We start from the raw sequence: 57,500 nt of genomic DNA on the forward strand, positions 1-57,500 counted from the left end.
CCCTCCAACACCCCCAGCCCCGTGCCCCCTACGGCGCTGCCCCTGCCCCCCTCCGGCGATTGGGCCCTCCTGCCCAAAAACGTAGGGGACATGCAGCAGCTCTATCAATTGCAGCTCTCCCCGCTGGGAGCCGTCGCGGATATCGCTTATGCGCCGGATGGAACCGTATTGGCCGCCGCCGGGCGCAGCGGTGTGATGCTGTACCAGGCCGACACCCTCACCCCCCTGCGGGCACTGCTGCCCGAAGCCCCCTATAACGCCCTGGCCTTCAGCCCCGACGGCCGCCGCCTGGCGGCCGCCCAGGGAGACCGCACCGTGCGGGTTTGGGAATGGGCCACGGGGGATACCGCCCTGCTGCTGCCCGAGGCGGGGTACAGCGTGTACTTCTCACCCGACGGCAAAATGCTGGCGGCCGCGGCCGATGAGATGGCCTCCTCCGATTGGAATGCACCCACCAAAACCACCCTGAATCTGTTTGACGCTCAAACCGGCAAACTGCTCAAAACGCTCACGGCCACCGCTCCCTTTGACAGTTGGAGCAACACCATGCCGGAGACCATCGGGGTGTTTTTCAGCGCCAACGGTCAGCGCGTTCAAGCCGCCAGCAACCTGGGGGATGTGCACATCTGGGATGTCGTCAGCGGTCAGCGGCTCAATTCCTCCATCAGCAGCACCACCCGCGACCGTCTGAGCAGCGGGCGGTGTTCCGCCGAAAACACCTACGGCAGCACCTTCCTGCTGGCCTGCTTCATCTCCTACCTGGATCCGCCCTGCACCGAAAGCAGCCCCAACTGCAATCCGGTGGGCAAGCTGCGCTACGAAATCGGCACCTGGGACACCAGTCAGATTAAACGCCTGTCCAACCAGATCATTTACGATGCACCCGACACCTTCGATAATCTGGTCTACAACGCCGCCCGCAGAGAAATGGGCTGGCTGCAAAGCGGGCAGATCCATTTTTGGAACCTGGGCAGCCCGACCCCCAAAACCCCCATTCACAGCCTGTCGCCCTGCCCAGAATGCACGTACCTGCACATGGCCCTCAACCCCGCCAGCGGCGGGAACACCCTGGCCGTGGCCTACGGCGGCACGCTGGAGGTGTGGGATGTGCCCAGCGGCCAAAGGCTGAGCGCGCTGGAAAATGACACCCGCCAGATCTTCACGGCGGCCCTGGGTCAGCGCGAAGGTCAGCCTGTTTTGGCAGCCGGTCTGACCGACGGCAGCCTGGCGCTGTATCCCCTGGGGGCGGTCCCCGTCCCTGCCGCCGAACTCAAACCGGCTGTGTCTCGCGCCGCCCATCCCAAAGTGGTGCGCCGCCTGGCCTTCGCCGAGGACGGAAAAAGCCTGTTCAGCGCCGACGAAGACGGCGGCGTTCAGCGCTCTTCCCTGAGCGACCTGAGCCTGCTGCGCACCTACCCTTCGCAGAATGACGCCTTCGCCCTGGCCCAAACCGGCGGCAGCCCGCAGGTGGTGGTGGTCACTTCCGGCGCTTACAGTCAGGGTGCGGAGTTTCGCCTGCTCAGCCAGGAAAACGGCCAGACCCTGCGCAGCATCGCCAGCCCCTACGGCCGGTTGGAGACCAGCCGAGATGGGCGCTGGCTGGCTGTGGGGCTGGATCAGCCCACCCTGTGGGACCTGAGCACAGGCAGCCTGCTGCGCCAGTTCAGCCCGCCCCAGCCGGGGACGCTGAATTATTTCGCGGTCAACGCGGATGCCAGCCTGCTGGCGGCCAGTCAGGATCAGGCCTTCATTGTGTGGAACGTCAACACCCAGCAGAGCTTCACCATCCCCACCGACGGCCCCACCGCCACGCGCCTGGTCTTCAGCCCCAACGGCTGTCTGCTGGCGGCCGGGGATGCGGGCGGCGTTATCCGCATGATTGATTTGAAAACGCAAAGCGTGGTATCTCAATGGCAGGCGCACCTCAGCCAACTGCGTGATTTGCAGTTCAGCGCAGATGGGCGGCTGCTGCTCAGCCTGGGCGGCGACGGCATTGCCCGCGTATGGGGGCAGCCCGGCGCCCATTTGCTGCCCGCCGGTTCGGCCCCGACCAGCCCCGCCTGTCAGCTCTCTGGCCCGCCGCTCACCTCCACCCCCGTCACGCCCACCCTCTCGCCCACGCCCATCCCCGCCACGCTGACCCCCACCCAGGTCACCTTTTACCGCACGCTTGCGCTCACCGACCCGCGCACCACCGGCGCGGATGTGCTGCAATTGCAGCAGCGGCTGCAGGCCCTGGGGTACAGCGAGGTGGGCATTCCGGACGGCATCTTTGGCGAAAAAACAGGCCAGGCCGTGCGCAATTTTCAGCAGCGCAACAACCTGGTCGTGGACGGCGTGGTGGGGCCGCTGACCTGGAAAGCCCTGTTCAGCAGCTCGGCGGTGTCGAAATAAGGCTGTGCACCTCCAAAGGCGCGCCTTTTTGCGGGTCGAGAACCAGCGCCAGGGCCTCCTGGGGGCAGTGGCTGACGCACACGCCGCAGCCCATACAGGCGGCGGCGTCCACCTGGGCGGGGCCCGCCGCGGCGGAGACAGCCCCAAAGGGACACACCGCCTCACATTCTCCGCAGCCGGCGCACAGATCGTCATCCACTTGAGCGCGGTATCCCGAAGGAATCAGCATGGGCGTACCGCCGCGCTGGGCCTGCATGGCCCCGCAGCAGCAGGAACAGCAGTTGCAGATGGCGTAAAAGCGCCCCAGGAGGGCTTCTTTGAAAAAGGCGTGGTGCACATGCCCGCGCCGCTCTTCGGCTTCCAAAACCGCCAGAGCCTCGGCGCTGCTCACCCGCCGCGAACGCTGGGGATGGTGTTCGATCACCATGCTGACGAAAGGCTCCCCCACCACCAGGCACACGTCCAAAGGCAGGCAGGGGTTTTCGCGCGCCGCGCGGCAGGGGCAGTCCAACAGGGCCAGATGGTCTGGCATCTCCAGGATCAGATCGCGGGCATGCTGAAAGGGGATCACCTGTTCCGGCAGGGCGGCCGCAATCGGCTCGCGCACCGTCACCCATTCGCGGGCAGCCTGCAGCGGGATGACCTTGCCGTGGTAGCCCTCAGCCCAGGCCAGGCCGCCTTTCGAAATCCCCTCGGGGGCGGCTTTGGGCGGGAACCAGCGCCGCCACAGCGCCCGCAGGCGCAGCCACAATTTGGCGGGCTGGCGCGTCCCCAGCCCGTTGCCGATATAGGCGTAGGGGAAGCGCATATAAAACCACCCGTGCAGCCATTCGGTCACGGGGTAATTCTTTTTGGCTTTGGCTCTGCGAAAAAACTCCAGGGTCGAAGGCCGCATCCAAGGGGACATGGCGTTTCCTCCGTTCGGCGGGGTCTGCTTTCATTGTAACGAGAAAGCTCCCCCCCGACAAGCACAGTCAAAAAAAGGAGAATCCATCCGATGGCCGCTCAATCCATACAAACCCTGGTGATTGCAGAGCATGTGCGGCTGTACTGCCCCCCGGAAGAAGCCCCCTATGTGGAATTGGCTGCCGAGGCGATCCGCCAATCCCTGCCGCTGGTCGAATCCCTGTGGGGTCTCCAGCCCCCGCGTCAGGTTCGCGTGTACCTGCATGCCAATTGGCTGCGCGCCCTGCTGCACGGCGCACCGCTGGATGGAAAGCTGGCGGTGCTGCTGACGCTGCCCTTTCGGTACGTCTTCCTCAACCGCCTGTGGAAGCTGGCCGGGGGTTGGACGCAGCGCTTTCCAATGGTCAGTCTGGTCACGGTCAAATCACCGCCCCACCTGCGCCAATCCGATACGAACCTGGGGCAAAAGCTGTTTGTCAAAATCGAGGACGAGGCCGATAAATTCCGCGTGGTACTTTCCCACGAGCTGACCCACGCTTACAGTCTGCACCTGCGGCTGCCGGTATGGCTGAGCGAGGGCATGGCCATGCTCACCTCCGACCGCCTGCTGGGCATGCAGACGGTGCTGCCCGAAACCCTGGAATTTACCCAGCGCGCCGCCCAGCGCCAACACCAGCGTTTTGAGGCGCGCATTTCCCTCCGCAAGCCGGAGCAGATCCTGGAAATGTACGCCCGCGGCTACTGGATCACCCGCTACCTGCTGGAACAGCAGCCGGATGCGCTGCGCTCGGTTTTGGCCAAACCCCTGAACCCCGCGGATTTGGAGAACCAGTTGGCCAGGGCTTTGGGATGGCCGCGCGGCCAGTTCTGGTGGCACATTAACGCCGCCGTGCTCCGCGCCTACCCGCCCGGCAACCCCGGCGCTTAAAACCAAAGCGCGGCTGCCGCCAAAAACCAGCCTGCCGCGCTTTTTGGGTCTGCGTCCCGCAGACGCCGCGCTCAGTCTTCGTGGGGAGCCAAATGCTCCGCCCCCGGCAGTTTGCCGACCAATTGCCCAGGGTGGTGAATCAATACCGGCAAATGCTCCGGGCAAATCCAAAACTGCTCATCCCGATAAGTCAGCCCCAGCAAGGGGATTTCCTGGCTGCTGCGTTCGCACACCAAACACTTCTTTTGATTTTGATCCATGACGGCCTCCGTATTGTCAGTATAGGGGCTTTGCACTGCGGCCTGTTTGTGCCAGCGCAAAGAAACCCGACTAATTTTATCTTAAACTGACAATATATGGCCGCCTGCCGCTCATCAAAAGGAGATCTTCCATGAAATCGCTTTGGAAACCCGTTTTGTTCGCCTCCGCTCTGTTCCTGGTGGTCTTTTTGGCCGCCTGCGCCGCTCAGACCCCCGCCCCCGAACCCACCGGCGCGGCCCAGGCCCAGGCCGAGGGCGTGGCCCTGGTCAAGGGCAAACAGGTGCAGGAATATTACCTGGATTCCTGCTCCGGCTGCCACGCCCCCGACCGCCGCGGCGCCACCGGCCCGGCGCTGCTGCCCGGCCGCCTGACCGAAAAGGATGCTTATTATTTTGATGTGATCAAAGAAGGCAAGCCCGGCACGATCATGCCCCCCTGGAAGACGCAGCTCTCCGATGCCGAAATCACCTCGCTGGTGGCCTTCATTCGCTCCGAAGCCGCCGCCTCGGCCTCCGAATGGACCGAGAAAGACATCTGGGGCAGCCTGACGGTCATCACCGCCGAGGACAAACTGCCCAGCGAGCCGGTCAAGCCCATGAACCTGGATAACCTCATGCTGGTCACCGAGCGCGAAAATCAGGGCATCGCCGTGATCAACGGGGATACCCACGAACTGCTGGGAACCATCCCGGCCTCCTACCGCGCCCACGGGTACAGCTTCCACCCCACCCAGGAGCGCTGGGCCTACAACATGGGCCGCGACGGCTGGGTGTTTAAGATTGATCTGTACAGCCTGAAGCCCGTGCGCAAGATTCGCATCGGCCTGGATGCGCGCGCCCTGGCCATTTCAGATGACGGCAAATATCTCATCGCCGGTAATTACATGCCCGCCAGCCTGGTGATCCTCAACGCCGACACCCTGGAGCTGGTGATGTATTACTCCACCCACACCACCGACAATGAAGGCAAAGAAATTGACTCGCGCGTGGCCACCATCATGGACACCGCCCCCGACCTGGTCGGGCCGTATTTCCTGGTGGCGCTCAAAGAGGCCGGGCAGGTGTGGCGCATTGACTGGTCGAAGCCGGATTTCCCCCTGGTCAAGCTGGAAAAAGTGGGGCACATCCTGCACGACGGCTTCCTCTCGCTGGATAACCGCACCTTTTATCTGGCCGCGCAAACCGACAACTGGATGGCCGCCATTGATGTGGACAGCATGAAGCTGATCAAGAACATCGAAACCGGCGTCATCCCCCACCCGGGTTCCGGTGCGGCCTGGGAAGCCGACGGCCATTCCTACGCCGCCACCACCCACGCCGGGGAAGGTAAAGTCACCATCTGGGATACAGACACCAACGAGATCGCAGCCGCGGTGGAGACCTCCGGTGCGGGCCTGTTCCTGCGCGTGCAGGAAAATTCGCCCTACGTCTGGGCCGACTCGGTGTTCTCCAAAGAGCCGAATAAAATCACCGTGATCGAAAAGACCGCCCCCTTCCAGGTGGTCAAGGTCATCAGCGAAGGCAAGCGCACCCTGCACCCGGAGTTCACCGCGGACGGCAAATTTGTCTACATCGCCGACTGGGACGGGGATATCGTGCGCGTGTACAACGCCGAGACCTTCGAAAAGGTGGCCGAGATCACCGGCATTCACACCCCCACCGGCATTTTCAACAGCCACCGCCGCGCCGAAACCATCGGCCACTAACCCAAACCATCTCAGCTTCGGCTGAGTTACCCAGGAGTCAACAAGTATGCAGGCAACTGAAATCTTAATGTCCGAACACCGCGTCATCGAACGCGTCATCGCCGCCCTGGAAAGCGCCGCCAACCAGCTGGACGAAGGCCAGCCCCTTCGCCCCGGCTTCTTCCTGGACGCCGCCGACTTCATTCAAGGTTTTGCCGACGGCTGCCACCACCGCAAAGAAGAAGGCGTGCTCTTTAAGATGCTGGGCGACCACGGGCTGCCCGCCCAGGGTGGGCCGGTGGGGGTGATGCTGGCCGAACACGCCCAGGCGCGCCAGATCACCGCGGTCCTGCGCAGCGCCGCCCAAAGCCTGGAAGCCGGGGACGCCAGCGCGCGGCCGGATGTGACCCGCAGCGCCCGCGCCTATGCCGCCCTGCTGCGCCAGCACATCCTCAAAGAGGATACCATCCTCTTCCCGGCGGCCGACCGCGTCATCCCTGCCGAGCTGCACGCCGCCGTGCTGGACGGCTTTGAGCACGTTGAACATGAGGAAACCGGCGAGGGCGTGCACGAGAAATATCTGGCGCTGGCCCAATCGCTGGAAGTGGAAGCCGGTTTAGGGTAAGATGGCCGCATGATGATGTACGATTCTTTCAGCAGCGATTACGACCGCTTTGTCTCTTGGCCGGGGCGGCTGGCTTTTGAGCTGCCCTTCTTGGAACAGTTTCTCTCCGGCCTGCCCCAGCCGGTGCGGGTGATGGACGCCGCCGCCGGAACGGGCATGCACACTCTGGCCCTGGCCCAGCGCGGCTACGCGGCTGCCGGCGCCGACCTGAGCACGGGTATGGTGGCCCGCGCCCGCCAAAACGCGGCCCAGGCCGGGCGGACGGTGCGCTTTGAGGCCGCCGGTTTTGGCGAGCTGGCCGCAGCTTTTGGCCCCCACAGCTTCGACGCCCTGCTCTGCCTGGGGAACTCCCTGCCGCACCTGCTCACCCCGCAAGCCCTGGCCGCGGCTCTGGCCGATTTCGCCGCCGTGCTGCACCCCGGCGGGCGGCTGCTGATCCAAAACCGCAATTTTGACGCCGTGCTGGCCCGCCGCGAACGCTTTATGGAGCCGCAGGCGCACCGCGAAGGCGAGGCGGAGTGGATCTTCCAGCGCTTTTATGATTACGACCCCGATGGGCTGATCACCTTCAACATCCTCACCCTGCACCGCCCAACCCCCGATTCCTCCTGGCAGCAGGCCGTCACCACCACCCGCCTGGCCCCGCAGCTGGAATCCGAGCTCAGCGCCGCCCTGCGCAGCGCCGGGTTTGAACACCTCTGCAGCTTCGGCAGCATGGACGGCTCTGCCTTTGACCCCGCCGCCAGCGGCAACCTGATCCTCAGCGCCGTGCGCGCCTGAGCCTCCAACACACACAAAACCGTCCCCCGTTAACCGGGGGGCGGCGTGATTCTCAGCCCAAACCCTAATCCGCCTGCTTTTCCACCACCACCCATACCGTGCCGCGGCCTTTTTGAATGCGCACCTGCGCCTGCGGCAGCGCAAACAGCGCCGCCATCTTGCGAGCGTTGAGAATGCGGCTGCGCATGCCCGCCAGCTTTTCCGCCACCGCGATCAGCTTGACCCCAAAGGTGTCAATATCTGGCTCTTCCACCACCAGCCGCCCCCCGGGGCGCAGCACGCGGAAGAGCTCCTTCGCCGTCTGCGCCTGGTCGATCACATGGTGCAGTGCGTCCACCATGAGGATGCGGTCAAAATGATCCTGCGTAAAGGGCAGTCCTTCGGCCAAAGCCTGCGCGGCCTGAAGCCCCGGCTTCGTCTGGGCCTGCTTCAGCATGGCCGGTGAGGCGTCCGTCACCACCACCGCCGCCGCGCCCGCGCCCGTCAGCGATTGGGCGATGCGCCCCGTGCCCCCCGCGGCGTCCAGCACGCGCAGACCTCGCAGATCCCCCAGCAAATCTTGCAGCCCAGCCTGGATGCCGCCGCGAATGAAGCGCTCGTACACCGGCGCAAAGTGGTCAAAATGGTCAAATCCGCCCATAGCGCATCTCCTTTGAAAAGATTGTAACATCCCCGCCGCGATCCAACCCTAACAACATGCCGATCAGTTCTTCACAATTTCTAAATCTGGTTGCTGTATCCTCTATCTAGTCTTCAATCGAAGATCAAAACACAGCAAACCATTTAGAACTTAGGAGATCGAAATGAAAACCTGGATGAAAATTTCTCTCGGCGTGTTCGCCGGAATCACGATGATCGCCCTGACAGCCGCCTTGCTGCTGCCCACCCAGAACGTCGCAGCTGCCGCCATCGAACGGCGCGGCGGCCCCAATAACGGCCAACCCGGAAACGGCAGCGGCATTGGAAATGGCAACGGGAATGGAAACGGCACCGGCACCCCGCTGCAAAACCCTGCCGCCACTCCGCTCACCGCCGCCGAAGCGCAAGGCTTGCAGGATGCCATTTTGGAAGAATACGGCGCGCTGAATCTGTACCAGGGGGTGATGGACACCCTGGGGGCCGAGCTGCCCTTTACGCAAATCGCCCGCTCCGAGCAGCAGCACGTCAACGCCCTGCTGCGCCAGGCGCAGATCTACGGCGTGGAAGCCCCCGCCAACCCCGGGCTGGCCCAACCGGTGAGTTTTGACAGCCTGGCCGAAGCCTGTCAGGCGGGTGTGCAGGCCGAGATTGCCGACGCGGCCCTCTACGACACTTTGAAAGCCGTCACCACCCACACCAGCCTGCTGCAAGTGTACGATAACCTGCAAAGCGCCTCGTTGAACCAGCACCTGCCCGCCTTTGAGGCCTGCCAATAAGCTGAAAAATCCTCACAATGAATAAGAAGCAGCCGCCCCTTCGGGGCGGCTGTTGTATGTACTCCCAGCCCATATCCAATGAAAATGATCGGCTAAAACGCATCCTCTGGCTTCCACTCTTTCCAGACCTTACCCACCAGGTGGGGGCCCGGGCTGAGAGTGGGTTTGCCCGGCTGCCAGCCCGAAGGCGTCACTTCGCCGGTCTTGACCACGTGTTGGAAGGCTTTCACCTGGCGAATCAGTTCGCTGACGTTGCGCCCAACCTCGGGGGTCAATACCTCCATCGCGCGGATGTTGAAATCAGGGTCAATGATGAACCGCCCGCGGATATCCACCCCGGCGTCTTCGTCATACACCCCATACACGCTTCCAACTCGTCCGCCGGCGTCCGAAAGCAGCGGGAAAGGCACGCCGCCCGGCACCATCTTAGAGAGTTCTTCTTCCTGCCAAATTTTGTGGGAGAAACGGCTGTCGGTGCTGAGCGCGAAGATCTCCACACCCATTTCTTTCAATTCCGGATATTTGACGGCAACTGCCGACAATTCGGTCGGTCAAACAAAGGTGAAATCACCCGGATAGAAGCAAATGACGATCCATTTGCCCTTATAGTCTGAGAGTCTCACGTTCTTAAAGCCGCCGTCCACAAACGCGGCCAGTTCAAAATCGGGAGCGGGTTTGCCCACGCGTGCAAGCATTTTCGAGACCTCCTTTCCTAAAGTTACGGTTAAAGGTTCCTGATTGGGAGCCTCCAAAGCGATGGGGCCTTTGGAGGGCTTGACACAGCCGTCTTTGGCTTCTGCCATACTGCCTCCTTTTGGGTCAAGCTGGATATGGGGGGTGTCCTTTATTGATTATAGCAAGGTTTCCAAATCAAAACAAATGGAACAGAGCTAAATTTCCCCCAAATTATCAGGTAATTTTCCAACATACAGGCTGGCCTGCGCCCGCCAAAACGGGTACAATCCACAAATCCCCCTTTTTGGAGCCGTCCCCATGCCCCTCCCCTGGACCCAACCGCAGTGGCTGGAAGAAGCACAAGATTGGATTCGCCAACAGGCTGACCGCCTGGGGCTGTCTTTGCTGACGCCCATCCGCCAGGAGCATGTGCGCCCCTGGTCCACGGTGCTGACTGCCGAAAGCCAGCGAGGCAGGCTGTTTTTCAAGGCCAGCGCGCCTTATCTGGCCCACGAGGCGGCCCTCACCCAGGCGCTTGCCGCATGGCGGCCCGACTGCATGCTGCCGGTGTTGGCCGCCGATGTGGAGCGCGGCTGGCTGCTGCTGCCGGATGCGGGCACACCCCTGCGCGCCCACCTGCACACCCCGGCTGACCTGCGCCGCTGGGAAGACCTTCTGCCGCTCTTTGCTGAAGTGCAAATGGAACTGGCTGCCCGCGCCGCCGACCTGCTGCGCCTGGGCATTTTTGACCGCCGCCCCGTCCGCCTGGCCGCGGATACCGCCGCCCTGCTGGAAGACGGCGGCGCGCTGATCACCGGCGGCGAAGACAGCCTGACCCATGAGCAGGTCGCGCGCCTGCGCCAGCGTCTGCCCGCCCTGGGCGCCCTGTGCGCCGAGCTGGCCGCCAGCGGGCTGCCCGACACGCTGCACCACGATGATTTTCACGATGCCAACATCTTCGTGCACAGCCAGGGCTGCTGGTTCACCGACTGGGGTGAAAGCGCCCTGGCTCACCCCTTCTTTTCGCTGCTGGTGACTCTGCGCAGTGTGGAAAACCGCCTGGGGCTGCTGCCCAGCGCGCCGGAATGTGTGCGCATGCGCGACGCCTATTTGGAAGCCTGGAGCGGTTTTGCCCCCCGCCCGGCCTTGCTGGAAATTTTTGCCCTCTCACAGCGCGCCGCCATGCCCGCCCGCGCCCTCACCTGGCATTGGGTCATCCGCCACCTGCCGGCTGACCTCGTGCCCGAATATCAAGATGCGGTTCCGGCCTACCTGGGCGAATTTTTAGCGCTGGAAGAAACTCACACGAATTAAACGGCGGCCTTATTCCCCGGCCAGAAAGCCGTATTTGGCCAGAATCTGCTGCCCCTCGGGGGAACGCACCAGCGCAGCAAATTCTGCGGCCAAAGCCGGATCCGCGGCATCCTTCAGCACGGCGATGGGGTACACCGCGGTGACGTTGAGCGCCTCAGGAATCTGGAACTGCACCACCTGTGCAGCGGCTGACTGTGAAAGGTCGCTGGCATACACAATCCCCGCGTCCGCCTCGCCCAAAATCACCTTGGTCAGCACGGCCTTGACGGTGCTCTCATACGACACCACATTCTGAATCACCCTGGCCTGAAAATCCGCCCCAAAATCCCCGTCCTGACTGGCTTTTTCCAAAAATTCCAGGGTGTATTGACCCACCGGAGCCTCGGCCGCGGCCAAAACCAGCTTGACGCCCGGGCGCGCCAGGTCTTGCAGGCTTTGCAGCCCCGCCGGGTTTTTCAGCGGCGCGATCACCACCAGCCGGTTGCGCGCAAAGACAGCCGATCCGCTTTCTGCCACCCGTCCGGCCTCGGCTGCAGCCGTCATCTGCTGCATATTGGCGCTGGCAAACACATCCGCCTGCGCCCCGCTGACAATTTGCTGGGCCAGCTGCGACGAAGCCGCAAAGCTGAACTGCATACGCACGCCGGGATGCAGGGCTTCAAAACGAGCGCCAATTTCCCCAAACGGCTCGGTCAAAGAAGCCGCCGCCAAGACGGTGAGTTCCTGCGCCGACGCCGGTGGGGTCGCGCACGCCGATAATAATCCCAGCAAGATCAAAAAGATGAAACCTGCTCGCCGCATCACGCGTTTCTCCTGGTTCGCTGCATGGGTGGGATGGATAAATCGCTTTATACTCATTTTATGAGTATAAAGATTATATCACGCCTGCCGCAGTGAGGTTTGCGTCTGCCGAAAAAGCGGTAGAATGAGGACATCGCCAAAAAAGCAAAGGCCCCCATGAACCCCGACTCCCTGCTCACCCACACCCTGCGCGCCCACCCCCACGGATCGCAAATCACAGCAGTGATGGCCGCGGCCCTGCAGGCCGTGGATCCCTACGCCGCCGTGCAGCGCGCCCTGACCCTGCAAGACAGCCAACTGTGCCTGCACGGGCAAACCTGGAACCTGGATGATTTTGAACGGGTTTTTCTGACAGCTTTTGGCAAGGCGGCTTATCCTATGAGCCTGGCGGCAGAAGCGGTGCTTGGCCCGCGGCTGACCGCCGGAGAGGCCGTCACCAAAGACGGCCATCTGCCCCCCCAAAACCAACTGCGCCGCACCCGTCTGCACCTGGCCGGGCACCCCGTCCCGGATGAACGCAGTCTGCAGGCCGCCCAGGCGGTGCTGGCCTTGCTCGATTCGGCCGGCCCGCGCGATTTGGTCCTGTGTCTGATCTCCGGCGGCGGCTCGGCCCTGCTCACCGCCCCCGTCCCCGGCGTGGGGCTGGGTGATCTGCAAACCCTCACCCAACTGCTGCTGCGCTCCGGCGCGCCCATTCAAGACATCAACACCCTGCGCAAGCACCTCGACCAGGTGAAAGGCGGGCGGCTGGCCCAGCGCGCCGCACCCGCGCCCATCCTCAGCCTGATCCTCTCAGATGTGATCGGCGACCCCCTGGATGTGATCGCCTCCGGCCCCACCGTCCCCGACCCCAGCACCTATGCCGACGCCTGGGGCATCCTCCAGCGTTACGGACTGCAAGCTGCCCTGCCCGGCGGACTGCGCGCCTATCTGCAAGCCGGTCTGGCTGGAAAAATCCCCGACACACCCAAACCCCAAGACCCGCTGTTTGCCCGCACCCAAACCGCGGTCATCGCCAGCCTGCCCCAGGCCGCCCAGGCCGCCGCGCAGTGCGCCCAGGGGTTCGGCTTTCACACGGCGGTGCTCACCACCTGCCTGCAAGGGGAAGCGGCTCAGGCGGGGCGCTTTTTGGCTGCCGTCGCCCGGCAGGTGCGCACCGATGGTCAGCCGCTGCCCGCCCCAGCCTGCCTCATCGCGGGCGGCGAAACCACCGTCACCGTGCGCGGGGACGGGTTGGGCGGGCGCAACCAGGAACTGGTGCTGGGCGCGGTGGCAGACCTGGCCGGGCTGCCCGACGTGTGCCTGATCAGCCTGGCCACCGACGGCGGCGACGGCCCCTCCCCGGCGGCGGGGGCCGCGGCCAGCGGCGAAAGCCTGGCGCGCGCCCAGGCCCTGGGGCTGAACCCCGCGGACTTTTTGGAGCGCAGCGATTCGTTTGCCTTCTTTAGCGCGCTGGATGATTTACTTTTGACCGGGCCCACCCAAACCAACGTCAACGATCTGACTTTTGTATTCGTTTTCTAGGTGTTTTCAGATACAATTACAATATCGGAGTTTTTCCACCCCGCTCAGGAGCTCATGGTATGTCCCCCCTCAAAAGCCGCATAGATTATAACCAGATCGCTTTTGACTACGCCCGCCACCGCCGCGTTCACCCCGAAATCATCAGCGAACTGGTCACGGCCGCCAACATCAACAGCAAAACCCGCGTTCTCGAAGTCGGCTGCGGCACAGGAAATTACATCAACACCCTCCAGGAAATCACCCGCTGCCGGTCCTGGGGGATTGATCCGCACGAACAAATGCTGTCCATCGCCCGCGAAAGCAACCCCAATGTCACCCATCTCAGCGGATCCGCCGAAAACCTGGATTTTCCCCCGGAATCGTTTGACCTGGTCTTCTCGGTGGACGTGATTCATCATGTGAATGACCGTGAAAAGCATTATCAGGAAGCTTACCGGGTGCTGGCCAAAGGCGGCCGCATCTGCACCGCCACCGATTCCGAAGAGATCATCCGCAACCGTATGCCCATGACTGTGTATTTCCCCGAAACGGTCGAGGTGGAGCTGAAGCGTTACCCGCGCATCGCCGATCTGCGCGAATACATGCGCGCGGCGGGCTTTACCTCCCTCTCCGAAACGCTGGTCTCATACCGCTACACTCTGACGGATGCGGGCCGCTACCGCGACAAGGCCTTTTCGGCCCTGCACCTGATCTCCGACGAAGCTTTCCAACGCGGCATGGAACGCCTGGAGCGCGACCTCCAACGCGGGCCGATCACAGGCGTATCGCGTTACATCTTGTGTTGGGCGGTGCGTTGACCCCCTAAATGATTTTGGTCAACAAAGCCAGCGGGTCGGCCATCATTTGCGGGTCCGGCCCGCTTTCGTCTGTAAACGCTTGCTGTTCCAGCAGTTCCAGGAAAACCTGCACCACTTTGGGGTCAAAATGCTTGCCACTTTGCTCGCGGATGTATTCAATGACCTTTTCTTCGGGCCAGGCCGGGCGGTAGGGACGGTCGGAGCGCAGCGCATCCCACACATCCACCACCGAGAAAATCCGCGCCGCCAGGGGGATGGCTTCGCCCGCCAGCCCTTCGGGGTAGCCGCTGCCGTCCCAATGTTCATGATGATAATGGGGGATATCCAGAGCCGACTGTAAGAAGGTGATCGGCCGCAGCAGTTGGTAGGCATACACGGGATGCTGGCGCATGATCTCCCATTCCATCGTGGAAAGCATGCCCTGCTTCAAGAGCACGCTGTCGGCGATGGCCATCTTGCCGATGTCATGCAGCAGCGCCCCGCGCCAGATGGGGCTCAGCTCTTCCTCCGCCACCCCCATCGCGCGCGACAGGCGCAGCGTCCAGTTGGCCACACGCAAGCTGTGACCCTGGGTTTCTTTATCGCGCAAATCCAAGGCCGCCGACCAGCCTTGAATGGTGGCCTGGTAAGCCTCAGAAAGCTCCTCGTTGGAGTGCATCAGGGATTGAATCAGCTCGCTGCGGTCCAGTGCCAAAGCCACCTGCCGCGCCAGGGATTCCAGGAATTCCGTCCATTCGGGCGTGGGCAGCTGCCGCTGGCGGTGGAAGGTCTCCAGCACACCTTTGATCGAATTTTTGACGATCAGCGGCACAGCATAGTAAGAGCGGAAGTTTTCCACCTCAATCCAGATCGGCTCCTGCACATGCCCCTCGGAGCGCAGCAGATCGGGGATTTGGACCGTCCTGCGTTCCAGCACAGCGCGCCCGCCCTCGCCCTGACCCAGGCGTAGAGCCACATTTTGGAAGGAGGGGTCGCGGAACCCCGTGCCCGCCGCATAGCGCAGCAGCCCCGCTTCCGGCTCGAACAGCAGGATATCGGCCGCATCCGCCTGCCCCTGGGAGACAATTTGCTCCATGAGGGCATCCAGGGTCTGGTTGAGGTCGGGCGTGGCGCTGATGGTGGCGCTGATGGTGCGCAGCAGGCTCAGGCGCTGCAGGCGGCTCTCGGTCTGCTCCGCCAGAGTGGCGCGCTGAATGGCGCTGGCAGCCAGATCGGCGATAGCGCGCAGCAGCTGAAAATCTTCGCCGCGCACGGTGTGGCGCCCGCCGATGAAGAGCGCGCCGATGGGGTTGCCCTCGGCCAGCAGCGGAACCAGGGCCACCGCGCGCATCTCCGCCGCCGCTTCCGGCAGCAGCATGCGGGCGGCGTCGGTCTGCACCTGATTGCTCAAGTACGCCTTGCCGGTGAGAATCACGTTGCCGATGGCGGATTCATTCAGCGGCATGCGCACGCCGGTCAGGCGCTCGGCCTGGGCGCCGCGGGCCAGTTCAATCACCACCTCGGATGAGAAGGCGTCCAACAGGGCCACGGCCACAATATCGGCCTCAATCAGCACCAAAATCTCATCCAGCAGGGTGGTCAGTGTTTCGGCGCGCGTGGGTGTCTCGCGCAGGGCAAAGGCCATGGCCGCCAGGCTTTCGCGCTGGCGCTGGCCCAGCTTGCGCTCGGTGATATCCTGCAAGGTGCAGTCAAAGCACACCGGCAGGCCGGTTTCATCGTCATACAGCACCTTGGCGTTCACCAACCCCCAGAAGGTGCTGCCGTCGCGCCGCCGCAGCAGCAGTTCCACACCGGTCACCGCCCCTTCGGCCAGCATGCGGTCTGAGAAGGCCTTGCGCTCCTGCGGCTGCGCATACAGGTCGCAGGTGTGCACCTGACGGGCTTCTTCTTCACTGCGAAAGCCGAACATCTGGCGCAGGGCCGGGTTGGTCGTCAGGAAGGATCCTTCTGGCCCGGGGGTGGTGCGGTACACCCCCACGGGGATATTCTCCACCAGGGTACGGTAGTGCTCCTCGCTGTCGCGCAGCATCTCTTCGGTGCGTTTGCGTTCGATCACCAGGGCGATCTGGCGCGAGACGAAGGTCAAAATGTCCTGATCGCGCTCGGTGTAACGCAGATTATGCTGGTAGGTTTGCACCACCAAAGCCCCCAGGATTTTGCCGTCCCCACGGCGCAAGGGCACGCCCAGCCAATCCACCGAATCGGCGCCCTTTTGTTCCACCTCGCCCGCGGCCACCAACTGGTCAAAGACTTCGGGGGTAGCCAGCAACGCGCGGCCGGAGCGCAGCACATATTCGGTCAGTCCGCGGCGGATGCGCTGCGGTTCGGGGGTGCTGTCAAATTCATCCACAAAGTAGGGGAAGTAGATCTGCTCGCTTTCCTCATCCAACAAGGCGATGTAGAAATTGTCCGCTGGAATCAGGTCGCTGACGATGGTATGCACCGCGAAGTAGAGCTGATCCAGGTTTTCCACCAGGTTCACCGTCTCGGAAATGCGGTACAAAGTTTGTTCCAACTGCTCGGCCCGTTTGCGCTCGCTGACATCGCTGAGCGAAATTTGCAGAGCCGGCCGGCCCTGGTAATCAATGGGCATCACCACCAGCTCTACCCAGGCCTCATTCGGCGCCAAAAAGGCTTTGCGGCGCGAAGGCGGCCCATCCGCTTCTGCTTCCGGCTCCCCCTTTTCGCCAAAGCTGCGCGATACCCACATTTCCCGCCGCAGATGATAGCCGCCGTCCAGCAAGTCCAACGCCTGGCGGAAAATATCCACACGCGCATCCAGAGGCAGGTCTAACCGCGCCAGAATTTCATCCGCGGAAATCTGGCTGACATCCTCGCGGAACAAACGCGCACGCACAATGGCGGCCTGGTTGGCAAACACCACCCGCCCGGCCTGCAGGATGACCATCTCCTGCGGCGACTGATCTACCAGGGCCTGATAGGCTTCTTCGGCCAGCTTGCGATCGGTGATATCCTGTCCGCCGCCGTAAAACAGCAGCGGCATGTGATTTTCGGGATCTCGCAGCACCTGGCTGTGATGCCGCAGCCAACGCATTTCGCCGCTGCGGGTGTACACGCGAAATTCATCGGCCCCAGGGTCGCCGTTAAAGGCCCGTTCGCGCAGGCGGCCCATTTTGGGCACATCGTCGGGATGAAGCAGATAACGCCAGCCGCCCAGCGCTAACGCCTCTTCCAGGGAGTAGCCGGTGATGCGCTGGAATGAATCGGTGACCCATTCCACGTGGGCTTTGCCGTCCGGCCCAATGCGGAATGAATAGGCATAGTCTGAAACCAGTTCAGAAATGCCGCGGTAGCGCTCTTCCGATTGACGCAGGCGGGCTTCGGCCTCTTTTTGTTGGGTGATGTCGCGCAGAGAGAGCAAGGTGGCCGGCTGCTGTTCCCAGGTCAGCGCGGCGCGCCGCATTTCCGCCAGGGCGTGCATCTGCCCCCCAACCCACACTTCCGCCGTCTGCCCATCCGCCAACGTGCGGATGCGCCCGTCCAACCCGCTGCCGATCAGCGCTTCGGGGGTGCTGTCAAATAAACGCAGGGCTTCCGGGTTGGCAAACAGCACGCGCCCATCCGCCCCCAAAATGAGCATGCCCTCGGAGTTTTTCTCAATCACCAGGCGCAGATCGCTCAGGGTACGGCTGCGTTCCACCGCCATGCGCTGGCGCTCATAGGCGTAGCGCAGCGAACGGATCATCAGGGTGCGGTTGAGCTCTCTTTTTTGCAGGAAATCTTCGGCCCCTTGCCGCACCGCCTGCCAGGCGAATGCGTCGTCCTCTACGGAGGACAAAACTACCACAGCCGCGTCCGGAGCGCGCCGCCGCACCTCGTGGACAGTCTCCAGGCCGTTACAGCCGGGGATATCCAGGTCAATGATCACGATACTGAAATCACCCTGAGACAGGCGCTGCAAACCCTCTTCTAAAACGCCGCACACTTCCAGTTTCAGCGGGAGAATATCCTCGCCCACCCCGGACAACAAACCTTCCACCAGGGTGAACCCTCCGCGCTTCATTTGAATCAAAAGTGCATTCATGCGCCAACCCGGAGCCGAATGAATTTAATTCGCAGACTGTCCCGTATCCAGCGAAACGGATCCTGCGGGGGAAAACACTTCAACCGCCTAAACCTCATCCGTCGTGACCCTTTCAACCGACAAAAGATAATTGCGGGGCACAGCCAAGGCAGAAACGCTCAACTGCCGGACTGTCCCATCACCCAGGTTTCCAGCCAATCCTGCCGCAGCACGGGGTCAAACTCCACGATGCGGTGTGTGGCCACCCCAGCCTGCAAATAGGGATCTTGATTAAAAAAGGCTTCGATTTCTTCGCGTGATTCAGCCCGCCCCACGGCAATGCCCCCCACGCGCGGAACCTGCGGCCCCGACAGCAGCAAAAGTCCGCGGTCGTAGCCCTCGCGCAGGAAAGCGCGGTGCGCAGCTACCACCTCGCCCAGGCCTTCCGCCGGAACGGTGTAGGTGATCTCAATCAAAAAGTGCTTCATAAGCCCTCCCCAGAAGGATGATCCACACTCCCATTATAAAAGAAACCAGAGCCTCATCGCGCTCCAGCCGCGGCCTAACCGTCTACCTTACCAGATTGTAAGGGGCGGCGCAGATGACCGCCCCACCCAAGGGATTTATTCCCAACGCAGCCGCGCCAGCCGTTCTTCCGCTCGCGCGCGCAGATTCTGGGTATCGTACAAGGCCCCAAACTGCTCCAGGGCAAACGAGGCCGCCACCGCACCATACCCCCCGGCCTGCTGCAAACTGCCGGTCTCAGCCAACCCCACGATGAACCCGCCGCAGTAGGCGTTGCCCGCGCCGGTCACATCCACCACCCGCGCCGCCGGGGCCACAGGCACCGGCAGGGGAGAACTCTCTGCGCTGCCCACCAGGCTGCCCAGCGCGCCCATGCGCAGGGCCGCCGTGCGCGCCCCCGCCGCCAGCAGTGCCGCCAGCACCCGTTCCGGCTGAGTCTCGCCGGTCAGAGCGCGGCCTTCATTCAAATTGGGCGAAACCACATCCACCAGGCGGGCATATTCCCCAAAGCGGCCCAGGTTTTCGGCGGTGCAGAAGCCGTCGTACGGCTCCCACAGGATCAGGCCGCTGCCGCGCTGACGCAGGGCTGCCGCCCACACCGGAACCTGATGCGGCGGGCAGTGCAGATGCACCGAGCGCAGGGGCGGCCAACCCGCCGGAATCTCATCCACACGCGGGAAGGTATCCACCAGCTCCTGAAAATCGGTGCGGAAGACCTCGTTGCGGGTTCCGTCTGTCTCAAACAGCTGCCAGGCGCGCGGGGTTTTGATGTGTTCGCGCACAATCAGCCCGCCCAGGTCAAAACATGCGCCCAGGGCCTGCAAAACGCTCGCCGGGCAGTCGGGGCCCACTGGGGTCAGCAGACCCACCGTCTGGCTCCACACGCGCATGCCCATCACCGCGTGCACAGCGCCCCCGCCCAGGCGGGCCATGTGCGCCTGCCCGTCGGGGAGGATGATGTCATCTAAAATCACCGACCCGATGGATATATCCATCTCAGCGCAGGCCTTCCATCAAAATTTGCATGAAACCGTCGCGGTGGATGCCCAGACCCACATCCGTGTTGGGCTGGCTGCGCCGCAGGGCAAAATCAGCCACCGTGCGCCCGCGGGTCAGCGTGCCGTTCAATTCCACCGCCACATAGGCCGGGCGGGTGGGCACCAGGCCGGGGTCAATCACCGCTGCCACGGTGCAGGCGTCATAAATATGGGCGCTCTCCTGGCCGTTAAACTGAGCCAGGCCCATCTCATGTTCCATCACCAAAGCCGCGGCCTGCGCCCAGGGGGTGCCCAGGCTGCGCACACGCTGGGTATCCGCGCGCGTCACCGGCGCCTGGTCGGTCACCTCCAAGCCGATCATGGTGATGGGAATGCCCGCCTGCCAGACCACAAAGGCCGCCTCAGGGTCGGCCAGAATGTTAAATTCGGCCGAGGGGGTGTAATTGCCCTGGGTATACGCGCCGCCCATGGTGACAATGCGCGGGATGCGCTGCGCCAGGCGCGGTTCAATGCGCAGTGCCAGAGCCAGGTTGGTATGCGGCCCTACCGGCAGGTAAATGGTCTCCGGCCCGGCCGCGCTCATGTAATAATCAATCAAGAACTGCACGGCGTGCTGGGGCTGCGGCTTCAGAGAGGTTTCTGCCAGGGGCAGCACGGCCTCCTGGGTGGGGGAGGAGGAAATCATGGGGTGCACCAACGGCAGAGCCGCGCCGCTGTAGACAGGCACGTGCTCCAAAGCCCCCGCGCTCATGGTGCGCAGAGTGTTTTCCAGGGTGGTGCTGAGCGGCGCGTTGCCGTGCACCGCCGCCACCGCCACCAGTTCCAAAGCCGGGTGGTGCCCCGCCAAGAGGATCGCCGCGGCGTCATCTGCGCCAGTATCTACGTCTAAAATCACTTTCTGAGCCATATTCCCTCACAAGTTACCCAGGGGGCCAGACAGCGCAGGATGCCGTCCAGCCCCCCGCCAGTGTTACCGGTTTCGCACCGCGTCCATAAAGGCTTGAATACGCGGCAGTTCCCATTCGGTCAACAGGGCTTCGCGCGTCCAGGCGCTGCCGGGCTTAAACGTGCTGCTCACAATCACGCCGTCGGCGTGCTGCAAAGCCTGGGCCACGTTTTCAGCTTTGGCGCCCCCGCCCAAAAGCAGCGGCACGCCCAACTGCGCGGCGCGCACCTCGGCCAGCATCTCTAACGATTGGGCAAAGGACAGGCCGGTGAGCACCATGCCGTCCGCGCGGCCAAACACCGCCGCCTGGCGCGCTTCTTCCGTCAGCGGCATGCGCCCCAGCGGCTCGCCGCTGCGGTCGTAGACATCCGCCAGGATGTGCACATCGCCAGCGCCGATCTGTTCGCGGTATTGGATGGCGTCATAGGCCAACCCCTGCAGAATGCCCTCGGCCTTGACCATCACGCCCACATACACCTTGAGGCGCACAAACTGCGCCCCCATCGCCGCAGCGATCGCCAGCGGTTCGCGCGCCCCGTGAGCCATCAGGCACACCCCCAGGGCCAGATCGGGGAACTCACGGCGCAGGGCCGCCCCCACCACCGCCACCGCCGCCGTGGTGTAGGGCTGCACGGCAGGGGCCACGGGGGTATCGGCCACGTCTTGAATATACAGAGCCGGAACGCCCGCCCGCACAGCCTTTTCGGCGTTGCGCAAGGCAAAATCCACCGCCGCCGATACGGGTTGGGCCGCCGGATGGCGCGACCCCGGCAGGGGCGGCAAATGCAGGGCGGCGATCACCGCGGGCTGCCCCGGCGTGAATAAAGTCGGTGTGCTCATTCCTGCCAGCTTTCCCACATCTCGCTGGAGCGAATGCGGCTGATGCCGCCGCCACCTTCCACACTGCGGCCGCCGGTGAAAGCGCGGAAGAAAGGCTCGCCAATCACGTCCGCGCGGTAGGCGGCGAAGAGTTCGCCGGGGATGCTGGCGATGAGCGGTGAGAACATCTCATCCACCTCCGCCAGGTACAGGCTGCGGGCGGCCTGTTCGTGCAGGGCTTTGGCGCTCTTGGGGGCAATCGCCGCCACGCGCCGGCCGATGGCGCGCGCCGCCACAGCCGATTCCACAATGCGCGACAGGTCGCGCTGACCGGCGGAGATGAAGAAGGTGGGGGTGGCCTCTGCGCGGGCAAAATACTGCAAATGGCACCACTCTTCGGTCTCCTGGCCCAGGGCCGGGTCGCCGGAGGCTTCCAAAATCTTGGCAGCTGAGAACAGCGCCGTGCCAAAGTTGGCCCCGCCGCCCACAAACACGAACTCGTTGGCGTCTTTCCATTCCTCCGCCAGGGCCTTGGCCGCGGCGTCATTGGCCTGAATGGTCTCTTCGGCGGCGGCAGCCAAAGCGCGAATTTGGGCGCGCACTTCGCCGGCCTTGGCCGAGGTCAAATGTCCGCGCACCTCACCGATGCGCACCGCGATGAGCAGCAGGCCCAACTGGCTGGCAAAGTAGCTGCGCACCCCAGGCACATGCACGCCTTCCGGCTCGGGGAAGGGCGGCTGCACGGTCAGCAGCACCCGCTGGGCGGCCTGCGCCACGCGGCTGCCGGGGGTGGCCGTCAGCGCCACGGTGGTGGCCCCCGCCTGCCCACCCATGGCCAGGGCCTCGGCCGTGCGCGAAACCGCGCCCGAAACCGAAATGCCAATCACCAGGTTGGTATTGGGCCCGCTGCGGGGGATGTAGCCCGCGCCGTAGCGCGCAAACTGCAAAGCCGTCATGGGTTCGTCCGGCAGGCCCGCCAGGCGCTCAAAGGCCAGTTCGCTGCCCAAGGCCGCGTGGTGCGAATCGCCGCAGCCGGTCACAAAAACGCGCTTCAAAGAAAGGCACAGCTCGTGATCCAACGTGGCCCGCGCGCTTTCATCTACCGCCTGAAAAATGGCCTCCAACAAAGCTGGCAAGCTTTTGATCTGATCTACCATCGCGTTGCTCATCTGATTCGTCTCCTTTAATCGTAATTCGTATCGAGATTCCCGTATCCAATAGGCGCCGGTCGGCTTACAGCCTGCGTTCCCGCAGACCTGCCAGACGGCGCTGAGCCTCAGCCTGCACGGCGGGGGTCACCACCGGCACGCCTACCTGTTCCACCACAAACGAGGCGGCCACCGCCCCATATTTCCCGGCCAGGGCCCAATCGCCGGTCTCGCACCAACCCACCAGCAGCCCGCCGCAAAAGGCGTTGCCCGCTCCCACCGGGTCCACCACCTGCACCGCCACCGCGGGGATGTGCACGCGCTCCGGGTTGTCCGCCTGAGCCAGCAATGTGCCTTCGGCCCCCATGCGCAGCGCCACGCGGCGCGCCCCAGCGTCCACCAGGGCTTGCAGCAGCGCTTCAGGGGTGCGCTCACCCAACATGGAGGCAGCTTCTTCCAGGTTGGGCGAAAACAGGTCGGGGCCGCTGACCAAAGCCCGCACCTGGGCGTCGCTCATGGGATGATCCGCCGGGCGGAAGACCTCCACACTGACCACAGCCCCCAGGGCTTTTAGATCCGCCACCAGGGCGGATTCGCCCTCATGGGGATGCACCCCCAGGTGAAAGCCTTTGGCGCGGCGGTATGCCTGCGGCAGGCGCTCGACACTGCGGCGCAGCTGCACGCCCAAAACCTGCCCCGGCACGCGCCACACCTGCACGCGCCGCCCATCCTCTTCCAGGGTTTGCCAGGCGCGCGGGGTGGCCAGCTCTGAAACATGCAGGCCGCTGGAGTCCACATCACAAGCGCTCAGCCAGACGCGCACCTCCGGCGGCAGGTCGCGGCCCACGCCGGCATCTAACCCCACCCGCGGCGCCCACAGGCGCATGCCAAAGGCGGTTTGCGGCCCGCCCCCGCCCAAAACGCCCATGCGCGTTTGCCCATCGGGGTAAACGATGTCATCCAGGATCACATTGAAGGTCACATAATCCACACCCACGCTCACACCCCGCTTCCCGCGCTGGGATTGTTCGCATCCCGCTTCAACAGCTCCACGACCTCATTCCAGGTGGGCAGTCCGCTGCGCGCGCCCACCTGCTGCACCACGCAGCTGGCCGCCGTCACCCCAAAACGCAGCGCCTCAGGCACCGACCACGAACGGGCCAGGGCTGCCAGAAAACCAGCGTGGAAGCAGTCGCCCGCGCCGGTGGTATCCAACACGCGCACGGTTTCGGCGGAGGCCTGCCAATGCTGCCCGGCGGCAAAAGCCTCCGCGCCCTGGCTGCCCAGGGTCACCACCACCAGCTGCGGCCCCCAACCCAAAAGGGTCTTGGCGGCTGCATCCGTGTCGGCTTCACCCGTGGCGTGTTCCAGCCCGTCGCGGCTGCAAAAGACGATGTCGCTCTGGCTGAGAGCCTGTTTCAGCTCTGCCCCGCGCGCCGGGGCCGAAGCCTCCAGATCCACGGCCACCTGCCCCCGCCCGGCGTGAACCGCCGCTGCGAAAGGCGAAAACCAGTGCGCCTCCACAGGCAAAGCGTAGGCGAAGCGCGCCGAAGCCAGCGCCGTGCGCAGCTCGCGATCCAAAGGCGGCAGCTGCGAATGCACGGGGGCGATGAGGATGGTGCGTTTGCCGTCGGGTTCCACCACAATCACGGTGAAATCGGTGGAACGGCCCAGCACGGTGCGCGCCATCTCCGTGTGCACCCCAAAGGTCTCAAATTCTTCGATGAGATGCTCGGCGTTTTCGTCGCTGCCCAGCACGCCGCTCCAGGCCGTGCGCAGTCCCAAGCGCGCCGCCGCGCAGGCAGCGTTGGCCACCAGCCCGCCCCCAAAGCGCCCGCCGTAACGCACCACCAGCTTTTCATCGCTCTTGGGCAGCCGCGGCGCATGCAGCACGATGTCTACGGCTGCCCCGCCCAAACAAATCAAATCATAGGGATCGCTGGCCATACTTCGCTCGGTTTCACCGCAAGGTGCGGTAGAGAGTTTCCTTCCATTTGGGAATATCAATCTCCCAACACACTTCCACATTGGCCGCGCGGTTCAGCACCCCGCGCTCATCCACCACCGTCATGCCGCGCGTGACCTCGCTTAAGATTTCTACATCCACATAGTGGCTGCTCTGGCGCACGGACACGCTGGGGTCGAGGGCCACGGCCATGGTCACCGGGTCGGGCAGGGGCAGGGCCGGGTCTTTGAGCCAGGTGCGGTTGGTTTCAATCGCCTGACGGTTGCAGTCCAGCGAAAAATCGGCCAGCACCGTGCCAAAGCCGCGCACTTCGGCCATATCCGCCTCAGAAAGGTTGGCCTCGCCGCGGCACAGCTCCCAACCCACCATCACCAGGCGCAGCCCGGAGTGGAAGACCATCTTGGCCGCTTCGGGGTCCACCCAGATGTTAAACTCCGCCGCCGGGGTGACGTTGCCCAAGGTGGCCGCCGCGCCGCCCATCACATAGCACACGGGGATTTTCTGGGCTAGATCCGGCGCCAGCGCCAAAGCCAGGGCCACATTGGTCAGCGGGCCTAAGGTCACCAGGGTGATCTCGCCGGGGTGCGCGCGCACAGCGTCAATCAGCGCCTGCACAGCGTGCCCCTCGGCCAACGGGCGGCGCGGAGCGGGGTAATTCATGCCGCCCATGCCGTCTGGCCCGTGGAAGAAATAAGCATAAGAAGCCTCGCGCAGCAGGGGTTTGGCCGCCCCCAGGTACACCGGGGTGTCTTTGCCGCACAGTTCCACCGTGTAGCGCGCGTTCACCGCGCACATCTCCACCGGCACGTTGCCGGAGACCGTCGAAATGCCCACCACGTCCACATCCGGCCAGCGCAGCGCCATCAGAATGGCCACCGCATCGTCCGAAGCCGTATCCGTATCAATCCAGAATTTGCGCATGTCTGCTCTCCTTGCCCGGCTGCCTTTGGATGGATTAATAGCGCGTCAGGCGCTCATGCAGCAGCCCCAATTCGGCCACCGCATCCACGCCCACGCACACCCGCGCAGGGCGGCGGTCGCCCCACTGCCGCGCGCGGTCCGCGATGGTGAAGCCCGCGCAGCGCCCGGACGTCTCCACATGCACCGGCCATTCTTCCGTCTGGAAGAAATCCGGGCGCAGCAAATAGGTGATGGTGGAGGGGTCGTGGGTGTGCACGCTGCCGTTCATGCCGTAAAAGTCATGGTGAAAGCCCTGGTACACCGGCAGCATTTTCTGCAGCAGGCGCGTGTAGGGGGTATCCGCTTTGAAAATGCTGTCGAAAAACGCAGGGGTCATCATCACGCGGGTAGTTACGTCCAACCCCACCATCACCACCGGCCAATCCGCGCCAAACACGCGCTCCGCCGCGTGGGCGTCGTGGAAGATGTTGGCCTCCGCCACCGGCGAAATATTGCCCGGCACGGTGGCCGCCCCGCCCATCAAGACCACCTCTTTGACCAGACCGGCGATTTTGGGCTCCAGCATCAACGCCAGGGCGATATTGGTCAGCGGCCCCAGCGGCGCCAGGGTGATTTCGCCTGGGTTTTCCAGAACCGTCTTGACGATGAACTCGGCGGCGCTCATCCCCACCGGCTGGCCCTGAGGGGCGGGCAGGTGGGTGTTGCCCATGCCGTCCTCGCCGTGCACCGGCGCAGCGATCAGCTCGGCATCCACCACCATCGGCCGCCCCGCGCCGGAAGCCACGGGCACATCCGGCCGCCGGGCCAGCTCCACCAGCCGCAGGGCGTTGGCGGTGCAGTTCTCAATCACCGAATTGCCAAACACCGTGGTCAGGCCCACAATTTCCAGTTCCGGCGAGTTAAAGGCCGTCAAAATAGCCATGGTATCGTCTATGCCGGGGTCGGTATCAATCAACACTTTTTTCGCCATGTCTGTCTCCTCAAAAATCGGGCCCCCGCCCCGTTTAAACGTCCGCCATCACGCGCACGATCACCCGCCGCTGGCGCGGTCCGTCAAATTCACAAAACAGAATGCTCTGCGAATGTCCCAAAGCCAGCTGGCCGCCGGTCACGATCAGGGTCTGGCTGACCCCCAGCAGGCTGGACTTGATATGCCCGGCGGCATCCGCGGGGGTGTCGTATTGGTGCTTAAAATCCACGCGGGTGGGAACCAGCCGCCGCAGCTCATCCAGCAAATCCACGGCGGTGGCGGGATCCATGCCGCTGTTGTTGATCAAACCGGCTGTGGTGTGGGGCACGTACAGCACGCAAATGCCCTCCTGCACTCCGCTGGCCTTGACCACCTCTTCCACCGCCGCAGTGATATTGGTCAGGCTTTCTTTTTCTGGTGTATCCAGCACAATCGTCTTCAACATCGCATCCTCGCTTCCGAATTATGAATGTCCCAATAAAACCGCGTCCACTTCTGCACGGGTGGGGACTTGCCGCCCCGACCCCATTTTTTGCACCTTGGCGGCCCCCATCGCGTTGGCAAAAGCCGCCGTGCGCGCCAGCGGCCAGCCGGAAAGCCAGCCGAAAATCAGCGCCGCCGCGAAGGAGTCGCCCGCCGCGGAGGTGTCCACCACCGGCACAGCAAAACCAGGGTGATCCGCGCGCTCCTGCGCAGTGAAAATACTGCACCCGTGCGGCCCGCGCTTCACCACCACGCCGCTCAACCCGCGCGCCAACAGCGCGTTCACGCGGGCTTCCTCGCTGCCGCCCTGGGGACTGACCGAAGGCAGTTCCTCATCCGTCAAGAGCAGCACGGAGGTCCGTTCCAGAGCAGCCTGCTGATAGGCAGGCTCAGCGCTGGCGAAAAACGGCCCGGGGTCAAAAAACACCGGCAGTCCCTGCTGACGCGCCTGGGCCATCCCCGCCAACATAGCCGCGCGCACGCGGGTTTCGTGCAGGGTGTAGCCCCAGCCGATCAGCGCCTGAGCCGAGGCCACCGCCGCGCTCCAGACAGGCAGCAGCGGCACTTCGGCCCCCTGCCCGTACGCGCCCAAAAAGACGTGTCCGCCGCCGTCCGCGGCCACCAGCGAAACCACCGTGGTGGTGGTGCCCTGGGTGGAGACGCTGCGGGTATCCACGCCTTCGGCTTGCAGCGCGGCCAGCAGCGCCTGGCCGGACCAATCGTCTCCCACCGTGCCCAGGGCGGTCATCGCCATCCCCAGGCGCGCCCCGGCGATCAAAAAATTCCCAGCCCCGCCCGGTTCGAGCTGCACTTTGCTGGCCACCTGATGCTGGCCAGCCGCCGCCGGCAGGTGGGGGATTTCGGTCACCAGATCGGTGACCAGGTCGCCAATGGAAACCACGCGGATTGCGTTCATGATTGGATTATACCTGCTATATCAAGTTTTTGTGCAGCAATCCCCCGATCAATGGGGTCTCACCCAGGGCAAGACAGGGCAGCCAGCACCTCGGCTGCGCCGTCGCAAAAAGCCCCGCCCATACGCGCTTCGCTGCGCGCCCGCAAAAAGGCGCACACCTGCGCTGCCCCGGGCATCTTCATCCCCGCGCCGTACTGGGTGGTAGCCAGGGCGCCCAACGCGCTGGCCAGAGTCCCCGCTGCCGCCAGGCTGAGCCCGCGCCGCAGGGCAAACAGCAGCCCAGCGCTGAAGGCATCACCGGCGCCGGTGGTATCCACGGTTTCAATGGGGAAAATGGGGAAGAAGCACTTTTCGCCCTGGCTGCTGCCCAACCAACAGCCCTGCGCGCCGAGCTTGACCGCGCCCAGGCCCACCCCGTACGCCATGAGGGCATCCAGGGCGGCTTCGGGCTGCTCGCTGCCGTCCAGAGCATGCATCTCTTCCAGGCCGGTGATGCACACGGCCAATTGGGGCAGCAGCCGCCGCATGCCCTCCGGCGAGCGCAGCACCGGTTCCAGGCCGCTGTCCAGGCTGAGGGGCACGCCCATTTGCGTGCCCAGGGCGGCGGCCTTCCAGGCGGCCTCAGCCTGCGGCGGCTTCAGAAAGGCGTAGCCGGAAAAATGCAGCACACCCACACCTTCCAGCATCTCCGCGTTGATGTGCTCCGGCGGCAGCTCTTCATTGGCCCCGCGGAAGGAGAACATGGTGCGTTCCCCGTCCGGCGTGGATACAATCATGGCCAGGCCTGTGCCCCGCGCCACGCGCGCCACCCGCCGCAGGTCAATCCCTTCGGCTTCCAGCGGTCGGGTGACCTGCTCAGCCCAGGCATCGCGCCCCAAGGCCCCCACCAGGCCGGTGCGCAGCCCCAGGCGGGCCAGGGTGACAGCAGAGTTGGCCACCGCGCCGCCCACCTCCACCTCCACAAAATCCGAGAGACCGTCACCCCCCGGCGGGGGATAACGGTGAATGGCCATCATGGTATCCACATTGAGATCGCCGAACAAGAGCACGTCCAATTCAGGCCCCATATGCGCTGCCCCCCGGTGCGGCGCGCACCGCGCGCACAAAAGCCGCCACCCGCGCCATATCCTTGACCAGCGGATCGCCGGGCACATTGGTGGCTGTGTTGGAATCCACCCCCCAGGGCTGCACGGCGGCGATGGACGCGGCCACGTTCTCCGCCGAAAGCCCGCCCGCCAGGATGACGGGGATTTTCACCGATTCGACAATGCGGCGGCTCAAACGCCAATCGTGGGTGGCGCCGGTGGCCCCCACCCCCGGAAAACCGCTCACCTTGCTGTCCAGCAGCAGCAGATCCGACACCTGGGCAAAGGCCTGGGCCGCCGCCACACTGGCCTCATCTTCCACCGGCACGGCCTTCATGAGCTGCACGCTCTCCGGCAGAAGGGAGCGCAGCCGGCGCATGCCGTCCACATCCACATCGTAGAGATCGGTGGATACGTGCACGATATCCGGCCGCACCGCCGCTGCCATGCGCACGATCTCGTCCACATCCGTAGACATGGTGAGGGCCACACTGCGCGTGCCGCCGGGCAGCGCTTCCACAATGGCGCGCGCGGCGGCGAAATCCAGCTCGCCGTGCACCAAACCGTAGCGCCCGGCCACAAAGCCCACCTGCTGCACGCCCATTTCTGCCGCCGCGGCGGCCTCTTCGGGGCGGGTGAAGGCGTAAATTTGAATCACACAGTCTGCCATGGTTAAACCTCGTTTTCCGTCCTATACCGGATAGGTGGCGATGCGGCTGCCGGGGACGCGCTGGTTCAGCCGCCCCAGCCGTTCGGCCACCTCGCGCATCACGCGCGCCTTGTCAATCGTGCGCAGTTCGCGCCCGCGCATGAGCACCTTGCCGTTACATAAAACCGTATCCACATCCGAGGCGCGTGAGGAATACACCAGATTGGCGGCGGGGTCGTATCGCGGCCAAACGTGCACGGCGTCCTGCCGCACCAGGGCGATATCGGCCAGCTTGCCGACCTGCAGCGCGCCCAAATCCTGCTCCTGGCCCAAAACGCGCGCACCGCCCTCAAAGGCCAGCCCCAGGGCCTGCCCCACCGGGAAGGCAGTGGAATCACCGCCCATGTACTTTTCCAGCAGGGTCAACAGGCGCATCTGTTCCAAAATATCCAGGCTGTTGCTGCTGGTGGCCCCGTCGGTGGCGATCCCCACCGGGATGCCGTGTGCCAGCAGCCGCCGCACGTCGGCCGTGCCGCTGGACAGCTTCATGTAGGTCTTGGGCGCGCGCCCCACCCCCACGCGGCGAGCAGCCATCAGCTCCAAATCCGCGTCCGTGGGGTAACAGCAGTGCGCAAACAAAGCGCGCCCGTCCAAAATGCCCGTCTCGGCCAGCAGCGCCGGAGGGGTCAGGCCGTACTGGCGCAGGCACAAATCCACCTGGGCCTGGGTTTCCGAAACGTGCAGATGCACCCCCACGCCCAGTTCCGCTGCGCGGCGCGCGCACAGGCGCAGGAAGTCCGGCCCGCAGGTGTAGGGCGAATGCGGCCCCATCCAGGTGACAATACGCCCGTCCGCCGCTCCTTGCCACTCGCGGATGAAGGCCGCTGTGCGCTCCAACTGCGCTTCACCCTGGTGTTCAAACACAGCCCAGGCCAGATGCGCGCGCATGCCGCTTTCCACCGCGGCGCGGGCGACCTCATCCATAAAGAAGTAATGGTCGGCCACGCAGGTCACGCCGCTCTCGATCATCTCGGCCATGCCCAAGAGCGCCCCCCAATACACATCCTCGGCGGTCAGGTTGGATTCCAAAGGCCAGACGTAATCGTTAAACCACGATTCCACGCTGACATCCTCCACCAGCCCGCGAAACAAGACCATGGGCACGTGGGCATGGGTGTTGATCAGCCCTGGGATAGCCAGCATGCCGCGCGCCTCAATCACCTCGCCCGCGGCGGCCCCCAAACTGCCCCCCGCCGCCACGGCCTGAATGCGCGCGCCTTCCACGGCGATATCCTGATCGGTCTCCACCCAGGCGCGTTCCCCTTCCGTCCGCAGCACGTCACAATGCCGGATCAGCACGTCCACCATGCCAGCCTCCTTTTGCCCGCACGCTTAGCGTGCCAAATTTTTCTCCGCCAAGGCCAGCAGCCCTTTGGCCGTGGCCTCAAAGTCGTATTCGGGGTTGGCCTGGCGCAGCTTGGCCAGCACATCGCGGTCAAAGGCCTCGACACCCTTCCAGGCCCCGGCGATGGCGCAGGCCATGGCCGCCACGGTGTCAGCGTCGCCGGAAAGCCCAGCTGCGTACATAGCCGTGCGCTGCGGGCTGCCGTCCGCCATCACCAGCACCCCAAAGGCCGCCGGAACCGATTCGCTGATGGCCAGGGTGCAGCCGATGACGTCATAGATTTCCTGCAAGCGGGCGCGTTCGGGCAGCTTGGAGCGGGCAATTTCCACCGCCAGGTCAATGCGCCGCGAAACCGAGGCCCCCATCCACGGGCAGCCGTGCTGACGGCCCAGGTCGGCGGCCCGCTGGCCCGCGCCCACGATCTCATCCAGGCTGGCGCCCGGCCGCAAAGCCTCAGCAATCGCCCCTGCCACCGCCGCCGCGCCGGAGATGGCGATGTCGGTGTTGTGGGTGGGGATGCAGGAGCGCCAGGCGTCTTCCACCGCGCCCTCCACATCGCCGGGGTGAATCAGCCCCACGGGGGCCACGCGCATGGATGCGCCGTTGGTGTCGCCGCGGCTGCCGGTTTCGTACAAATCGCCGCCGCTCTTCAGGGCCAGCACCGCTCGGCGCGTGGACGGCCCCACATAGGGGGAATGGTCGCCGTCAATGCGGTCGTACCAGGCCACCACCGCCCGCGCTGCCCCTTCGGGGGTCACCTTGCCGTCTTCTAAAATGGCCTGCGCCAGGGCAAAGGCCTGTTCGGTGTCGTCGGTAATGCGTCCGGCGGGCAGACCGTGGTGCACGGGGTGGCTGTCCGGCGCGGAGCGCAGCGTATCAATCCAACCGCCGTGCAGGTCCCAGGTAGCCTGCGGGCTTAACATGGCCGGCATGGCCCAGGCGTCGCCCAGGGCCTGCCCATACATACCGCCTAAAATGTGTTCATACAGTCCCATTCCACTCCTCCATGTGCAGCAAACTTGCCGTACAGCGTGAATATACAACGCAGCGCGGAGGCCCGAGGAGGCAACTGCTCCCCGCCACAGCCTCCGCGCTGTTTCCTTCGCGGATATCAGTCCCCGCTGGCTTTGGCGGCGATCTCCGCTTCGCGTTGTTGGAATTTATGCATGCGCTCGCGCACCTGAGCTTGCGTGCGCAGCGCATACACCACCAGGGCCACGATCGTGGCCACATACGGAATCATCTGCACCAACTGCGATGGGATCTTCAGCGAACCCAGCTGGTTGCCCAGCGCGTCAGCCAGACCAAAAATAATCGCGGCGATCAAGGTGCCCAGAGGCTTGCGCCCGCCCAGGTAAATAGCCGCCAGGGCGATGAAACCGCGCCCCGAAGTCATATCGCGCTGGAAAATGTTGAGATACGCCATCGAAAGGTTCAGCCCGCCCAGCGAAGCCAGAAAACCGCTGAGCAGCAGGGCGATGGCCCGCACCTTTTTGACGTTAATGCCCAGGGAGGCCGCGGCTTCGGGGTTTTCGCCCACCGCGCGCAGGTGCACCCCCAGGCGGGTTTTATACAAGAACACCGACACCAGCCAGGTGAGCAAGAAGGCCAGGTACGTGAAAATGCTGTGCCCGCTGAGCACGGTGCCGAAAAAGGGAATGTCCTTGAGCAGGGGGATGTTGATCACCGGCACAGCGCCGCTGGCCAGCGAGGACGAGTTGCCCTTATCGCCCGTGAGGATGTACAGCAGGAAGATGGTCCCGCCGGTAGCCATGATGTTCAGAGCGATACCGGCCAGGATGATATTGGTGTTCATGGAAAGGTGGAAGAAGGCCAGCAGCGCGCTCAGCGCCACCCCGGCCAAAATCCCCGCCAGCAGCCCCAGCCAAACGCTCTGGGTGTAGGCCGAAACCACCACCCCCGTAAAGGCCGACACCAGCATGGTGCCTTCCAAAGCGATGTTGATCGAACCCGCCAGGTCTGAAATCAAACCGCCCAGAGCCGGCAGGATCACCGGCGTGCTGATGCGCAGCACACTGGCCGCGAACAGAGCTGAGAAAATTCCGCGAAGTACGACATCAAGCGGCATGGCTACCTCCTTCGGCAGCAGCAGCTGCGCCTTCTCCATTGCTGCGGCTGGCGGCGATGCGTTTCTGCACCATCGGCAAAACCCGTTCCGCCGTCACCAGCAAGATGATGATGGCCTGAATGACCAGCACCATTTCACGAGACATATCCGAAGCGCGCTCCATCACGTCCGCGCCTGCGCGCAAATAGCCGTAGGCCAGGCCGGTAAACGGAACCGCCAGCGGGTTGTTGCGCGCCAGCAGCGCCACCACCACGCCCTCAAACCCCAACCCGAAGGTGATGTTCAAAATGAGCTTGGTATGAATGCCCATCGCCAGGTGCGCCCCGGCCAGCCCGGCGAAGATACCGCTGACGGCCATCGCCAGGATGATGACTTTCTTAATGTCCACGCCGCCGTAGCGGGCGAACTTGAGGTTAATACCCACCATGCGCAGCTCGTAGCCAAAGGGGGTGCGGTACATCAGGAAATACACCACAAAGATGGCCGCCAGCATGATGTAGAGCATGATCGTCAGGTTGGTTTGGTTCACCAGAGTCTGCCGCACACCCTCCAGCCCAGGGATGGGCGGGAAGAAGTTGGGCAGCACGCCTTCTTTGGGGAAGAAATCCGAAGCCGTGTAGCCCGCGTTGGGCGGCTTGATATAAAAGGTCAGCAGCCATTCGTAAATCTTCAGCGCAATCGTGTTGAGCATCAACGATGAAACCAGCTCGTTGGCGTTCAGATTGGCCTTCAAGATGCCCGGGATGGCCCCCCACAAAAAGCCCACCACCATAGCGGCCAGCAGGGCCAGCGGCAAGCGCAGCGCGGGCGGCAGCGGCACATACAGCGAGACCACACCCGCCGTCAGCGCACCCAGAACCATCTGCCCCTCGGCCCCCAGCGAAAACAGCTCGGCTTTAAACACGATGGCCGTGGCCAGGCCCAAAAAGATGAGCGTAATCGATTCCTCCAGCCAGTCGCCGATGCGGTTCAGGCGCGTCAGCGGGCCGAGCAGGAAGGAACGGTACGCATTGAGCGGGTCCTCGGAGACAAACAGCGTGATGATAAATCCCAACAGCAGCGCCAGACCCACGGCAGCCACAATGCGCACAGTCTCCCGGACGATGGGGTTTGCCATCCAACGTTTCATAGAACTGCCTCCATCTCTTCCTTGGTTTGGCGCTTAATCCCTAACATGTATAAGCCCAGCTCTTCTTCACTCACGCTGGCTGCGTCTGGAAATACGCCGGTGATCTCGCCCTCGTACATGACGATGATGCGGTCCGACAGGCTCATCACCTCCGACAGGTCGGCGGAAATCAGCAGCACCGCTTTGCCGTCCGTGCGCTGTTTCACCAGCTGGTCGCGCACAAACTCGGTGGCGCCCACGTCAATGCCGCGGGTGGGCTGCGCTGCGATCAGCAGAGCCGGGTCCGAGGTGAACTCGCGCGCCACAATCACCTTCTGCATGTTGCCGCCCGAAAGTGATTTCACCGGCAGCTTGCCGTTGGGGGTGCGGATGCCGTATTCCTGGATCAAATCCGCGCTCTGTTTTTCCACCACCTTGTAGTCAATGAACAGCCCGCGGTGAAACGGAGGCCGGAAATAGCGGTCTACGATCAGGTTTTCGTCAATCGAAGCCGTCAGCGCCAGCCCGTTGGTCAGGCGGTCTTCGGGGATGTGGGCCACCCCCGAAAGGCGCACGGTGCGCGGGTTGGTGTTCAGGATGGCCTTGCCGTTGACGCTGGCCGTGCCGGTGGCCGCCGGGCGCAGCCCCGAAAGCGTTTCGGCCAGCTCGGTTTGGCCGTTGCCTTCCACCCCGGCAATGCCCAGCACCTCGCCGCCGTAAACATTGAACGATACGTTGTGCAGCATGGTGCGGCCCGTCTCGGACACGTAAGAGAGGTTATGCACCTCCAAAACCTTCTTCCCGCGCGTCACGGGCGGCTTGTTGACCTGCAAGAACACATCGCGCCCCACCATCATGCGCGCCAGGCTCTCGCGCGTTGCGTCTTCGGTCTGCACCACGCCCATCACCTTGCCGCTGCGCATCACTGTCACCCGGTTGGAAATCTCTTTCACCTCGCGCAGCTTGTGAGTGATGAAGATGACCGTCTTGCCCTGATCCACCAATTTGCGCACCGCCGCGAACAATTCCTGGGTTTCCTGCGGCGTCAAAACCGCAGTGGGCTCATCCAAAATCAGCACCTGCGCCCCGCGGTAAAGCGTCTTGAGAATTTCCACCCGCTGGCGCATGCCCACATTGATCGAATCCACCACAGCCTCAGGCTCCACGCGCAGGCCGTACTGCTGCGAGAGTTCCCGCGTCACCCGCAGCGCCTCGGCCTGATCCAGCAAGCCGTTGCGCAGCGGTTCCTGCCCCAAGACGATGTTTTCAGCCACGGTGAAGGACGGCACCAACATGAAATTCTGGTGCACCATGCCCACGCCCGCGGCGATGGCATCGTTTGAGGAGTGAAAATGAACCGGCTGGCCGTCCAACAAGATTTCCCCCCCGGTGGGGCGCTCCATGCCGTATAAAATTTTCATTAAAGTGCTTTTGCCCGCGCCGTTTTCACCCACCAACGCGTGGATCTCACCGCGGTCCACGGAGAAGTTGACGCCGTCATTGGCCACCACTCCATTGGGATAAATCTTTACGATTTCACGCATTTCAATTAAAGCTGCCATACCACCTCCGTACGGTAAGGAACGGGAGCCGTCTTTAAGCGCTGGTTCACCCACCGCCTCCGTCCAATTTCACAGCCTTTTTAAGGGTTCCGGGTCGAGCAGGATCGTCAGCTCAAGGCTGACCGCAGTCCTTATTTCCAAAAGAAAGCTGCCAAACGCGCAAAGAACGCCCGCCGTTCAAGCGGTGCCTTACACGAAAAAATGGGGGGCGGGCCAGGCCGCAGCCTGGCTCGCCCCGCTGATTACTGGGTGATTATTTGAAAACGGTGTCTACAACAATCTTGCCTTCCAGCAGGTCTTTTTCGGCCTGGGCAATTTTGTCTTTCACGTCCTGGGGCGTGAACTCATCGTAGTACTTGTTGTAGGCCAGACCCACGCCGCCTTCGGCGACGCCCAAAGCTTCAGCCTTGCCGAATTCCAGCTTGCCTTCCACATACAACTTCAGCGCGCGGTACAGGCTGTTGTCCACGTTCTTCATCATGGAGGTCAGGATCACTTTGGCCTTCTCAGCGTCGGTGCCTTCAATGATCGTGGCCTGATCGGAATCCACGCCGATGGCGTAGCGGCCCACTTCCTGCGCCGCCTGGAACACACCCTCACCCGTGCCGCCAGCCACCTGGAAGACGATATCAGCGCCCTGCTGGAACAAAGCCAAAGAGATTTCCTTACCCTTGGCCGGGTCGTTCCAACCGCCAGCATACTGCACGATCACACCCGTCTCCGGATCGAGACCAGCATCCTTGGCGCCCTGTTTGTAGCCGACAATGAAGTCGTTGATCACAGGGATGTCCTGGCCGCCAACCGTGCCCACGATCTTCTCAGGGTTCATGCCTTCAATGCCCGACTGGGTCATCAAACCAGCATACAGGCCCGCCAGATAGGAGCCTTCGTTCTGCTTATAGGTGACCGAATACACGTTCTTGCAATCGCAGGCGGCGTAGTCCACGGACACATCATAGATGATGAATTTCTTGTCCGGGTACTTGGGGGCCACGATCTGAAGGAATTCGGACATCTGGTAGGTGCCCAGAATCATGATGTCATATTCTTCGTTGGCGGCGGCATCTTCCAACGCCGGCTGCCAGCGGGCCGGGTCTACACCCGCTTCGATCGTCTTGACATCCAGACCAAATTCCTGCTGAGCTTTGGTCACGCCGCGCACAGCCGAATCAAAGAAGGACTTGTCGCCCTGAACGCCGTTGATCAGGTTCACCACTTTAATTTTCTTGGCTTCCGGCTGGGCCGGGGTGTCAGCGGCGGGGGCCGCAGCGGGGGCGCAGGCGGTCAAAATCATGGCCGCCATGACCAGAACGCTCAAAATCACCATCATCTTCTTCATGTCTTTCTTCTCCTATAGTCGTTGTTTCATTCAACACACCAATTTTGGATCGAACCTGCAAATGGTTTACCAAAACAGATCAGAAACCGCTCCAACCACCTCCTTTCATATGAAGATGTCCAGCGGTTATTCACGGTGATGCTGCCGCACCGGCTGCACCACAAATTCATAACGATCCCCGCGGTACATCAGGCGGGTCACTTCCACCGGCACCTGACTTTCCAAATAGGTGACGCCTTCGGCCACCAACAGGGGGTATCCCACGCCGGTCTGCAAAATTTCCGCCTCATACTCGGTGGCTGTGGCCGGTTTTAAGACCTGCTCGGCATACCCCAGGCGAAAGCCGTAGTGCTGCTCAAATAAATCGTATAAAGACCCGTTTTCCAGGTCTTGCTGATCCAAATCGGGGCACATGCACACCGGCACGTAAGAGACGTTCAGCGCCATGGGTTCATCATTCGCCAGACGCAGGCGTTCAATCATGAAAGTCTCTTCGCCAGGCAGCAATTGGAGCAAGTGGGCCACCTTGGTCGAAGGCACCTCGCGGGTCTGGCGCAGAATCCGGCTGCTGGCCTGCATGCCGCGCTTGCGCATCTCCTCAGAAAAGCTGGTCAGGCCGGCAATGCCGTAGCGCACGCGCTTTTGGGCCACAAACGTGCCTCGCCCCTGCAGGCGGTAGACCAGCCCCTGGGCGATGAGCGCGTTAATAGCCTGGCGAGCGGTGTTGCGGCTGACGCCGTAACGCGCCACCAGTTCGTTTTCGGAAGGCAAACGGGAACCCGGCTCCAGATCGTCCCCTTCGATCCGCTGCCGGAGGTTTTCACTCAGCTGCAGGTACAACGGTTTATAACTGTGCCGGTTTAGGTAATCCACAAGCTTGTCCTCTTGTACCTACAAGATTACAACCATTATAGGAAAGCGCGCCGTGAGAGTCAATATGCTTTCCGCTGGATTCGGCCTTTTATTGGTTTTCTTTCCGAAACTCCGTATAATGATCTCAAGTTTGGCAGCGCGGTTCACCCACACCTTACCCCCCCAGCCTGGAGACTGCATGAGCGATCCTTCTCTTGTCCCCTTTTTTCAGCCGCAAGGCGTGCTGATCATCGGCGTATCCCGCGACCCCACTAAGCTGGGCTACGCCCTGGCCCGCAACCTGGTGCAAAGCGGCTACGGCGGCGCCATTCATTTCCTTAACCCCAAAGGCGAAACCCTCTTTGGCCGCCCCATCCACACCCGCGTGGCGGATGTCCCCGACCCGGTGGACCTGGCCGTGGTGCTGGTTCCGCCGCCCGCCGTGCCCGACACCCTGCACGCCCTGGGGCAGCGCGGCATCCAAGCGGCCATCCTGGCCACCGGCGGATTCCGCGAAACCGGCCCCGAAGGCGCCGCCCTGGAACAGCGCTGTGTCGAAATTGCCCGCTCCTACGGCATCCGTCTGGTGGGGCCCAACTGTGTGGGCCTGATCAACACGCATCTGCCCCTGGACACCACCTTCCTTCAGCCGCCACCGCCGCCCACCGGCGAAATTGCCTTCCTCTCCCATTCCGGGGCCATCTGCGCCGCCGTCATTGATTGGGTGCGCGGGCAGGGCATCGGCCTGTCCCATCTGGACAGTCTGGGCAATCAGGCTGACCTCTCTGAAAGTGATTTCCTCCAGCCGGTGGCCGAAGACCCCCACACGCGCGTGATCACCCTGTATCTGGAAGGTGTGCAAAACGGCGCGCAGTTTGTGGAAAAAGCCCGCCAGGCCGCCCGCCTGAAACCGCTGGTAGCGCTGAAGGTGGGGCGCTTTGAGGCCGGCCGCCGCGCCGCTGCCTCGCACACGGGCGCGCTGGCCGGGGCCGAAGCCGCCTTCGACGCCGCTTTTGCCCGCGCCGGGGTGCTGCGGGCCAACACCACCGAAGAGATGTTCCAATGGGCGCGCGCCCTGGCCTGGTGTCCGCTGCCAAAAGGGCGCAATGTGGCCGTGCTCACCAACGCGGGCGGCCCCGGCGTGACCGCCGCCGACGCGCTGGAACAGGCCGGGCTGACTCTGGCCCAGCTGGCCCCCCACACCGAAAGCGCCCTGGCCGCCCTGCTGCCCGCCGCCGCCAGCACCCACAACCCCGTGGATATGCTCGCCTCGGCCACCCCCGAACAGTACGCGGGCTGCCTGCGCCTGCTGCTCGACGACCCCGGCGTGGATATGGTGCTGTTCATCACCCCGCCGCCGCCCCCCGCCACCACCGGCGGGGTGGTCAAGGCCGTCATCCCCATCGTGCAGACCTGCGACAAACCTGTGGTGGCCGCGCTGATGGGCGACCGCCAGATTCAAGAGGGCGTCGAGCTGGCCCGCGCCGCGCGCATCCCCGAATACCGCTTCCCCGAAGCCGCCGCTTCGGCCCTGGGCGCACTCTGGCAGCGGGTTGTGCTCTTGCAGCGCCTGGAGGAGGCCATCCTCACCCCGGCCGCGCTGCGGCCCGAAGCCCTGCAGGAGATGGTGCAGGGCACCCCCGCGGGCGAGTTCTTCCCCGCCGAAACCGCCGCCGGGCTGATGGAAGCCGCCGGGCTGCCCACTCTTCGCATGCCCCTGGCCCACAGCCCCGCCGAAGCCGCCCAGTTGGCCGCCGAATTGGGCTTCCCGGTGGTGCTCAAGCTGGCCTCGCCGGATATCTCGCACAAATCGGATGTGGGCGGGGTGGTGCTGAACCTTAACACGCCCGAGGAGGTGGAAGCGGCCTACGAGTTGGTGTTCCAGCGTGCCCGCGCCGCCCGCCCCGAAGCCCATCTGGAAGGCGCGCATTTGCAGCGCATGGTCGGCGCGGGTCAAGAAGTGATCCTGGGCGTGGTGCGCGACCCCCAATTTGGCCCGCTGGTGATGTTTGGCTCCGGCGGCGTGGAGGTGGAAGGACTGAAAGATGTGGCCTTTGCCCTGGCTCCGCTGACCCGCGAAGACGCCGAGCGCATGATCGAGCGCACATGGGCCGGGCGCAAGCTGGCGGGCTTCCGCAGCCTGCCCCCCGCCGACCGTGAGGCCGTCATCCAGGCCCTGCTGCGGTTGGCGCAGCTGGCCGCCGCCTGCCCGGAGATCGCCGAGGTGGAAATCAACCCCCTGCGCGTGCTGGCCCCTGGGCAGGGCGCCGTGGCCGTGGATATCCGCGCCCGCAAAGCCTGAGCCGTTCATCCCTTTAAATCAAAAAGAGGCCGGGGTCTAGAACCCCGGCCTCTTTGTGTTTACGGCTGGCTGATGAAGCGCCAGACCGTGTCCAGGGACTGCAGGGCGGTCAAATTTCGCACCGGCCAGGCCTGCTTCATCATTTGCGGATCGTCAAAAAAGCTCTGGGCATAGGTCAGGTGAAAGCCGTCGCCCCACAGCCCGTGCGAAGGCAAAGGCTGCACCGCCGCCCAAAAATTCCACAGCGGCAGGTCAAAATCATAGGCCACGCGCGCCACAGCGGCATTAATGCGGTGCTCGCCTTCCAGGTTGTCGGCTTTGGTAGCCAAAATGGGTACAATCCCGCGCTCCACAAAAAAGGTCACCACCTGACGCAGATAATCTTCATACAAGCTCACCGGGCGGTTGCTCCACCATTGTTCCATGCTGATGAAGACGATGGAAGGGTTGTGCAGGCGCGTCTCACATTCCAGGGGGGTCTCGCCCTTGGCGCACACGGCTGGGTCGCTCTTCAGCGGGCTGAGCACCGAAGCCACATTAAACCCGCCGCGCACCGCCGCGCTGCGGCGGCTGTAGCTGCCCTGGAACTGGGTGATGGCCCCTTCCAGATCGGTGTGTTCGCCCAGGCGGTACTTTTGGGGGTCGTCAAACACCCCCAGAAAATACGTATCCACGTTTTGGCAGTCGCCCACCTTAGAAAAGGCCTGCGGGTTGGTGCCCGCCGCCAGGCCGCGCTGATACAGGGCGCGCGCGCTTTCGCCCACCTCTGGGATCACCGGCCACTCCTGCCAGCGCTCCGGCGGCAGGGCGTGGGCATTGGCGGGGGTGGCGCTGGGCTCAGGCAGTCGGGTGGGGGGCAGCGCCGCTGTGACGCTGAGAAGGGGCAGGGGGGTGGGGGCAGCCGTGGGGGCAAGGGTCGGGCGGACCGCCGCGGGCGCAGCGGCAGGCATCGGGGTGGGCGCTTCAGGCCCAGCCGCACAGCCCGCCAGCAGCAAACCCAGCAGCGCCAGGCCCAACATCCATCGTCCAGGGGTCATTCCACAGCACTCCTTCTCGTCATGCGAATCGCCCCATTGTACCATCCCCGGCCTAAAACGGCCCCAATTTGAGCACCACCGCCAACCATAAGAACACCAGCGTCACCGGCAGCACCACCGCCCAAAGCGGGGCTGTCCAGCGCATCCAGCGCGAATAGCGCAGGTTGGCCAGCCCCAAAACAATCAGCAGCACCGGATTGGTGGGGTAGGCCAGGTTGGAAAAGCCGTCGCCAAAGCAGTAAGCCGTAACCGCCACCTGACGGGTGACGCCCACCAGGTCGGCCAGCGGCAGCAGCAAAGGCATCAGCAGCACAGCTTTGGCCCCGGCTGAACCGATGAAAATCTCAATCACCAGCGCCAGGGCATACACCAGCAGGGCCGCCGAAAGCGGGGTGGCCCCCTGCAGAGCCTGGGCCGCGGCGTTTAATATGGTGTCCATCACCCCGCCCTGGGTGATGATGAACTTGACGCTGCCAGCCATCAGAATCAGCGGTATGCCGGGGGCCAGACCCAACATGCCCTGACCCAAGGCCGCCCACACCCGGCGCGGTTCACGGCCAGAGAGCAGCCCCGCTCCCAAGCCCGCCGCAAAGAACAGTACCCCCACCAACGGCAGGGAATAATCTGAAAGGCCCGGCACAATCGGCCCCAGAACCAGTACCAGCACAATCACCCCCACCCCCATCCCAAACCACAGCACCGCCCTGCGGCGCACCGGCGCGCCCCCGGCGAAATCGCTCGTGCCAAAACGCCCGCGGTGCTCCTGATCTTCGCCAAATACCAGCGAGCGCTGCGGACCGCGTTCAATACGGCGCGCGTAACGCGTCAGAAACACAGCCACCAGGACATACACGATCAGGAAGAAGGGCAGCCGGAAGAGCGCGCCCGAAAACAGGGGCAGCCCGGCCAGCTTTTGGGCCACGCCGATGCTGAAAGGGTTCGAGATGGCCGCGCTGAAGCCCATGTTGGTGGCTAAAATGCTCATGCCCAGCCCCACCAGCAGGTCCCAGCCCAGCGAATAGGACAAAGCCACCATCAGCGGCACCAGCGGCACCACCTCTTCAAACAGGCCGAAGAAGGCCCCCATGGCCATGAAAAAGAAGGTCAGCACCCACAGCAGCACGTATTTACGCGCCCCAAAGGCGCGCACAATGCGCCCCAGGGCGGCCTGGAGGATGCCCGAATCATCCAGCACAGCAAAGCCCCCACCCACCAGCAGGATAAACACCGCGATGGTGATCAGCACCAGAGCGTCTGGCCCGCCCAACACCTCCAGCGGCGCGGTCAGCCAGCGCCAGGGAGCGTAATCGGGGCGGGGCGTGGGCTGGTAGGAGCCGGGCACAATCACCTGGCGGCCGGCCTCCTCAACCCGCGAAAAGCTTCCCGCGGGTAAAACCCGGGTCAAAATCCCCGCCGCCAACATTAACGCCAACAAAATAAACACCGATTGACTAAAGGCGCGCGCCGAAATGGTCGTCCCAGCATGCTTATCGCTCATGTTTGTCTCCTTGAGTAGATGATGGGATAAGTGTACACCCGCGGTGCAGCGCCTGGCCCGTTTTTTTACCCCCCATTAAGGCATTCTCCTTTATAATGTCAGCGGTGTCCGACCCCACGGGCCAAGGAGCATCCATTTGAACGAACGTATTCTTCAAGAGCTGCGGCGGCTGGTCGCGCAAAATCAACCTATCCAGGTGCTTAGCTTTTACCAGGAATTTCCTATCACCTCGCCCCTCATCCTCAACCGCTTCGCGCAGGGAGTCCTCCAGGCCAACGTTCAAGGTCCGGGCGCGGTGTGCCTGTGCTGGCAGTCGCAGGTGTGGCTTTTGGCGGCCCCCCCGCTGGAAGCCGTCAAAGCCCGCGTGCTCTCCTTTCACCTGCCCAGCGGCCGGGTGGAACTGGACGCCTTTTCGCAAGCCAGCAGCGCCATCAGCCGCCGCATGGTGGTGCGGGTGGCCCCGCCCGAACCTCTGGCGGTGGATTTATTGGATGTGCAGAAATCATCGCCTGCCCTGCTGACCGACATCTCAATGGACGGCGCCGGGCTGATGGTGCCCGTACAGCCGCCGGTGAAGATCGGCCAAAACCTGCACCTGCGCATACACTTTCCCCAGGGCGAGGTGGAAGCCCGCGCGCAGGTGAACACCCTCACCCAAAAAGGCGGTCATCTGCGCTTGAGTACGGTTTTCACCGGCCCCGTCACCCCCAAAACCGCCCTGCTGCAGTACATTGCCGAGCGCCGCCGTCAGCTCACCGCGGAGCTTGAGCAGCTGTATCAAGAGCGGCTGAAGCAGTGCGCCGATGAAGAGGCGGGCAGCTTATGATGGTTCAAATCCTCGAATTCCTGCGCCATATCATCGAAAGCATCATCCTGCAGATGGGCTACCCCGGCATCGCCCTGGTGATGTTCCTGGAGACGGTTTTCCCCCCGATTCCCTCTGAACTGGTGCTGCCGTTTGCTGGTTCGCTGGCCGCCGCCGGGCGCTTCTCCCTGCCCGCGGTGATCCTCATCGCCACCCTGGGGGCGCTCAGCGGGGCGGTGGTTTTTTACCAGTTGGGCGCGCGCGTCCCCGAGGCGCGGCTGCGCGGCTGGGTGCGGCGCTTTGGGCGCTACGCACTCATCTCAGAACAAGACCTCGATCACACCCTGTCGTTCTTCCAACACCGCGGCCCGCTGGTGGTTTTCTTTGGCCGCCTGATGAGCCTGGTGCGCAGCCTCATCTCCATCCCCGCGGGCATGTTCCACATGCCGGCTGGAAAATTCCTGCTGTATTCGGTCCTGGGGACGGGTTTGTGGAATCTGGTGCTCTCCCTGGCGGGCTACTGGCTGGCCGAACGCTGGGCCGAGGTGCTGGTGGTGGTGGAAGCCTGGGAAGATACCCTGCTGATCCTGCTGCTCATCACCGTCCCGCTGCTGTTCTTCCTGCGCCGCTTCCAGCGCCACCGCCGCGACCAGCGCATCCGCGCCGGCAACCTGCCGCCCGCCACGCCCTTGCCAGCCGAACGCCTGCGCGCCTTTTCACAGGTATGGCAGCCGCGCGCCCAGGCCGCCGCCCAGGCCCAGGATGTGCCCGCCGCTCTGGTGCTGGCCGTTCTGCTGGATGAAGCCCAGCGCTACGACCGCTGGGACCGCCTGCAGGACGCCGCCATGCGCCTGGTACTGGGCGCCCCCCGCGCTTTTCAGACCCTGCTGCGGCGCGTGTGGCAGATCCTGAGCGGCAAAGCGCTGGAAGACCAATCCTTCGGCCCCTCCCAGATGACCCTGCGCGTGCAGCGGGAATTGACCGAAAGCCAATACCTGCCCGCGCTCACCGAACCCGGCTGGCAGGGCCTGCTGCGCCGCGGACAGGACGAGACTCAGGCCGCCCATCTGGTGGCTGCTCGTCTGCGGCAAATCCGGGATCACTGGCAAGCCCAGGGCGTTGACCTCAGCCAGCAGTGGGATGTGTTGGGAACGCTGTACAGCATCGGTCTTACCAGTGAGCGCGGCATCCACGCCCACCCCCAGGCCAACCACCGCGGGCAAGCCATCGCCGCCGCCGCCCAATCCTCTCCCCTCGCCGGGCCCCTCACCGACGGAGCCTAGCATCCCTCAAGGAAGGTAAGCATTGTCACTCCTCATCACACGCTACATGGGCGAACTGGCAGCCTTGGCAGCTGCCATGATCTGGTCGGTCTCTTCCATGATCTGGGCACAGTTGAGCCGCAAACTAACCGCCCTGGAGCTAAACCTGCTCAAGGGCGTGCTGGCGGGGATCATGTTCCTGGGGGCGATGGCCGTTTTGGGCGAATTTGTGAACCAGGTTGCCCCGCTGGCCTTCATCCTGCTGTGCATCTCCGGCTTCATCGGCATCGGCCTGGGCGACACGGCTTACATGAAAGCCCTGCAGGCCATCGGCGCCCGCCGCACCCTGCTGATGGGCACCCTGTCGCCGCCTATGACCGGCATCATCGCCTGGATCTTCCTTGGCGAAACCCTGCCCCTGCGCGCCTGGGTTGGCATTCTCATCACCATCCTGGGCGTGGCCTGGGTCATCACCGACCGCACCCCGCAGCCTGAAAACGCCCCCAACAACTTGCGCGCCGGGATTATCTTTGGGCTGATCTCCGGCCTCACCCAGGCGGTCGGCTCGGTGCTCTCACGCTTCGCCTTCATGTACACCGATATTTCCCCCCTCACCAGCGCCCTGATTCGCATGTCGGCCGGTTCGCTGCTGCTGATTGTGTGGCTGATCACCCTGCGCCAGCCGGTGCTGCAATGGGTGCGCCAGCCGGGGGCCGCCAAATTGTGGGGGTTGATCCTCATCGCTACCTTCAGCGGGGCCTTCATCGGCATGTGGCTGCAGCAAGTTTCGCTCGACCGCGCCCTGGCCGGGGTCAGCCAGACTCTCATCTCCACCAGCCCTCTGTTCGTGCTGCCCGTGGCCGCGCTGATGGGTGAAAAGGTGAGTGCGCGCGCAGTGGTGGGGGTGCTCATCGCCCTGGTGGGGGTGGGGCTGCTGTTTGGGGCGGGCTAACCCCCCTGGTCATCCGGCCAGTTTTTGGCCAAATGTGCAACGAACGGCGTAGAGGCGCGTATATACTGTAGAACCAAAATCTACAGGAGTGTGTTTCTATGAAAATTCGTATTTTTGCTGCATTAACCGTACTGGCCCTGACTTCATTGGCCTGTTCGTTCAGTATGGCCCCCGTCAACATCGATACCGACAAGATCGTTGAAGATATCACCACCCGCATTCCCGACGGCATCAAAGGCTCCGGCAATCTGGTGACCGAATCGTACCCGGTCAGCGGCTACGATCAGATCTACTTTGGCGGCGTCGGCAAGCTGAATCTGGTGCAGGGCGATGAAGAAGGCGTCACCCTGGAAATTGATGACAACCTGCTCCCTTACGTCATCGTGGAAGTCCGCGGCAGCACCCTGCACATCGAATTTGAAAAGAACTTCACCATCACCAACACCATCCACGTTGAATTCACGGTCAAGGTCAAAGATCTGAAATCGCTGGAACTGGCCGGGTTTGGCGACGTGCAGGCCGATCAGCTGCAGGCCGATGACCTCAGCCTGACCCTCAGCGGCGCGGGCAACCTGGAAGTGGATGATTTGCAGGCTCAGAACGTGGATATGCGCCTCTCCGGCTTCGGGGCTATGCGCCTTCAGGGGCAGGTCGAGAGCCAGAATGTGACCCTTTCAGGCGCGGGCGATTATCAGGCTGGGAAGCTGCAAAGCGCCAAAGCCGATGTGCGCCTTTCGGGCTTCGGCAGCGCCACCCTGTGGGTGACGGACGAACTGGCTGTGGATCTGACCGGAAGCGGCAACCTGGAATATTACGGCACGCCCAAGGTCACCCGCCAAAACGTGGACGGCTTCGGCCGCGTGCAAAGCCTGGGCAGCCAGCCCTAGAGCCTGACTGTATGTAAGAATCAAACGAGACCGGCCTGAGGGTAAACCAGGCCGGTCTCGTGTTTTGATTCGTTCAAGGCGGCCTCAGCCGCCGTCGCGGCGCAGGAAGCTCCACCAAGTGCGCTGGGGGGCGGTGCGGCGGCCCCACTGCTCTTCCAAATGTCCCTGGCTCAAGGCGTTCAGGCGCGACACCAGCTGGGCGCGGTTCATGCGGATGGTATCCGCCTCGCGCTGCACCTGTGCCGCCCGCCGGTGGATCTGTTCCAGCTCTTCCACGGCGCTTTGGGGCTTGCGGCGCGCCAGCGGCTCGGCGAATTGGGTCATGTGATCCTCTTCCTGCACCAGGCGCATGCGCTGGGTGGAAAGCACATCCGTGTTGGTGTTGCCCGACACCCAGGGCAGCTGGGGCAGGGCTTCTTCGGCCCGCAGCAAAGCCGCCCGCGCCGCCGTCAGGGCGCCGGCGGCGGCTGTCTGCATCTTTTGGGTACGGTCCACATCCTGCGCAGCCCGTTCCAACACCCCGCGCAGCTGCCCGCGCAAGGCCACCCCGCGGTCGGCATAGGCGCTCATGCGGTTCAGGCTGAGGTGCGGAACCCCGTCCACCTCGGCGATCCACTGGTTCACCGGCGTCACCCGCCCGCGCAGCAGCTCTTCAAAGTCCAAAAGGCGGTCCTGGCTGTAGCGCTCCACATCCTGCAAATGACCGCGCATATCTTCCTGCAGCTCGCGCACCAAAATGGTGACCTCTTTCAGCGCGCGCTGATAATCGTTGTGTATGGCCGCAGCCTGCTGGCGCAGCTTTTCGGCCTCATCCAGCAGCCCGCCGTAATTTTCACCCGCCAAATTGGCTCGGCGGCGCAGCTCGGCGTGAGTCTGCAAGCACTGTGCGGCGCGGGCGGTCAGGTCGGGCAGGCCGTTTTGGCGCACAAAGGGAATTTCATCAAAGATGGTGAAGGCCAACACTTCCAAACAACGTTCGCGCTCGGTGCGTTCCTGATCCACGGCCGCCTGGGCGGTGGGGTAACCTTCATCCAGCTCTTCATAGGCGCGCTGCACCTGGGCCATGCTCTCCAGCAGCTCGGCAAAGCGGCTTTCCACCACCTCGGGCGAGCTTTCCACCAGAGACCAGTTGCCGTGCAGCCGCGCCAGGGCGTCGCTGAAGCCCACCGCACGCCCGCGCTCCTGGTACACCGGGTGGCAGGCCTGCAGCCGCCGCAGAAGCAGCCCCGCGCGCTTTTGCTGAAAAGTGACCCGATCGGCTGTAAAGCGCTGACGCAGGGCCTCAAAAGCCCGCCGCCGCTCTTCAAAGGCGCGGCGTTCACGGCGGGCGGCCTCAATCGGCAGCAGCCGCGGCATACGCAGTTCTTCCAGGCTTTCGGTGCGCTGACGAGCGTTGAGCCACAGCAAATCCTGGCGCATCTGGCGCGCCAGGGCCTCGGAAAGGTCCATGCGGTAGCGCGCAGCGGGGACGGCCGACAGCCAGCGCGTCTGGTAGGCCAGTTCCTGATCTACCTGTTCGCAGTCCGCGGCGATGCGGTTGCGTTCGGTCAGCAGCTCGTTCAGTTGGGTTTCGAAATCTGCAACTTCCTGAACGAAATCGCGCAGGCGGGCTTCCACCGTGTGGTAATCGCCCGCGTCCAGGGCAGTTTCCAGCCGCCCCAGTTCCTGCATCAGCCCATCTAAGGCCACCGCGTTGGCTTTGGCAGGGCGGCGCACAGTTTCTTCGGCCAGGGCCTGCTGCAAACGGCTGAGGGACAGTCCCGCCATCTCCAGGCGCGGGCGCAGCAGAGCCTGGCGCTGTTCATGCTGCGAAAGCTGGGCTTTGATTTCATTTAATTGAAAGGCGCAGCGCTGGTTCAGCTTGTACGCTTCCACCACCTGAAAAGGGGTGGGCTGCACACCGTCCAGCAATTGAAAGGCGTGATCCAGGCATTGGGCGGTTTCTTCGAGGCGTTCGTACACCAGAGCGATGGCGGCCGCATAAGGCACATTCACGGCCTCGCGCAGCAGACTGTGGGCTTCATTCCGGCGCTGATCCACCGCGGTGCGCAGCTGCTCATCCATCCCCGCCAGGCGTGCCGAAAGCAAACGGGCCTGCTCCAGCATGTCCGCAGTCCGCTGCGACCAGCGGCGCATGCGCCGCTGTCCCCAGGCGTGGCGCAGGCGTTGGGCGGCTTCCACTGGGCTGGCCAACACCCCCCAGCGGATGGGGCGCTGAGTCAGGTCGCCCGCCGCGGGCAGCCCCGCCGCGCGGCGAATGTGGGCCAGGGTGACCAGGCCGTCCTGAACAGCTTTTTGGGTGCGCACCAGGGTGGCGGCGTAGGGGTCTTCTAAAGCAGTCGGCAGGCTGCGGGCAATTTGCAGCAGCTCGCGGCGCTGATCTCGGGCCAGGGTGAGAATCTCCAGCCGCTCTTGATCCCGTGCCAAAGCGCGGCTGCGCGCCGCCAGAACCACGGCGCGCACCCCCAAAACGCCCACAGCCAACGCCGCGGCGGCCACAGCAAGCAGGAGAGCAGCAATCTGCATGAGGTTATTGTACGCGAAATCTGCTGGATAATGCGCTTAAAACTCAGACTAATTATCGAAATTCTCAACAGAAAGGGCCGCCGCCAGCACCGCCGGAACCTGTTCGCAGGGCTGAACGCGGTCGGCCGAGCGCCAGGCCGCGCAGGAACGCAGCGAACGCGCCAGGCGAGCGGCACGGGCCTCATCCATCTGCACTCCCTCTTCCAGGAAGAACGAGCGGATCTCCAAAATGCGCTCTTTGCGGTGCAGCTTGGCATCCAGGCGGCCAATCAGCTCGCCGCAGTCCAGAATGGGCAGTGAAAAATAGCCGTAGCGCCGCTGGGGAGCAGGCAGGTAACATTCGATGGTGTAATCGAACCCAAAAAATTCCTGAGCGCGGCTGCGGTCCCACACCAGCGGATCAAAAGGCGAAAGCAGGGCGGTATGGGTGGGCACCAGCTGGCCCGCGGCTGCCTGCTGAAGGCGTTCCTGGTGCGAGGCGTGCACCCAGCAGACATCATCCCAGCCCTCCACCGCCACCGGCAGCAGCAGACCGTCCTGCGCGGCGGCTTCCAACACCGCCTGCATGCCGTTCTTCTTCAGGCGGTAATAATCCGGCACCCAGCGCGAACGGGCCACCCCCAGGGCCTGCACCGACTTGAGCGCGAAGGCGCGCAGCGTCTCGTCCAGGGACGGGGTGTGCTCATCGCGCCAATCGGGCAGCACGCGCTCGCGCAGGTCGTAAACGCGCTGAAACCCCTGTCGGCGGGCAATCATCAGCTCTCCGGCGGTGTGCAGCCGTTCCAAAACCAGCTTCTCTTCCTTCCAATTCCACCAGCCCCCCTCTGGGCGGTTGGCAGCCTCAAAATCCGCCGAACGCAGCGGCCCCTCCTGGCGGATGCGGCCCAGCACCGCCTCGGCCGCATCGCGGTGTTCCTCCAGCCAATCGTCCACATTCCACCAGCCGCGCAGGCGGTCCACCATCATGCGGCGGAAATAGGGGTAATCTTCAATGGGGATGAAGCAGGCCGCGTGGGCCCAATACTCAAACAGATGCCCTTGGGCCAAAGCGTCTTCCAACCAGCGCGGATCATACGGCCCCAGGCGGCTCCACAGCACCAGATAGGGGCTGCGCGCCACCACCGAGATGGTGTCAATTTGCAGCACGCCCATGCGGCGGATGGCGGTCATCACGTCTTCCGGTGCGGCGGGGGCGCTAGGCGGGGTCAGCAAGCCGAGGGCTGCCAGATGAAGCGCGCGGGCAGCGGAGCGAGACAGTTGCAGCATGGTTCATCCTCCAGCAGCGGGTGGAATCAGGATAAGGGGAAAACGCCAATCGCGCGCCAGGCCAGGTCGCTTTTGCCGCGCTGCATGAGCTGCAGGGCGCGGATGGGAGCGGTGAAACGGCGCAAATGCCATTCACTGCGCTGCAGCTCGCTGAGCATGGCCTCAGCCTTTTTGGGCTTCAGACGCATGGCCAGCGTCAGATGCGGGATAAACTCGCGGTGCTTATCCGTACCCAAAACGTCCATCAGCCGCGCCCGCACGGCCAGCATTTCGGCCGAAGGAACCGCCTGCAGGTAGACCACCGGATTGGCGCCGGTGAAGATATTAACACCCCCCAGGGTCAGCTCAAAAGCGGAAAGCTGCGGGGCCAGGTCGCGCAGCGCGCGCAGGGCGGCAGCCTCGTTGGCCGGGGTGGGCGGGCCAAAATGCCAGTAGGTTCCGGCCAGGGTCACATGCGGCGGAGTGATGCGGGCGGTCTTGGAATCGTACTGTTCACGCAGGGCCTGAATGCGCACCGCCAAGTCGCCTTCCAGGAAGGCGCCCACGAAAACGCGGTAAGCCAGCGGGCTGTCGTGTTCATATAAGGAAGACATTCCCAACAACCTCCCGTTCCCACACCGAGGAACGCTTCTTGCAACCCTTTTGGGCAGTGTTCCCCCTATTCTACCCGATGGTTCCGCGCCTGGCGGAAACTGGAGGGGGAAAATATCGCCTGGGCTTTGCGCTTGACGCTTTTTGTGGGTTATGCTACTATGGTCAAAAGTTCCATTTATGACCAACCTGCATGAAAATACCAGACTCCGGCGTCCGCAATTGTCCGCGCCAGTCCTTAAGGCCAGAAGAGAAGGAGAAACAGCTATGAACAAAAGAGGATTTAGCCTGCTCGCAACCGCAGTCATCCTGGTTTTGTTCCTTTCCGCGTGTACGCTGTCCGCGTCGAAGGCGCCAGAAGTCACCCCCACCGCCGAAGGGGCTTTTCCGTTTCCGGTGGAAACGCAGGGCAACCTGCTGGATGAATTGATGACGCAGACGGCCATGGCCAGCGGCGAAGGACCGAAAGCGGCGACCACCCCTGAACCTGAGTTAGAGCCCACCGAAACGCCCGAACCCGAAATCGCGGCGGTCATCCCCACCCTGGAACGCCCCAAGAGCTACACCTTGAAAAAAGGGGAATGGCCCATCTGCATCGCCCGGCGCTTTGATCTGAACGTGGCCAGCCTGCTGTCCTTGAACGGCCTGGGCATGGACTCGAAGCCGGGGGTCGGCACGGTGCTGAATATCCCGCAGAGCGGCTCGTGGGATTCGGGCGCGCGCGCCCTGAAAAGCCACCCCACCGATTACACGGTGAAAGCCGGCGATACCATCTATACCATCGCCTGCGCCTTTGGGGATGTCTCTCCGGAAGGTATCGCCGCCGCCAATGGGTTGGAATCCCCCTACACCCTCACCGCGGGCAGCACCATCAAGATTCCGTAAGCCGCAAAACCGTAACCATCGAGTATACTTGGGCGGGGGCCTTTTGCCCCCGCCTTTGCACGCCCACAACCTGAAGTCCCACATTCAAAGGAACCGGCGATGAAAATTCTCGCGCGCAAAACCACCTATCAGACCCGCGCCTTTAACATCCAGACGGTGGAGTTGGAGACTCCCGACGGCCGGCGCCGCAGCTATGATCTGGTGGATCACCGCGATTCCATCAGCATTGTGCCGCTGGACCCGCAAGGGCGCATCCTGTTTGTGCGCCAGTTCCGGCTGGGCTGCGCCGGGCCGCTGTTGGAGCTTCCGGCGGGTGTGTTGGAAAGCGGGGAAGACCCCCACAGCGGAGCCGCCCGCGAAATCCGCGAAGAAACCGGCATGGCCGCCGATGAGTGGGTGCGGCTGGGCGAATTTTACCTGGCGCCGGGCTATGCCAACGAGAAAATGACCGTTTTCCTGGCCCGCAGCCTGCGCCCCGACGCGCTGGCAGCGGATGATGACGAATTTTTGGAGCTAGTGGCCCTGCCCATCGCCGAGGCCTATGCCCTGGCGCACAGCGGCCAAATCCCCGACAGCAAAACCCTGGCGGCCCTATTCCTGGCGGAACCCTTTTTGAAGGGATGAATCCGATTGTGACAGGAAACGTACAATTTGGTGATCAATAGTACTATTTGATCCCACGGGTTCAGGATACACTCTGAAGTTGAATGTTTAGACAGCTTTCCAGAATGGAGCTGTCGCATTCGTGTGTATCCCGCTGGTGCGGGCTGCGTACCTTGAATCGTATAAGACCATTCCAATGGTCACATTTCGTTTATGGAGTGATGCTCATGACCCGAGAATTGATCACCATTGATGCAACCGAAGCCGTTGCGCGGGTAGCCTACCGCGTCAACGAGGTGATCGCCATTTACCCGATCACCCCCTCCTCCGGGATGGGCGAGTTTGCAGACGCCTGGTCCGCTGCCGGCGTCAAAAATGTTTGGGGAACCGTCCCCATGGTTGTGGAAATGCAGTCCGAAGGCGGCGCGGCCGGTGCAGTACACGGCGCGCTGACCTCTGGCTCGCTCACCACCACGTTCACCGCTTCGCAGGGCCTCTTGCTGATGATCCCCAATATGTACAAGATCGCCGGCGAGCTGACCCCCACCGTCTTCCATGTTTCTGCCCGCTCCCTGGCGGCGCAGGGTCTTTCCATCTTCGGCGATCATTCCGACGTCACCTCTGCCCGCTCCACCGGCTACGCCATGCTGGCGTCGCGCTCGGTGCAGGAAGCCCAGGATATGGCGCTGATTTCGCAGATGGCCACCCTGGAAGCGCGCATCCCCTTCCTGCATTTCTTCGACGGCTTCCGCACCTCGCATGAAGTGAACAAGATCGAGCTGCTCAGCGATGACGACATCCGCAGCATGATTGACCTGGATCAGGTCATTGCCCACCGCAAGCGCGGCCTGTCGCCCGACCGCCCGATGATGCGCGGTACCGCCCAGAACCCGGATGTGTATTTCCAGGGCCGCGAGACGGTGAACCCCTTCTATAACGCCTGCCCCGAAATTGTCCAGAAGGCAATGGATAAGTTTGCCCAGGTCACCGGCCGCAAGTACAACCTCTTTGACTACGCGGGCGCCCCGGATGCCGAGCGCATCATCATCGTGATGGGCTCTGGCGCCGAAACCGCCGAAGACACCGCCCTGTACCTGAATCAGAAGGGTGAAAAAGTGGGCGTGGTCACGGTGCACCTCTACCGGCCTTTCTCCCTCAAGCACCTGCTGGCGGCCCTGCCTGCCACCACCCGCAAGATTGCCGTGCTGGACCGCACCAAGGAACCGGGCGCGAACGGCGAGCCGCTCTACATGGATGTGATCACGGCCATCAACGAAGGCCTGGCCTCTGGCGAAGCGCCTTTCAAGAGCCTGCCGCTCATCGTGGGCGGACGCTACGGCCTGTCCTCCAAAGAGTTCACCCCCGGCATGGTCAAACGCATCTTTGACGAACTCAAGTCCGACCAGCCCAAGAACCACTTCACCATCGGCATTATCGATGACGTCACCTTCTCCAGCCTGGACGACTACGACACGGACTTCTCCATCATGGATGATAAGACCGTGCAGTGCCTGTTCTTCGGCCTGGGGGCTGACGGCACCGTGGGCGCCAACAAGAACTCCATCAAGATCATCGGCGAAGAGACCGACAACCACGCCCAGGGTTACTTCGTGTACGACTCGAAGAAATCCGGTTCGGTGACCATTTCGCACCTGCGCTTTGGCTCCAAGCCCATCCGCGCGCCCTACCTGATCGGCAACAACGATGCCAACTTCGTGGCCTGCCACCAGTTCAGCTTCTTGGAGCGCCTGGATGTGCTCAAGTATGCCAAACCCGGCGGTGTTTTCCTGCTGAACAGCATCTACAACGAAAACGAAGTGTGGGATAAGCTGCCCGTGGAAGTGCAGAGCGCCATCATCAACAAGAAACTGCGCTTCTATGTCATTGACGGCTACGAAGTGGCTCACAAAACGGGCATGGGCGGCCGCATCAACACCATCATGCAGACCTGCTTCTTCGCCATCAGCGGTGTGCTGCCGCGCGACGAAGCCATCGCCCAGATCAAGAAATCCATCAAGAAGACCTACGGCAAGCGCGGCGAGGCTGTGGTGCAGAGCAATTTCGAAGCGGTGGATTCCACCCTGGCGCACCTGCGCGAGGTGAAGGTTCCCGCCCAGGTCACCAGCACCGTCACCCGCCGCCCGGCGGTTTCCGATAAGGCCCCTGAGTTCGTTCAGAACGTGCTGGGCAAGATGATCGCCTCGGAAGGCGACAGCCTGCCCGTCAGCGGCATGCCCGTGGACGGCACCTTCCCCACCGGCACCACCATGTGGGAAAAGCGCAACATCGCCCTGGAGATCCCAGTTTGGGAACCCGACCTGTGCATCCAGTGCGGTAAATGCGCCTTCGTTTGCCCCCACGCTGTCATTCGCCAGAAGGTGTACGCCCCGGCGGAACTGGAAGGCGCCCCGGCGACCTTCAAGCATGTGGACGCCAAGTTCAAAGAAATGCCCGGCATGCTCTTCACCATCCAGGTGGCGCCCGAAGACTGCACCGGCTGCGCGCTGTGCGTGGAAGTCTGCCCGGCCAAAGATAAAGCCCAGGTGGGCCGCAAAGCCATTAACATGGCTGCCCAGCCGCCCCTGCGTGAGTCGGAACGCGAGAATTGGGAGTTCTTCCTCACCCTTCCCGAAACCGACCGCACCCAGTTTGAGCCTGGCACGGTGAAAAATTCCCAGCTCTTGCAGCCGCTCTTTGAGTTCTCCGGCGCCTGCGCGGGCTGCGGTGAAACCCCCTACGTCAAGCTGCTTTCGCAGCTGTTCGGCGACCGCTCGTTGGTGGCCAACGCCACGGGCTGCTCCTCGATCTACGGCGGCAACCTGCCCACCACCCCGTGGGCCTTCAACCACGAAGGGCGCGGCCCGGCCTGGTCGAACTCGCTGTTCGAAGACAACGCCGAGTTTGGCCTGGGCATGCGTCTGACGCTGGACAAGCAGGGCGAATTCGCGGCGGAACTGCTGCGCGACCTGTCAGCCAAGGTGGGTGATCAGTTGGTCACCGCCATCCTGGAAGCCGATCAGAAGACCGACGCCGGTATTGCCGCCCAGCGCGAACGGGTGGCTGCCCTGAAGGCCGCCCTGCAAGGCGATAAAGACCCCAAGGCCGTTTTGCTCCTCAGCCTGGCTGATTTCCTGGTTCGCAAGAGCGTTTGGATCCTGGGCGGCGACGGCTGGGCCTACGACATCGGCTACGGCGGCCTGGATCACGTGTTGGCCTCTGGGCGCAACGTCAACGTGCTGGTGCTCGACACCGAAGTCTATTCGAACACCGGCGGTCAGGCCTCCAAAGCCACCCCGCGGGCGGCTGTGGCCAAATTTGCCGCCAACGGTAAGGGCATCCCCAAGAAAGACCTGGGCATGATCGCGATGGCCTACGGGTACGTGTACGTGGCGCGCGTGGCCATGGGCGCCAACGACCAGCACACCCTGCGCGCCTTCCTGGAAGCCGACCGCTACGATGGGCCTTCCCTGATTATCGCCTATTCGCACTGCATCGCCCACGGCATTGACATGCGCAAGGGCCTCGAGCAGCAAAAACTGGCTGTGCAGTCGGGCATCTGGCCGCTGTTCCGCTACAACCCCGCCCTGATGGACGAAGGCAAAAACCCGCTGGTGATCGATTCGAAAGATCCCACGGTGCCGGTGGAACAATACGCGTATAATGAAACCCGTTACCGCATGTTGGTGCAGAGTGACGAACACCGCGCCGAAATGCTCATGCGCCAGGCACGCAGCGACGTGCAGAAGCGTTGGGAGCTGTACCGGCAAATGGCCGAGATCGAATATAAGGCTCATGAGGACAATCAGTAGTCCAGGAGGATAAGCGCATGGTAGACCTGAGCACACAATATTTGGGTTTGCAGCTGAAAAACCCCTTGGTGGCGTCCGCCTCGCCCCTGTCGAAAAAAGTGGATACCGTCCGCCGGTTAGAAGACGCCGGGGCCAGTGCCGTGGTGATGTACTCGCTGTTTGAGGAGCAAATCTCTCACGAAAGCCGCGCGCTGGATCATTTCCTCAGCACCGGCACCGAATCCTACGCCGAAGCGCTCACTTACTTCCCCGACATGCAGAGCTACAACATCGGCCCAGAAGGCTACCTGTCGCTCATTCAGAAGATCAAAAGCGCGGTCAGCATCCCCGTCATCGGCAGCCTGAACGGCATTTCGACCGGCGGCTGGGTGGACTACGCCAAAAAGATCGAGGAAGCTGGCGCCGATGCGCTGGAACTGAACATTTACTATGTGCCCACCAGTCTGGACCTGACCGCGCAGGAATTGGAACAATCCTACGTGGATTTGGTCACGGATGTGCGCAAGCAGATCCACATCCCGCTGGCGATCAAGCTCAGCCCGTATTTCACCGCGCTGCCCAACCTGGCCAAACGGCTGGCGGGGGCCGGGGCCAACGGTCTGGTGCTGTTCAACCGCTTCTACCAGCCCGATCTGGATGTGGAAACCCTGGAAGTGGTGCCGAACCTGGTGCTGAGCACGTCGGATGAGCTGCGCCTGCCGCTGCGCTGGACGGCCATCCTGTACGGGCGGGTTCAGGCCGATCTGGCGCTGACCAGCGGCGTGCACACCGCTCAGGACGTAGTCAAGGCGGTCATGGCTGGGGCCAAGGTCACCATGCTGGCTTCCGCCCTGCTGCATCACGGTGTGGGGCATTTAACCCACCTGTTAGACGGGCTGTCGCAGTGGATGGAAACCTACGAATATACTTCCATCCAGCAGATGTGCGGCAGCATGAGCCAGCAGGCCGTGGCTGAACCGGCGGCTTTTGAACGCGCCAACTACATGAAGGCCCTGCAAAGCTTTGACAGCCGCAAGTACTAGAAACACACGCTGACGTTCAAAAAAGCCCTGGTGAAAGCTGCCAGGGCTTTTTTCATATCTGCTGTATATTCATATAGAAGGGAAAAGAAAAAACTCCCCCAGCAGGTAAAGACTGGGGGAGTTGATCTTCAAACGAATGAAGGAAG

At 63.2% G+C, this 57,500-nt stretch carries 49 protein-coding genes; 18 read left to right on the forward strand and 31 right to left on the reverse strand.

Annotated elements, in window-relative coordinates:
• Positions 1-2,394: peptidoglycan-binding protein (locus ADN01_RS02795; protein ID WP_152974001.1), on the forward strand; the 2,394-nt coding region annotated here is incomplete at its 5' end.
• Here the strand turns inward: ADN01_RS02795 and ADN01_RS02800 are convergent.
• A complete protein-coding gene (locus tag ADN01_RS02800) occupies positions 2,369-3,301 on the reverse strand; it encodes a 4Fe-4S binding protein (RefSeq protein ID WP_062417016.1) in 933 nt (310 codons plus the stop codon). The two genes, ADN01_RS02795 and ADN01_RS02800, sit on opposite strands and share 26 nt — an antisense overlap.
• A gap of 90 nt (positions 3,302-3,391) precedes the next feature.
• On the opposite strand from ADN01_RS02800, the gene ADN01_RS02805 reads away from it, so the two are divergent.
• Positions 3,392-4,228 (forward strand): hypothetical protein, encoded by an 837-nt coding sequence (locus tag ADN01_RS02805; RefSeq protein WP_062417015.1) that lies wholly within the window; start codon positions 3,392-3,394, stop codon positions 4,226-4,228.
• A gap of 71 nt (positions 4,229-4,299) precedes the next feature.
• On the opposite strand, the gene ADN01_RS02810 is transcribed toward ADN01_RS02805, so the two are convergent.
• Positions 4,300-4,488 (reverse strand): hypothetical protein, encoded by a 189-nt coding sequence (locus tag ADN01_RS02810; protein WP_062417014.1) that lies wholly within the window; start codon positions 4,486-4,488, stop codon positions 4,300-4,302.
• A gap of 131 nt (positions 4,489-4,619) precedes the next feature.
• On the opposite strand from ADN01_RS02810, the gene ADN01_RS02815 reads away from it, so the two are divergent.
• The 3 genes from ADN01_RS02815 to ADN01_RS02825 are packed head-to-tail and all read left to right on the forward strand — an operon-like array spanning position 4,620 to position 7,578.
• Positions 4,620-6,194 carry a nitrite reductase gene (locus ADN01_RS02815; protein ID WP_062417013.1) on the forward strand — a complete coding sequence of 525 codons (1,575 nt, stop codon included), beginning with the start codon at positions 4,620-4,622 and terminating at the stop codon, positions 6,192-6,194.
• Positions 6,195-6,240: 46 nt separating this feature from the next.
• Positions 6,241-6,798, forward strand: coding sequence for a hemerythrin domain-containing protein (locus ADN01_RS02820; RefSeq protein WP_062417012.1), 558 nt, complete (start codon positions 6,241-6,243; stop codon positions 6,796-6,798).
• A gap of 9 nt (positions 6,799-6,807) precedes the next feature.
• The gene (locus ADN01_RS02825) at positions 6,808-7,578 is read left to right on the forward strand and encodes a class I SAM-dependent methyltransferase (RefSeq protein WP_062417011.1); all 771 of its coding nucleotides are present in this window, start codon (positions 6,808-6,810) and stop codon (positions 7,576-7,578) included.
• A 64-nt stretch (positions 7,579-7,642) separates the two neighbouring features.
• On the opposite strand, the gene ADN01_RS02830 is transcribed toward ADN01_RS02825, so the two are convergent.
• Positions 7,643-8,218 carry a class I SAM-dependent methyltransferase gene (locus tag ADN01_RS02830; RefSeq protein WP_062417010.1) on the reverse strand — a complete coding sequence of 192 codons (576 nt, stop codon included), beginning with the start codon at positions 8,216-8,218 and terminating at the stop codon, positions 7,643-7,645.
• A gap of 163 nt (positions 8,219-8,381) precedes the next feature.
• Here ADN01_RS02830 and ADN01_RS02835 point away from each other — a divergent pair, with 163 nt between their 5' ends.
• Complete coding sequence (locus ADN01_RS02835) at positions 8,382-8,993, forward strand: DUF2202 domain-containing protein (protein WP_082142607.1); 612 nt, start codon at positions 8,382-8,384, stop codon at positions 8,991-8,993.
• Positions 8,994-9,085: 92 nt separating this feature from the next.
• On the opposite strand, the gene prxU is transcribed toward ADN01_RS02835, so the two are convergent.
• On the reverse strand, positions 9,086-9,796 hold the full coding sequence (gene prxU, locus ADN01_RS19865; protein ID WP_082142606.1) for a thioredoxin-dependent peroxiredoxin: 711 nt from the start codon (positions 9,794-9,796) through the stop codon (positions 9,086-9,088).
• Positions 9,797-9,986: 190 nt separating this feature from the next.
• On the opposite strand from prxU, the gene ADN01_RS02845 reads away from it, so the two are divergent.
• Entirely contained in the window at positions 9,987-10,982 is a 996-nt protein-coding gene (locus tag ADN01_RS02845) for a phosphotransferase (RefSeq protein ID WP_062417007.1), read from the forward strand.
• Between the two features lie 9 nt (positions 10,983-10,991).
• On the opposite strand, the gene modA is transcribed toward ADN01_RS02845, so the two are convergent.
• The gene (gene modA / locus ADN01_RS02850) at positions 10,992-11,840 is read right to left on the reverse strand and encodes a molybdate ABC transporter substrate-binding protein (protein WP_082142605.1); all 849 of its coding nucleotides are present in this window, start codon (positions 11,838-11,840) and stop codon (positions 10,992-10,994) included.
• Between the two features lie 99 nt (positions 11,841-11,939).
• Between modA and ADN01_RS02855 the strand changes: the two genes are divergently transcribed.
• Both ADN01_RS02855 and ADN01_RS02860 read left to right on the forward strand, forming a co-directional pair.
• Positions 11,940-13,307 (forward strand): glycerate kinase type-2 family protein, encoded by a 1,368-nt coding sequence (locus ADN01_RS02855; protein ID WP_062417005.1) that lies wholly within the window; start codon positions 11,940-11,942, stop codon positions 13,305-13,307.
• A 59-nt stretch (positions 13,308-13,366) separates the two neighbouring features.
• Positions 13,367-14,104 (forward strand): class I SAM-dependent methyltransferase, encoded by a 738-nt coding sequence (locus ADN01_RS02860; RefSeq protein ID WP_062417004.1) that lies wholly within the window; start codon positions 13,367-13,369, stop codon positions 14,102-14,104.
• A gap of 4 nt (positions 14,105-14,108) precedes the next feature.
• Here ADN01_RS02860 and ADN01_RS02865 read toward each other — a convergent pair whose 3' ends face one another.
• The 21 genes from ADN01_RS02865 to ADN01_RS02965 form a co-directional block, all read right to left on the reverse strand.
• Positions 14,109-18,149: a GAF domain-containing protein gene (locus ADN01_RS02865; protein WP_082142604.1), complete on the reverse strand. Its 4,041-nt coding sequence runs from the start codon at positions 18,147-18,149 to the stop codon at positions 14,109-14,111.
• A 158-nt stretch (positions 18,150-18,307) separates the two neighbouring features.
• On the reverse strand, positions 18,308-18,616 hold the full coding sequence (locus tag ADN01_RS02870) for a YciI family protein (RefSeq protein WP_062417002.1): 309 nt from the start codon (positions 18,614-18,616) through the stop codon (positions 18,308-18,310).
• A 135-nt stretch (positions 18,617-18,751) separates the two neighbouring features.
• Positions 18,752-19,648 carry a PfkB family carbohydrate kinase gene (locus ADN01_RS02875; RefSeq protein ID WP_062417001.1) on the reverse strand — a complete coding sequence of 299 codons (897 nt, stop codon included), beginning with the start codon at positions 19,646-19,648 and terminating at the stop codon, positions 18,752-18,754.
• A 1-nt stretch (position 19,649) separates the two neighbouring features.
• Positions 19,650-20,558, reverse strand: a complete 909-nt coding sequence (locus tag ADN01_RS02880) for a nucleoside hydrolase (RefSeq protein WP_062417000.1) — start codon at positions 20,556-20,558, stop codon at positions 19,650-19,652.
• Positions 20,559-20,621: 63 nt separating this feature from the next.
• Positions 20,622-21,437 carry a BtpA/SgcQ family protein gene (locus ADN01_RS02885; protein ID WP_062416999.1) on the reverse strand — a complete coding sequence of 272 codons (816 nt, stop codon included), beginning with the start codon at positions 21,435-21,437 and terminating at the stop codon, positions 20,622-20,624.
• Positions 21,434-22,585 carry an SIS domain-containing protein gene (locus ADN01_RS02890; protein WP_062416998.1) on the reverse strand — a complete coding sequence of 384 codons (1,152 nt, stop codon included), beginning with the start codon at positions 22,583-22,585 and terminating at the stop codon, positions 21,434-21,436. Before ADN01_RS02890 ends, ADN01_RS02885 begins: the two co-directional genes overlap by 4 nt.
• 64 nt (positions 22,586-22,649) lie before the next feature.
• Entirely contained in the window at positions 22,650-23,567 is a 918-nt protein-coding gene (locus tag ADN01_RS02895; RefSeq protein WP_062416997.1) for a carbohydrate kinase family protein, read from the reverse strand.
• Complete coding sequence (locus tag ADN01_RS02900; RefSeq protein ID WP_062416996.1) at positions 23,564-24,511, reverse strand: carbohydrate kinase family protein; 948 nt, start codon at positions 24,509-24,511, stop codon at positions 23,564-23,566. Before ADN01_RS02900 ends, ADN01_RS02895 begins: the two co-directional genes overlap by 4 nt.
• 13 nt (positions 24,512-24,524) lie before the next feature.
• Entirely contained in the window at positions 24,525-25,451 is a 927-nt protein-coding gene (locus ADN01_RS02905; protein WP_062416995.1) for a nucleoside hydrolase, read from the reverse strand.
• Positions 25,452-25,485: 34 nt separating this feature from the next.
• The gene (locus tag ADN01_RS02910) at positions 25,486-26,421 is read right to left on the reverse strand and encodes a nucleoside hydrolase (RefSeq protein WP_062416994.1); all 936 of its coding nucleotides are present in this window, start codon (positions 26,419-26,421) and stop codon (positions 25,486-25,488) included.
• A gap of 34 nt (positions 26,422-26,455) precedes the next feature.
• The gene (locus ADN01_RS02915; RefSeq protein ID WP_062416993.1) at positions 26,456-26,866 is read right to left on the reverse strand and encodes a secondary thiamine-phosphate synthase enzyme YjbQ; all 411 of its coding nucleotides are present in this window, start codon (positions 26,864-26,866) and stop codon (positions 26,456-26,458) included.
• An 18-nt stretch (positions 26,867-26,884) separates the two neighbouring features.
• Positions 26,885-27,820 (reverse strand): carbohydrate kinase family protein, encoded by a 936-nt coding sequence (locus ADN01_RS02920; RefSeq protein ID WP_062416992.1) that lies wholly within the window; start codon positions 27,818-27,820, stop codon positions 26,885-26,887.
• A 59-nt stretch (positions 27,821-27,879) separates the two neighbouring features.
• The gene (locus ADN01_RS02925) at positions 27,880-28,887 is read right to left on the reverse strand and encodes a carbohydrate kinase family protein (protein WP_062416991.1); all 1,008 of its coding nucleotides are present in this window, start codon (positions 28,885-28,887) and stop codon (positions 27,880-27,882) included.
• Positions 28,877-29,575 carry a phosphoribosylanthranilate isomerase gene (locus ADN01_RS02930; protein ID WP_062416990.1) on the reverse strand — a complete coding sequence of 233 codons (699 nt, stop codon included), beginning with the start codon at positions 29,573-29,575 and terminating at the stop codon, positions 28,877-28,879. The genes ADN01_RS02925 and ADN01_RS02930 overlap by 11 nt, the downstream gene beginning before the upstream one ends.
• A 21-nt stretch (positions 29,576-29,596) precedes the next feature.
• On the reverse strand, positions 29,597-30,922 hold the full coding sequence (locus ADN01_RS02935) for an amidohydrolase (protein ID WP_062416989.1): 1,326 nt from the start codon (positions 30,920-30,922) through the stop codon (positions 29,597-29,599).
• A 24-nt stretch (positions 30,923-30,946) separates the two neighbouring features.
• Positions 30,947-31,954, reverse strand: a complete 1,008-nt coding sequence (locus ADN01_RS02940; protein ID WP_062416988.1) for an ADP-ribosylglycohydrolase family protein — start codon at positions 31,952-31,954, stop codon at positions 30,947-30,949.
• Positions 31,955-32,070: 116 nt separating this feature from the next.
• Entirely contained in the window at positions 32,071-33,048 is a 978-nt protein-coding gene (locus ADN01_RS02945) for an ABC transporter permease (protein ID WP_062416987.1), read from the reverse strand.
• Positions 33,038-34,177 (reverse strand): ABC transporter permease, encoded by a 1,140-nt coding sequence (locus ADN01_RS02950; protein WP_201778621.1) that lies wholly within the window; start codon positions 34,175-34,177, stop codon positions 33,038-33,040. The genes ADN01_RS02945 and ADN01_RS02950 overlap by 11 nt, the downstream gene beginning before the upstream one ends.
• Entirely contained in the window at positions 34,174-35,718 is a 1,545-nt protein-coding gene (locus tag ADN01_RS02955) for an ABC transporter ATP-binding protein (RefSeq protein ID WP_062416986.1), read from the reverse strand. The genes ADN01_RS02950 and ADN01_RS02955 overlap by 4 nt, the downstream gene beginning before the upstream one ends.
• A gap of 253 nt (positions 35,719-35,971) precedes the next feature.
• A complete protein-coding gene (locus ADN01_RS02960; protein WP_075070914.1) occupies positions 35,972-37,057 on the reverse strand; it encodes a BMP family lipoprotein in 1,086 nt (361 codons plus the stop codon).
• Positions 37,058-37,183: 126 nt separating this feature from the next.
• Positions 37,184-37,930: a GntR family transcriptional regulator gene (locus ADN01_RS02965; RefSeq protein ID WP_062416985.1), complete on the reverse strand. Its 747-nt coding sequence runs from the start codon at positions 37,928-37,930 to the stop codon at positions 37,184-37,186.
• 178 nt (positions 37,931-38,108) lie between these two features.
• Here ADN01_RS02965 and ADN01_RS02970 point away from each other — a divergent pair, with 178 nt between their 5' ends.
• A complete protein-coding gene (locus ADN01_RS02970) occupies positions 38,109-40,211 on the forward strand; it encodes an acetate--CoA ligase family protein (protein ID WP_062416984.1) in 2,103 nt (700 codons plus the stop codon).
• A 59-nt stretch (positions 40,212-40,270) separates the two neighbouring features.
• Here ADN01_RS02970 and ADN01_RS02975 read toward each other — a convergent pair whose 3' ends face one another.
• On the reverse strand, positions 40,271-41,248 hold the full coding sequence (locus ADN01_RS02975; RefSeq protein WP_152974002.1) for a hypothetical protein: 978 nt from the start codon (positions 41,246-41,248) through the stop codon (positions 40,271-40,273).
• Between the two features lie 52 nt (positions 41,249-41,300).
• The gene (locus ADN01_RS02980) at positions 41,301-42,746 is read right to left on the reverse strand and encodes an AbgT family transporter (RefSeq protein WP_062416982.1); all 1,446 of its coding nucleotides are present in this window, start codon (positions 42,744-42,746) and stop codon (positions 41,301-41,303) included.
• 136 nt (positions 42,747-42,882) lie between these two features.
• On the opposite strand from ADN01_RS02980, the gene ADN01_RS02985 reads away from it, so the two are divergent.
• The 4 genes from ADN01_RS02985 to ADN01_RS03000 all read left to right on the forward strand — a co-directional run bounded on the left by ADN01_RS02985 (position 42,883) and on the right by ADN01_RS03000 (position 46,652).
• Positions 42,883-43,572: a PilZ domain-containing protein gene (locus tag ADN01_RS02985; RefSeq protein ID WP_062416981.1), complete on the forward strand. Its 690-nt coding sequence runs from the start codon at positions 42,883-42,885 to the stop codon at positions 43,570-43,572.
• On the forward strand, positions 43,569-44,834 hold the full coding sequence (locus tag ADN01_RS02990) for a DedA family protein (protein ID WP_062416980.1): 1,266 nt from the start codon (positions 43,569-43,571) through the stop codon (positions 44,832-44,834). The genes ADN01_RS02985 and ADN01_RS02990 overlap by 4 nt, the downstream gene beginning before the upstream one ends.
• A gap of 22 nt (positions 44,835-44,856) precedes the next feature.
• Complete coding sequence (locus ADN01_RS02995; RefSeq protein ID WP_147238961.1) at positions 44,857-45,765, forward strand: DMT family transporter; 909 nt, start codon at positions 44,857-44,859, stop codon at positions 45,763-45,765.
• A 98-nt stretch (positions 45,766-45,863) separates the two neighbouring features.
• Positions 45,864-46,652, forward strand: a complete 789-nt coding sequence (locus ADN01_RS03000; RefSeq protein ID WP_062416978.1) for a head GIN domain-containing protein — start codon at positions 45,864-45,866, stop codon at positions 46,650-46,652.
• A gap of 84 nt (positions 46,653-46,736) precedes the next feature.
• Here the strand turns inward: ADN01_RS03000 and ADN01_RS03005 are convergent, their stop codons facing one another.
• From ADN01_RS03005 to ADN01_RS19575, 3 genes are read right to left on the reverse strand one after another with little or no spacing between them, the layout of a single operon-like run.
• Complete coding sequence (locus ADN01_RS03005) at positions 46,737-49,178, reverse strand: hypothetical protein (protein ID WP_062416977.1); 2,442 nt, start codon at positions 49,176-49,178, stop codon at positions 46,737-46,739.
• A gap of 48 nt (positions 49,179-49,226) precedes the next feature.
• Positions 49,227-50,444, reverse strand: a complete 1,218-nt coding sequence (locus ADN01_RS03010) for a winged helix-turn-helix domain-containing protein (protein ID WP_062416976.1) — start codon at positions 50,442-50,444, stop codon at positions 49,227-49,229.
• 26 nt (positions 50,445-50,470) lie between these two features.
• A complete protein-coding gene (locus ADN01_RS19575) occupies positions 50,471-51,037 on the reverse strand; it encodes a 2'-5' RNA ligase family protein (protein ID WP_062416975.1) in 567 nt (188 codons plus the stop codon).
• Positions 51,038-51,302: 265 nt separating this feature from the next.
• Here ADN01_RS19575 and ADN01_RS03020 point away from each other — a divergent pair, with 265 nt between their 5' ends.
• The 4 genes from ADN01_RS03020 to ADN01_RS03035 all read left to right on the forward strand — a co-directional run bounded on the left by ADN01_RS03020 (position 51,303) and on the right by ADN01_RS03035 (position 57,354).
• Positions 51,303-51,920, forward strand: coding sequence for a LysM peptidoglycan-binding domain-containing protein (locus ADN01_RS03020; RefSeq protein WP_062416974.1), 618 nt, complete (start codon positions 51,303-51,305; stop codon positions 51,918-51,920).
• Between the two features lie 99 nt (positions 51,921-52,019).
• The gene (locus ADN01_RS03025; RefSeq protein WP_062416973.1) at positions 52,020-52,544 is read left to right on the forward strand and encodes an NUDIX hydrolase; all 525 of its coding nucleotides are present in this window, start codon (positions 52,020-52,022) and stop codon (positions 52,542-52,544) included.
• A 206-nt stretch (positions 52,545-52,750) separates the two neighbouring features.
• Positions 52,751-56,332, forward strand: coding sequence for a pyruvate:ferredoxin (flavodoxin) oxidoreductase (gene nifJ / locus ADN01_RS03030; protein ID WP_062416972.1), 3,582 nt, complete (start codon positions 52,751-52,753; stop codon positions 56,330-56,332).
• A gap of 17 nt (positions 56,333-56,349) precedes the next feature.
• Entirely contained in the window at positions 56,350-57,354 is a 1,005-nt protein-coding gene (locus ADN01_RS03035) for a dihydroorotate dehydrogenase-like protein (RefSeq protein WP_062416971.1), read from the forward strand.
• Positions 57,355-57,500: the final 146 nt, after the last annotated feature.

It is taken from the genome of Levilinea saccharolytica (assembly GCF_001306035.1).
GTDB classification, from domain to species: Bacteria; Chloroflexota; Anaerolineae; order Anaerolineales; family Anaerolineaceae; genus Levilinea; species Levilinea saccharolytica.

Excerpts from the sequence above, each read along its gene's own strand:
- ADN01_RS02800 (WP_062417016.1), bottom strand. The coding sequence starts at position 3,301 with ATGTCCCCTTGGATGCGGCCTTCGACCCTGGAGTTTTTTCGCAGAGCC.
- ADN01_RS02805 (WP_062417015.1), top strand. The coding sequence starts at position 3,392 with ATGGCCGCTCAATCCATACAAACCCTGGTGATTGCAGAGCATGTGCGG.
- ADN01_RS02810 (WP_062417014.1), bottom strand. The coding sequence starts at position 4,488 with ATGGATCAAAATCAAAAGAAGTGTTTGGTGTGCGAACGCAGCAGCCAG.
- ADN01_RS02815 (WP_062417013.1), top strand. The coding sequence starts at position 4,620 with ATGAAATCGCTTTGGAAACCCGTTTTGTTCGCCTCCGCTCTGTTCCTG.
- ADN01_RS02820 (WP_062417012.1), top strand. The coding sequence starts at position 6,241 with ATGCAGGCAACTGAAATCTTAATGTCCGAACACCGCGTCATCGAACGC.
- ADN01_RS02825 (WP_062417011.1), top strand. The coding sequence starts at position 6,808 with ATGATGATGTACGATTCTTTCAGCAGCGATTACGACCGCTTTGTCTCT.
- ADN01_RS02830 (WP_062417010.1), bottom strand. The coding sequence starts at position 8,218 with ATGGGCGGATTTGACCATTTTGACCACTTTGCGCCGGTGTACGAGCGC.
- ADN01_RS02835 (WP_082142607.1), top strand. The coding sequence starts at position 8,382 with ATGAAAACCTGGATGAAAATTTCTCTCGGCGTGTTCGCCGGAATCACG.
- ADN01_RS02845 (WP_062417007.1), top strand. The coding sequence starts at position 9,987 with ATGCCCCTCCCCTGGACCCAACCGCAGTGGCTGGAAGAAGCACAAGAT.
- modA (WP_082142605.1), bottom strand. The coding sequence starts at position 11,840 with ATGAGTATAAAGCGATTTATCCATCCCACCCATGCAGCGAACCAGGAG.
- ADN01_RS02855 (WP_062417005.1), top strand. The coding sequence starts at position 11,940 with ATGAACCCCGACTCCCTGCTCACCCACACCCTGCGCGCCCACCCCCAC.
- ADN01_RS02860 (WP_062417004.1), top strand. The coding sequence starts at position 13,367 with ATGTCCCCCCTCAAAAGCCGCATAGATTATAACCAGATCGCTTTTGAC.
- ADN01_RS02865 (WP_082142604.1), bottom strand. The coding sequence starts at position 18,149 with ATGAATGCACTTTTGATTCAAATGAAGCGCGGAGGGTTCACCCTGGTG.
- ADN01_RS02870 (WP_062417002.1), bottom strand. The coding sequence starts at position 18,616 with ATGAAGCACTTTTTGATTGAGATCACCTACACCGTTCCGGCGGAAGGC.
- ADN01_RS02875 (WP_062417001.1), bottom strand. The coding sequence starts at position 19,648 with ATGGATATATCCATCGGGTCGGTGATTTTAGATGACATCATCCTCCCC.
- ADN01_RS02880 (WP_062417000.1), bottom strand. The coding sequence starts at position 20,558 with ATGGCTCAGAAAGTGATTTTAGACGTAGATACTGGCGCAGATGACGCC.
- ADN01_RS02885 (WP_062416999.1), bottom strand. The coding sequence starts at position 21,437 with ATGAGCACACCGACTTTATTCACGCCGGGGCAGCCCGCGGTGATCGCC.
- ADN01_RS02890 (WP_062416998.1), bottom strand. The coding sequence starts at position 22,585 with ATGAGCAACGCGATGGTAGATCAGATCAAAAGCTTGCCAGCTTTGTTG.
- ADN01_RS02900 (WP_062416996.1), bottom strand. The coding sequence starts at position 24,511 with ATGGCCAGCGATCCCTATGATTTGATTTGTTTGGGCGGGGCAGCCGTA.
- ADN01_RS02905 (WP_062416995.1), bottom strand. The coding sequence starts at position 25,451 with ATGCGCAAATTCTGGATTGATACGGATACGGCTTCGGACGATGCGGTG.
- ADN01_RS02910 (WP_062416994.1), bottom strand. The coding sequence starts at position 26,421 with ATGGCGAAAAAAGTGTTGATTGATACCGACCCCGGCATAGACGATACC.
- ADN01_RS02915 (WP_062416993.1), bottom strand. The coding sequence starts at position 26,866 with ATGTTGAAGACGATTGTGCTGGATACACCAGAAAAAGAAAGCCTGACC.
- ADN01_RS02920 (WP_062416992.1), bottom strand. The coding sequence starts at position 27,820 with ATGAACGCAATCCGCGTGGTTTCCATTGGCGACCTGGTCACCGATCTG.
- ADN01_RS02925 (WP_062416991.1), bottom strand. The coding sequence starts at position 28,887 with ATGGGGCCTGAATTGGACGTGCTCTTGTTCGGCGATCTCAATGTGGAT.
- ADN01_RS02930 (WP_062416990.1), bottom strand. The coding sequence starts at position 29,575 with ATGGCAGACTGTGTGATTCAAATTTACGCCTTCACCCGCCCCGAAGAG.
- ADN01_RS02935 (WP_062416989.1), bottom strand. The coding sequence starts at position 30,922 with ATGGTGGACGTGCTGATCCGGCATTGTGACGTGCTGCGGACGGAAGGG.
- ADN01_RS02940 (WP_062416988.1), bottom strand. The coding sequence starts at position 31,954 with ATGGGACTGTATGAACACATTTTAGGCGGTATGTATGGGCAGGCCCTG.
- ADN01_RS02945 (WP_062416987.1), bottom strand. The coding sequence starts at position 33,048 with ATGCCGCTTGATGTCGTACTTCGCGGAATTTTCTCAGCTCTGTTCGCG.
- ADN01_RS02950 (WP_201778621.1), bottom strand. The coding sequence starts at position 34,177 with ATGAAACGTTGGATGGCAAACCCCATCGTCCGGGAGACTGTGCGCATT.
- ADN01_RS02955 (WP_062416986.1), bottom strand. The coding sequence starts at position 35,718 with ATGGCAGCTTTAATTGAAATGCGTGAAATCGTAAAGATTTATCCCAAT.
- ADN01_RS02960 (WP_075070914.1), bottom strand. The coding sequence starts at position 37,057 with ATGAAGAAGATGATGGTGATTTTGAGCGTTCTGGTCATGGCGGCCATG.
- ADN01_RS02970 (WP_062416984.1), top strand. The coding sequence starts at position 38,109 with ATGAGCGATCCTTCTCTTGTCCCCTTTTTTCAGCCGCAAGGCGTGCTG.
- ADN01_RS02975 (WP_152974002.1), bottom strand. The coding sequence starts at position 41,248 with ATGACCCCTGGACGATGGATGTTGGGCCTGGCGCTGCTGGGTTTGCTG.
- ADN01_RS02980 (WP_062416982.1), bottom strand. The coding sequence starts at position 42,746 with ATGAGCGATAAGCATGCTGGGACGACCATTTCGGCGCGCGCCTTTAGT.
- ADN01_RS02990 (WP_062416980.1), top strand. The coding sequence starts at position 43,569 with ATGATGGTTCAAATCCTCGAATTCCTGCGCCATATCATCGAAAGCATC.
- ADN01_RS03000 (WP_062416978.1), top strand. The coding sequence starts at position 45,864 with ATGAAAATTCGTATTTTTGCTGCATTAACCGTACTGGCCCTGACTTCA.
- ADN01_RS03005 (WP_062416977.1), bottom strand. The coding sequence starts at position 49,178 with ATGCAGATTGCTGCTCTCCTGCTTGCTGTGGCCGCCGCGGCGTTGGCT.
- ADN01_RS03010 (WP_062416976.1), bottom strand. The coding sequence starts at position 50,444 with ATGCTGCAACTGTCTCGCTCCGCTGCCCGCGCGCTTCATCTGGCAGCC.
- ADN01_RS19575 (WP_062416975.1), bottom strand. The coding sequence starts at position 51,037 with ATGTCTTCCTTATATGAACACGACAGCCCGCTGGCTTACCGCGTTTTC.
- ADN01_RS03020 (WP_062416974.1), top strand. The coding sequence starts at position 51,303 with ATGAACAAAAGAGGATTTAGCCTGCTCGCAACCGCAGTCATCCTGGTT.
- ADN01_RS03025 (WP_062416973.1), top strand. The coding sequence starts at position 52,020 with ATGAAAATTCTCGCGCGCAAAACCACCTATCAGACCCGCGCCTTTAAC.
- nifJ (WP_062416972.1), top strand. The coding sequence starts at position 52,751 with ATGACCCGAGAATTGATCACCATTGATGCAACCGAAGCCGTTGCGCGG.
- ADN01_RS03035 (WP_062416971.1), top strand. The coding sequence starts at position 56,350 with ATGGTAGACCTGAGCACACAATATTTGGGTTTGCAGCTGAAAAACCCC.